44 protein-coding genes and 1 pseudogene (2 of these 45 only partly in view) are annotated in these 57,671 nt (G+C 43.5%); 14 read left to right on the plus strand and 31 right to left on the minus strand.

All coding sequences use genetic code 11. The features are described 5' to 3' along the window. The 3 genes in view from H528_RS0101845 to H528_RS0101855 are tightly spaced (each overlapping or abutting the next) and all read left to right on the plus strand, a layout consistent with a single transcriptional unit that may run on beyond the window. Positions 1-912: the 3' portion of a DUF4139 domain-containing protein gene (locus H528_RS0101845; protein ID WP_022852652.1), read on the plus strand. Its footprint begins 513 nt before the window's first position; the window shows 912 of its 1,425 coding nt (coding positions 514-1,425); its start codon lies off the left edge, out of view; the stop codon is at positions 910-912. Then, complete coding sequence (locus tag H528_RS0101850) at positions 905-3,382, plus strand: UvrD-helicase domain-containing protein (protein ID WP_022852653.1); 2,478 nt, start codon at positions 905-907, stop codon at positions 3,380-3,382. The genes H528_RS0101845 and H528_RS0101850 overlap by 8 nt, the downstream gene beginning before the upstream one ends. Next, positions 3,357-3,923: a PD-(D/E)XK nuclease family protein gene (locus H528_RS0101855; RefSeq protein ID WP_169352756.1), complete on the plus strand. Its 567-nt coding sequence runs from the start codon at positions 3,357-3,359 to the stop codon at positions 3,921-3,923. Before H528_RS0101850 ends, H528_RS0101855 begins: the two co-directional genes overlap by 26 nt. 186 nt (positions 3,924-4,109) lie before the next feature. Here H528_RS0101855 and H528_RS0101860 read toward each other — a convergent pair whose 3' ends face one another. The 19 genes and pseudogenes from H528_RS0101860 to H528_RS0101950 form a co-directional block, all read right to left on the minus strand. After that, positions 4,110-5,084 carry an HlyD family secretion protein gene (locus tag H528_RS0101860; protein WP_022852655.1) on the minus strand — a complete coding sequence of 325 codons (975 nt, stop codon included), beginning with the start codon at positions 5,082-5,084 and terminating at the stop codon, positions 4,110-4,112. Then, positions 5,071-7,071: a TolC family protein gene (locus tag H528_RS0101865; protein ID WP_022852656.1), complete on the minus strand. Its 2,001-nt coding sequence runs from the start codon at positions 7,069-7,071 to the stop codon at positions 5,071-5,073. The genes H528_RS0101860 and H528_RS0101865 overlap by 14 nt, the downstream gene beginning before the upstream one ends. Next, positions 7,044-8,360 carry a glycosyltransferase family 2 protein gene (locus H528_RS0101870; RefSeq protein WP_022852657.1) on the minus strand — a complete coding sequence of 439 codons (1,317 nt, stop codon included), beginning with the start codon at positions 8,358-8,360 and terminating at the stop codon, positions 7,044-7,046. Before H528_RS0101870 ends, H528_RS0101865 begins: the two co-directional genes overlap by 28 nt. Then, positions 8,353-9,714, minus strand: coding sequence for a TackOD1 domain-containing metal-binding protein (locus H528_RS0101875; protein ID WP_022852658.1), 1,362 nt, complete (start codon positions 9,712-9,714; stop codon positions 8,353-8,355). Before H528_RS0101875 ends, H528_RS0101870 begins: the two co-directional genes overlap by 8 nt. Positions 9,715-9,721: 7 nt before the next feature. Further along, on the minus strand, positions 9,722-12,769 hold the full coding sequence (locus H528_RS0101880) for a phosphoribosylformylglycinamidine synthase subunit PurS (RefSeq protein ID WP_022852659.1): 3,048 nt from the start codon (positions 12,767-12,769) through the stop codon (positions 9,722-9,724). 314 nt (positions 12,770-13,083) lie between these two features. After that, positions 13,084-14,712, minus strand: coding sequence for a hydroxylamine reductase (gene hcp / locus H528_RS0101885; protein ID WP_022852660.1), 1,629 nt, complete (start codon positions 14,710-14,712; stop codon positions 13,084-13,086). 69 nt (positions 14,713-14,781) lie between these two features. Continuing rightward, entirely contained in the window at positions 14,782-15,456 is a 675-nt protein-coding gene (locus tag H528_RS0101890) for an HAD-IA family hydrolase (protein ID WP_022852661.1), read from the minus strand. Continuing rightward, positions 15,446-16,480, minus strand: coding sequence for a radical SAM protein (locus H528_RS0101895; RefSeq protein WP_028845725.1), 1,035 nt, complete (start codon positions 16,478-16,480; stop codon positions 15,446-15,448). Before H528_RS0101895 ends, H528_RS0101890 begins: the two co-directional genes overlap by 11 nt. Beyond that, positions 16,470-16,934, minus strand: a complete 465-nt coding sequence (rfaE2, locus tag H528_RS14815; protein WP_028845726.1) for a D-glycero-beta-D-manno-heptose 1-phosphate adenylyltransferase — start codon at positions 16,932-16,934, stop codon at positions 16,470-16,472. Before rfaE2 ends, H528_RS0101895 begins: the two co-directional genes overlap by 11 nt. Positions 16,935-17,003: 69 nt before the next feature. Then, positions 17,004-17,681 (minus strand): annotated as a pseudogene (locus H528_RS14820) (carbon-nitrogen hydrolase family protein); the annotation flags it as partial. An 11-nt stretch (positions 17,682-17,692) separates the two neighbouring features. Beyond that, positions 17,693-18,217, minus strand: a complete 525-nt coding sequence (locus H528_RS13900) for a ComF family protein (protein ID WP_169352757.1) — start codon at positions 18,215-18,217, stop codon at positions 17,693-17,695. 227 nt (positions 18,218-18,444) lie between these two features. Beyond that, positions 18,445-21,624 (minus strand): type I restriction endonuclease subunit R, encoded by a 3,180-nt coding sequence (locus H528_RS0101910; protein WP_022852665.1) that lies wholly within the window; start codon positions 21,622-21,624, stop codon positions 18,445-18,447. A gap of 58 nt (positions 21,625-21,682) precedes the next feature. After that, entirely contained in the window at positions 21,683-22,387 is a 705-nt protein-coding gene (locus H528_RS0101915) for an STM2766 family helicase-associated protein (protein ID WP_022852666.1), read from the minus strand. A 10-nt stretch (positions 22,388-22,397) separates the two neighbouring features. Continuing rightward, positions 22,398-24,473, minus strand: a complete 2,076-nt coding sequence (locus tag H528_RS0101920; protein ID WP_022852667.1) for an STM2767 family DEAD/DEAH box helicase — start codon at positions 24,471-24,473, stop codon at positions 22,398-22,400. 38 nt (positions 24,474-24,511) lie between these two features. Next, positions 24,512-26,386, minus strand: coding sequence for a restriction endonuclease subunit S (locus tag H528_RS13905; RefSeq protein ID WP_051132463.1), 1,875 nt, complete (start codon positions 26,384-26,386; stop codon positions 24,512-24,514). A gap of 49 nt (positions 26,387-26,435) precedes the next feature. Further along, complete coding sequence (locus H528_RS0101935) at positions 26,436-28,772, minus strand: S8 family peptidase (RefSeq protein WP_022852668.1); 2,337 nt, start codon at positions 28,770-28,772, stop codon at positions 26,436-26,438. Positions 28,773-28,776: 4 nt separating this feature from the next. Continuing rightward, positions 28,777-29,760 carry an AAA family ATPase gene (locus tag H528_RS0101940; protein WP_022852669.1) on the minus strand — a complete coding sequence of 328 codons (984 nt, stop codon included), beginning with the start codon at positions 29,758-29,760 and terminating at the stop codon, positions 28,777-28,779. 49 nt (positions 29,761-29,809) lie between these two features. Continuing rightward, entirely contained in the window at positions 29,810-31,555 is a 1,746-nt protein-coding gene (locus tag H528_RS0101945; RefSeq protein ID WP_022852670.1) for a class I SAM-dependent DNA methyltransferase, read from the minus strand. A 97-nt stretch (positions 31,556-31,652) separates the two neighbouring features. Beyond that, on the minus strand, positions 31,653-32,348 hold the full coding sequence (locus tag H528_RS0101950; RefSeq protein WP_022852671.1) for an MBL fold metallo-hydrolase: 696 nt from the start codon (positions 32,346-32,348) through the stop codon (positions 31,653-31,655). A gap of 500 nt (positions 32,349-32,848) precedes the next feature. On the opposite strand from H528_RS0101950, the gene H528_RS0101955 reads away from it, so the two are divergent. The 11 genes from H528_RS0101955 to H528_RS13910 all read left to right on the plus strand — a co-directional run bounded on the left by H528_RS0101955 (position 32,849) and on the right by H528_RS13910 (position 45,216). After that, positions 32,849-33,514 (plus strand): lipid-binding SYLF domain-containing protein, encoded by a 666-nt coding sequence (locus H528_RS0101955; RefSeq protein ID WP_022852672.1) that lies wholly within the window; start codon positions 32,849-32,851, stop codon positions 33,512-33,514. Between the two features lie 87 nt (positions 33,515-33,601). After that, on the plus strand, positions 33,602-34,873 hold the full coding sequence (locus tag H528_RS0101960; protein WP_022852673.1) for a glucose-1-phosphate adenylyltransferase family protein: 1,272 nt from the start codon (positions 33,602-33,604) through the stop codon (positions 34,871-34,873). 2 nt (positions 34,874-34,875) lie between these two features. Further along, complete coding sequence (locus tag H528_RS12245) at positions 34,876-35,763, plus strand: KaiC domain-containing protein (protein WP_022852674.1); 888 nt, start codon at positions 34,876-34,878, stop codon at positions 35,761-35,763. Beyond that, positions 35,760-36,557 carry an acyltransferase gene (locus H528_RS0101970; RefSeq protein WP_022852675.1) on the plus strand — a complete coding sequence of 266 codons (798 nt, stop codon included), beginning with the start codon at positions 35,760-35,762 and terminating at the stop codon, positions 36,555-36,557. The genes H528_RS12245 and H528_RS0101970 overlap by 4 nt, the downstream gene beginning before the upstream one ends. A 49-nt stretch (positions 36,558-36,606) precedes the next feature. Continuing rightward, positions 36,607-37,473, plus strand: coding sequence for a peptidylprolyl isomerase (locus H528_RS0101975; protein ID WP_022852676.1), 867 nt, complete (start codon positions 36,607-36,609; stop codon positions 37,471-37,473). Next, a complete protein-coding gene (locus H528_RS12250; RefSeq protein ID WP_022852677.1) occupies positions 37,473-38,294 on the plus strand; it encodes a ribonuclease H-like domain-containing protein in 822 nt (273 codons plus the stop codon). The genes H528_RS0101975 and H528_RS12250 overlap by 1 nt, the downstream gene beginning before the upstream one ends. Further along, a complete protein-coding gene (locus tag H528_RS12255; protein ID WP_022852678.1) occupies positions 38,269-39,228 on the plus strand; it encodes a DNA integrity scanning protein DisA nucleotide-binding domain protein in 960 nt (319 codons plus the stop codon). The genes H528_RS12250 and H528_RS12255 overlap by 26 nt, the downstream gene beginning before the upstream one ends. 22 nt (positions 39,229-39,250) lie before the next feature. Further along, positions 39,251-40,309, plus strand: a complete 1,059-nt coding sequence (locus tag H528_RS0101990; protein ID WP_022852679.1) for a sigma factor-like helix-turn-helix DNA-binding protein — start codon at positions 39,251-39,253, stop codon at positions 40,307-40,309. A gap of 10 nt (positions 40,310-40,319) precedes the next feature. Next, entirely contained in the window at positions 40,320-41,816 is a 1,497-nt protein-coding gene (locus tag H528_RS0101995) for a DegQ family serine endoprotease (RefSeq protein ID WP_022852680.1), read from the plus strand. Between the two features lie 159 nt (positions 41,817-41,975). Next, positions 41,976-43,091, plus strand: a complete 1,116-nt coding sequence (locus H528_RS12260; protein ID WP_169352758.1) for an ABC transporter substrate-binding protein — start codon at positions 41,976-41,978, stop codon at positions 43,089-43,091. After that, entirely contained in the window at positions 43,057-45,216 is a 2,160-nt protein-coding gene (locus tag H528_RS13910; RefSeq protein WP_022852682.1) for a hybrid sensor histidine kinase/response regulator, read from the plus strand. The genes H528_RS12260 and H528_RS13910 overlap by 35 nt, the downstream gene beginning before the upstream one ends. Before the next feature lie 41 nt (positions 45,217-45,257). Here H528_RS13910 and larC read toward each other — a convergent pair whose 3' ends face one another. From larC to H528_RS0102065, 12 genes are all read right to left on the minus strand, one after another. Further along, the gene (gene larC / locus H528_RS12270) at positions 45,258-46,448 is read right to left on the minus strand and encodes a nickel pincer cofactor biosynthesis protein LarC (RefSeq protein WP_022852683.1); all 1,191 of its coding nucleotides are present in this window, start codon (positions 46,446-46,448) and stop codon (positions 45,258-45,260) included. Continuing rightward, positions 46,429-47,055 carry a TVP38/TMEM64 family protein gene (locus tag H528_RS12275; RefSeq protein WP_169352759.1) on the minus strand — a complete coding sequence of 209 codons (627 nt, stop codon included), beginning with the start codon at positions 47,053-47,055 and terminating at the stop codon, positions 46,429-46,431. Before H528_RS12275 ends, larC begins: the two co-directional genes overlap by 20 nt. 86 nt (positions 47,056-47,141) lie before the next feature. Then, the gene (pstS, locus tag H528_RS0102020; protein ID WP_022852685.1) at positions 47,142-48,173 is read right to left on the minus strand and encodes a phosphate ABC transporter substrate-binding protein PstS; all 1,032 of its coding nucleotides are present in this window, start codon (positions 48,171-48,173) and stop codon (positions 47,142-47,144) included. A 128-nt stretch (positions 48,174-48,301) separates the two neighbouring features. Continuing rightward, on the minus strand, positions 48,302-48,535 hold the full coding sequence (locus H528_RS0102025; protein WP_157608074.1) for a hypothetical protein: 234 nt from the start codon (positions 48,533-48,535) through the stop codon (positions 48,302-48,304). A gap of 192 nt (positions 48,536-48,727) precedes the next feature. Further along, the gene (locus tag H528_RS0102030; RefSeq protein WP_022852687.1) at positions 48,728-49,972 is read right to left on the minus strand and encodes a hypothetical protein; all 1,245 of its coding nucleotides are present in this window, start codon (positions 49,970-49,972) and stop codon (positions 48,728-48,730) included. Further along, complete coding sequence (locus tag H528_RS0102035) at positions 49,969-50,787, minus strand: cytochrome b N-terminal domain-containing protein (RefSeq protein ID WP_022852688.1); 819 nt, start codon at positions 50,785-50,787, stop codon at positions 49,969-49,971. The genes H528_RS0102030 and H528_RS0102035 overlap by 4 nt, the downstream gene beginning before the upstream one ends. Continuing rightward, on the minus strand, positions 50,771-51,169 hold the full coding sequence (locus H528_RS12280; protein WP_022852689.1) for a QcrA and Rieske domain-containing protein: 399 nt from the start codon (positions 51,167-51,169) through the stop codon (positions 50,771-50,773). Before H528_RS12280 ends, H528_RS0102035 begins: the two co-directional genes overlap by 17 nt. Then, positions 51,169-52,494, minus strand: a complete 1,326-nt coding sequence (gene rlmD, locus H528_RS0102045) for a 23S rRNA (uracil(1939)-C(5))-methyltransferase RlmD (RefSeq protein ID WP_022852690.1) — start codon at positions 52,492-52,494, stop codon at positions 51,169-51,171. Before rlmD ends, H528_RS12280 begins: the two co-directional genes overlap by 1 nt. Further along, positions 52,484-54,811: a cysteine--tRNA ligase gene (gene cysS / locus H528_RS0102050; RefSeq protein ID WP_022852691.1), complete on the minus strand. Its 2,328-nt coding sequence runs from the start codon at positions 54,809-54,811 to the stop codon at positions 52,484-52,486. The genes rlmD and cysS overlap by 11 nt, the downstream gene beginning before the upstream one ends. 129 nt (positions 54,812-54,940) lie before the next feature. Then, the gene (locus H528_RS0102055; RefSeq protein WP_022852692.1) at positions 54,941-56,317 is read right to left on the minus strand and encodes a sigma-54-dependent transcriptional regulator; all 1,377 of its coding nucleotides are present in this window, start codon (positions 56,315-56,317) and stop codon (positions 54,941-54,943) included. Then, on the minus strand, positions 56,307-57,554 hold the full coding sequence (locus H528_RS0102060) for a sensor histidine kinase (protein ID WP_022852693.1): 1,248 nt from the start codon (positions 57,552-57,554) through the stop codon (positions 56,307-56,309). The genes H528_RS0102055 and H528_RS0102060 overlap by 11 nt, the downstream gene beginning before the upstream one ends. Next, positions 57,555-57,671 carry the final stretch of a MamS/MamX family magnetosome protein gene (locus H528_RS0102065; protein ID WP_022852694.1) on the minus strand. 246 nt of this gene lie beyond the right edge of the window, so 117 of the gene's 363 nt are visible here — the last part of the coding sequence; the start codon falls outside the window, past its right edge — the gene reads right to left on this strand; it ends in the stop codon at positions 57,555-57,557.

The raw sequence follows: 57,671 nt of genomic DNA on the forward strand, positions 1-57,671 counted from the left end.
CAGGCCTTAAATGCGGGCATTGTAAGAGTGCGTTATCCTGCTAAGAGACTGCTTTCCTGGCAAGAGGCCTACGAATGCCAGTTTAATTCTGCGCGCTCAGAGCTTTTTATAAAAGGTGAAGCCACCATTAAGCAAAAAAGTGGTTTGGACTGGCGAAATGTCCTGGTGCTTTATTATCCAAGGCAAAGGGCGCGCTTTTCCCTTTCCCCTCCGCCATTTCAACCCTGGATTATCGGGGAAAGCTTCCCAAGGCCTGAACTTCTCCTTAGAAAAACCAAAGAAATAGCCCGAAGTCTTATTGCTGAGCCAAAAAGAGAAGAAGGCCCAGGGGCTATCTGGGAACGTGTGGTAACGCGGGTGCCTTTAATTCCCGCGGGAAAAAGTGTTCTTATTTCCCTTGGCAAAGAACAAATTCCCGTTAAAAAATTTCTCATCGAAGTCCCTGCTTATGCTACGGAAAAGGCCTATTTTCGGGTAGATGTGGTTTCGCAAAAAAGCTTCCCGCGCCTTTTCGCCAGGTTTTATCTTGATGGCGTTTATGTAGGCCGGGCCCTCTTAGGCCCTCTTTATCCTGGTCAGCAAAAAAGTATTTATTTTGGCCCGGCACCGCTTCTTGCTGTCAAAAAAGAAGTCTTAAAAGATACTACGGGAGAAAATTTTTGGGGCAAAGAAGTCCAGGTGAAAGAAACCCGTTTGACTTTAGTGAACAACTATAAAAAGACTTTTCCGGTGGAAGTAATCGACCGTATTCCCATCTCACGCAAAAAAGAGATAAAGATAAAAGCCGAAGCACGGCCACCGTGGCAGGAAATCTCTCCAGAAGGTAAGGCCTTGTGGCGTTTTGGACTTGTTCCTGGAATGCGCCAGGAAATTTACTTAAAAATCGAAATAAAGCGTCCCAGAAATGAATAAACCTTGTATCTTGCGTATTGAGGCCTCGGCAGGGGCTGGAAAGACCTATCGCCTAACCAGCAGATACCTTGAGCTTTTGGCAAATCTTGAGCCGCATCCCCAGACTTTGCGCTCCGTAGTAGCCATCACTTTTACTAATAAGGCTGCTGCGGAAATGAAAGAACGTATTGTCAAAAACCTCAAAAACATAGCCCTTGCCACAGAAGAAGGGAAAAAACTTGCAGCACAAACTGGCTTGACTCCTCAAGCCGCAGCAAAGTGGCTTGAGATAATCTTTGAGCACTTTAACGACCTGCAAGTGCGCACCATTGATTCCCTTGTTTTCAGCATTCTTAAGGGCATAGCCCTTGAGGTGGGGCTACGCCCTGACCTTGAAGCTGAGCTCAAGGAAGATGTCTTGCTTGCCAGGGCTTATGATAGACTGCTTCTTTATCTTCGCGAGGGGGACACTGCGCTCAGGGATATTTTCCGCCAGGTGTTGCTAACTTTTCTCGAAATAGAAGCGAGATCTGGGTTTAATCCAGAGAAGGCTATCCGTAAGATGCTTCTTGATCTTTTCCGTTATGAACTAAAGGGACGGCCTCTTCAAAACAACCAGAGGAACTGGATGCTGAAGGACATGGCAGAAGACGTGGCCAATGCGGCCTCTCGCTTTCTTGTGGCAGCAGAAGAAGCAGGCCTTAAGTTTCGCTACTCTTTCTGGCATGAAAAGTTCCTTGCCCCTCTTGATAATTTCAGGGCCACGCCTTTTTGGAAAAGTTCTGCGGCAGATATTTTTAAAGGGCGAGGCCAGGTACCCCCAGAAGTAGAGGCACTTTATGCGGATTTTCAAGAAAAGCTTGAAAAGTATCTCTTTGCCTGGGCGGTGGTGCGCCTGATTCCCTACGCGCAGTTATATGAAAAGTTAAAGCTTGAACTTGAACGCTTGCGCCAAGAATATGGCCTTATACACGGCGGTGGCTGGATTGAAATCGTTGAGCGTGTTTTGCGCGAAGAAGGTATCCCGCTTGTTTATTGCAAGCTTGGGACGCGCTTTCGCCACTTCTTGATAGATGAATTCCAGGACACCAGCAGAGCACAATGGGAAGCCCTGAGGCCTTTGGTGGAAGAGGCCCTAGCGAGAGGGGGAAGCCTCACTTACGTTGGTGATGTAAAACAAGCCATTTATGTGTGGCGCGGGGGGGATCCCGGGCTTTTTAAAGAGGTCCCCCAAGAACTTCCTGCAGAGCTTGTCGATGATCCTTTGCCCTATAACTGGCGTGCCAGGGAAAACTTAGTGGCGTTTAATAACAGGTTTTTTGGGCTCCTGGCAGAAGAGGGGCGTGCTAGATACGTTGCCAGAAGGTTTCTTTATGCTGAAAGAGAAGAAGAAAGGGCCAAAAATTGCCCCCATGTAGGAGAGCTTGCTGGCTTTATAACAGAAACCTTCCAAAGGGTGCAGCAAGAGCTCCCTGAAGAAAGACCAGGTGGTCAAATAGAAATAGTTTTTTGTCCAGGAGAAGATCTCCACACCCAGTATGAAGAGATTTTGGCAAGGCTGGAAAAGCTCCTAATCCAACAAAAAGAACAAGTAGCCCATAAAAAAATAGCTATTTTGGTACGAACTAACGACCAGGCCGAGGAGATTGCCCACCTTCTTTTTGAGATAGGCATCCCTGCTGTCACCGAAAATGCCTTAAGAATAACAAGTTCGCAGGTGGTAAAGGCCCTGGTGTCTTTTCTGTCTTTTTTGGATTATCCCTTTAATGATGTAGCGTTGGCAGGGTTTTTAAGAAGCAAGATAGCTAAAGGTTTCTTAAATCTGCCAGAAAAATTCTGGAAAGGTGCTGGGCGCGGAAATACTTTGCTTGACTTGCTTAAAAACTACGATGCGGAAGGCTTTAACAATCACCTTGCGCCTTTTCTTGAAAAGGCAGGATTCCTTTCACCTTACGATTTAGTCCGTGAGGTTTTTGCCCATTTCAGAATTTATGAGCGTTTTCCTGAGGAGGAAGCCTTTTTACATCGTTTTCTTTCGCTGGTGCTTGCCTTTGAGCAAGAAGGGGCTGGGCTTTCTGGTTTTTTGGAGCGCTGGTCTGAAAGGGCTGCCGAGGAAAGGCTTGGGCTTCCAGAGGAGCTAAGTGCCGTGCGGGTTTTGACTATTCATGCGGCCAAGGGGCTTGAATTCGACGTTGTCTATTTACCTTTTCTGCACTGGACTTTAAAAACACCTTCCCTGGTTACCCTTGAAGAAGGGACTTTGGGATACGTTCAGAGTCCCTATCCTGGCCCTATAAAAGACAAAGTCATGCGCGAGAAAGCTGCTCAAGCCCTTGAGAACCTGAATCTTTTATACGTGGCCTTTACCCGGGCCAAAGAAGAGCTATATATCTTTATCCCGGAAAAACGGCCTGAAAGGGCAAGTTTTGGCACAGGTGATATTGTGCGCCAATTTTTAGCAGAGCTTGGATACAGAAATTATGCGTCTTGATCTCAGGGTAAAACGTTACGATTTGGAGCTCCTTGGAGAACGAGCCAGGGAAATTGGCTACGGTGAGATTGCGCACAAGGCCCTTTATTTTTTACCTCTTTTACCTAAGGGATATAAACGTGCGGTCCTGAACAAAGAGGTTAAAAAGGCGTTAAAACGAGCGCTTGCCCTCACCGACCCACGATTTCGCGAAGACTTTGCCATGGTGGAAGAGTTCCTTGGCAAAATTTTGGTAAAGGCCCTGCTTTTACCTGAAGTGCGACCTTTTTTTGAAGAGGGGGTCAAGGGCTATAAAGAAATCGAATTGCAGGATGAAAAAGGCGAGCTCCACCGCGTTGACCGCTTGGTGCTAACCGAGCAAGGCCCGGTGGTTATTGATTATAAGCTTGGTGCAAGGCGTAAGGAACATATTGCCCAAGTGAAACGTTATCAAAAGCTTCTTAGCAAGATATATGGCCAAAAAGTATGCGCGTACCTTTTCTATCTCGAGGAGCCCATTCTTTTAGACATTGAACAAATCAAACAACAGCCTTTGATATGAATTGATTTGCAAAATCTAAATAAAAGCAAACTCTCTTTTTAGAGATCCTTTGCGAAATTGCCGTGATCAGTATTACAAATACAACCGTAAGGGATCCGTTCCTATTTTTCGTTCCAAAAAATAGAAGCGGATCCTGGAAGAGGCCTTAAGAAAAATTGTTTTGCAAAGTTTCTTTAAAATACTTTGCTAGAAAAATTTAATTTTCTTTTTTAGATAGATCTTTACTGGTGAACGCAGAATCAAATCTTTCGTATCTAAAGGCTTTATAAGTACTTTTAAGGCCATCTCTCTACGTTCGAAAGTTCTTAGGATGAATGATGGTTTATAGCCTGCTTCGGGAAATATCTTTGAAATATTGCCTTTTATTTTTCTCCCATTGGGAAGTTCAATTGTTACTGGGTTTCCGAGTTTAATGGAATTAATGTCTTTTAAGCTAAAATAGGCTAATATAAATTTAGGCTTTCCCGTTGAGATCCGCAAAATGTCATCTCCTGGGAAAACCATTGAATCAAGTGTTACATATTTTTCTAAAACAAAACCTGATTGAGAACTTATGTATTTATAGGGGGAGGATTTCTCTCTTGAGGCTCTTAACTTTTCTTCTGTGTCTAGAAGTTCTATTTTTAAAGATTTCTTTTTCTGTTTTAGACTAGCTATTTGAATTTCTAGATTTTTAACTAAAGATACTACTGGAATCTTATCAGAAAGGCTAATAATACGTCGTTTGTAAAGGCTTTCAATTTTTTCTAGTTCCTTTTCTAGCTGGTTTTTTTCTTTGGTTAACTGTTTAATGGTTGATTCTACTTCCTGGTAATTAGATTTGATTATTTTTCGCTTCTTTTCTAGCCACTTTGAGTCATCATGTATTATATATGGTTTAATTTTTACTAATATTTTTCCTTTTTCGAAAGGAGTTCCTTCTTTTGTTATTGTAATAATATTTCCTTTTATAGGGCTCCTAACTGTAACTATTTCTCCGGTAACTAGTCCAGATCCTTTTACTATTATGTAGGAGTTGTAAAAATATAAAGCTAGTATGCTAAAAAGAAAGATGAATATTAGGCAGTAGTATGGTAATCTTTTTTTTGGCTTTGGTCCTGTTCTATATTTTTCTGTTACTCCTACGGATTTTCTTTTACGGAGTGTTTTAATGTGAAACATATCTTTCAAGATCCTCCATGCTTTGGATGGCTATTCCTCTGAAATAATAACTATTAGATATCTTTCTAAGGCAATTATGGATAAAGAAATCAAGTCTTTCTCTATTTAATAGTTTTAAGCTTATATCAGGACTTTCATCCCGTTCTACTGATATTCCGATCCAGTATGGTATTTTCTTTTCGTCTAAAAGAGTTGCGTATTTTTTTGCATTCTTTAAAAGGTTTTTGGTATTACCAGTATAATTCATGACCACAACACCATTTATATAGGTGGAAATATGGTCGATAATTGTTTTATCTTCGTTGTTCCATGTAATGCGTTCCTTAAATACTCGTGGAGAGACATCTATAATTATATTTAGTTTAGTTATTAAACGTAATCGTTGTAACATTTCTATATAATGTTGCCACAAGAGTTCTTTTTTTTCTGTAAATTCAGGAAGGCTCCAAGGCTCAATGTCTAAGTGAATAGTTTGGATTAGTGGGTATAATTTATTTTCAATGAGTGATATAGTTTGATATAATTTTTGACGTTCTTCAGGAAAAATCCAGTGAGGGTCGCCTAATAATATTTCTGTGTCTATTCCGCGCTCATAAAGAGACAATATAAAAAATGATAACTCTTTATTTTGTCCTTCAATATATTTTTTTATTTGTTCACTGTTTAGTGAAAAATAAATTTTGTTCAAAATGGGGAATTCTTCTACGATTTTTGCTATTTTCTCTTGGTTTGGCTCACTTCTCCACCACCAAGATGACAAATTTCTTGGTGGGCACCCAAAAAGTATTTTATTCTGAGTATTAGGGAGATCCTTTAAGAGAAGGGTGCTAGATAGAGACGAAATTAAAGAGAACATTTTAATTTGATTGTCGTAATATTCATTTAAAAGTAGTAAAGTTTTGAGCTTATATGTGTTTTTCCTTATAATAGTTTGGTTTGGATTTTCGCAATCAAGCAGCAAGTGTTCTATCTTTCTGGCTGTCATTTTCTGCATCAATAATAAATCCCAGAGTGCCGCGATATGTTCAAGAGCTTTTTGTTCCATTATTTGTTTTCGAGATGATTCTTCCTCTTTAATTCTTTCCCAGAGAGACAAAATTTCCCTCTTTTTGTTTTTTTCTGCTTCCTTGTAATTCAAAGGAAACGACAATGAAAATCCTGTCCATGTACCTCCTGAACTGTCATCCCATGTTTTTGTGGCTCCTAAAGAGAATTTAATCCGGGGGTAAAAACGTCTTTTGCTAAGATTTATTAATTCATCTGCAGCTTGCATCAGAATTGAAGGGTTTTCTTTATGGGGGATAGTAATTGGCAGTTGCTGCCATATTTCATCTGGAGAAATTTGGGATATTTCTGCTCCTAATAGTAGAGATATTAATTGTTTAGTAATTTCTCTTTTTTGCTTGTATATATTTTGTTCAAATTTGATTTTAAATAGTAGATCGGTGTATACAACTAGGTCATCAGTTTTAACTAGTCCTGCAGCTAATTTTTCTTTTTGTGGAATTATTATTTGTTCAATGGTGGTTTCTATTTTCTCTAGGTTTTTTATTTTTTTATTTAGTAGTAAGTATTCTATAAATAGAAATCTTAGTTTCCATAATAGTTTTGTATATCTTTCGTCTTTTGATAAATTATTTTTTATGAAATTTAATTCTAGTAAAAATTTTTTGTAAAGTATGTCAGTTGTATATCCCGTAAGGTTTTTAGTAAGTTCTGCCGTTAAGCTTGCATTGTAGCCTATTATTTCTTTACTGTAGTCGCGATTAAAGTAATATGACCCGCTTAATGATATCCACCAACTATTTTCTGTGTAAAGAGATTTTATCTTCGCTTCTATCTCTTTTGCTTTATATGAATATGGCTTGAGAAGTGGCGATGATTCTAGTAGTGTGGGTAGGGCTTCATAAGTCAGTACAAATGATATACTGCTTTTCGGTATTGCTAAAAATATTACTATTAATAATGTAATCTTTTTGATATCCATTTTGGCACGTACCCGGAATATCTATGTAAGTCTAGTAATAAATCGTCTAGGTATGCTTTCAGAGCATGAATCCTGAGTATCCAGTTGTAAATTGGGTAAAGGGGCAATACTAGTAAAAATGGAAGTTCTTCTTCTATATCTTTGCAGTATAGGGATAGGTATATTAAAAAGAAGATCACTGTCCATAATTCATAGACTGAAAATATAAAAATATTTATTGTGATTAGAGCGGTTAGGCCATACTTTAGCCATATATATATACAGTATATAACCATTGCGCACGGCATTACGAATTGGAGTAAAAGATTATGATTAATAAAAAGAAGATATTCAGTAGGCTTTAGAAGTGTAGGTAACAGGAACCTGCGATACTTTTTGTAAAAGATCCAGACTAAATCACCATCCCAACGTTGTCGTTGTTTGAACAAGGCAGACCAAGTTGATGGTACTGAGGTGTGGGCCACAGATTCCGGTACAAAGGCTAGTTTGCTGTTTTCGTAAATAGATGAAATAATTTTGAGTCTATTCGTTAAATTTAAGTCTTCTGCGGTACCAGAATCCCATCCGTAAAGTTTTTCTAAAAATTCGCGGCGAAAAGCCCCGTAAGCTCCTGATATATTGTTTACTGTTCCTAGGAAAGATAGTGCTATTCTCGAGAGTGTAATAGATATAATGTACTCGATGTGTTGTAATCTGGTTACTAGACTTTCTTTTTTATTTCTAACATATAGGTTTCCAGATACTGCGATAATTTCTGGATTTTTAAATGGGATTACTAAGTGTTTGATGGCGTCATAATCTAGTGACGTGTCGGCATCTAGGGCAACTACTATTTTAGCTTCTCGTGACAATATTTTTAGGCCCATATTAAGAGAAGAAGCACGGCCTCCTCTATAATTTTTGTCTATAATTTTGATTATTCTTTTATTGGGAATTCTTAGCTTTTTAAGCAAGTTCGTTTTCCGCCTTGTGTCAAAAATCGTTACTACTTCAATGATTCCGTCGTATTCTTGGTGTATCACTGTTCTTAAGGAACGAAGTATATCTCGTTCGCTTTCTCTAAAAGCAGTTATTATTACTCCTACGTGAGGTGAGAATTTAGAGTCCTCTTTTAGTGGTTTTTTGTATATTTTGTATAATATGCAACTAATTGTCATATACAAATACCACGGGAATTCTATCCAAAATGCAGGCGTTAAAATTAATACTTTTACAAAAATATCTGCAAGAGCAAAGTTTTGATAGTACTTAATTATTTCTCTTATTATGTATGCAATTGTCTCAATCATATTCTGCGGTTATAATTTCTTCTATAGTTAGCTTTTCAGCTTCTCCTGGACAAGAATAAATTTCTATTTTTAACGGAGGGATAGGAATATCAGTTTCAATTTTTGATATGTCTTTAAGTAGTCGGCTTTGTACAATTTTGGCATTTTCTCCTGGTGTGTTAGGGAGTAGAAAAAGGAAAGTGCCAAGATTGTATCGGCATCCTATATCTGTAGTTCTTAGATTTTGTTTTAAAAAGACAATAACCTCTTCGAAGTATTGTTTGATTTTTGAGGTCCCGTATTCTTCGAATATTTCTTCTATTTTTTCTTTGTCCCAACTGATTAAGAGGAGACTAAATGGCTGCTTGTATCTTTTAAATCTATTTTTTTCCCAATCAAATATGAACTTAAATACATTCCATTTTATCAAATTTAGCTTGTCAAAAATCTCCTCAATACCACGGAGGGGTAGACGTCCTTCTTGTGCGGTTTCTATTCCTAGGGCGGATATTAAATAGTCTTTTATTTCGTAAAAAACTAACGATTCGATGCCATATGTTTTTTTACAATGTAGGCAGAAAATTTCTATTTTAGGTTCTTCGGTAATATGTTGGCAATCCCTGCATAAAAAAACATTATTAGGAATTTCATAATCCTCTCCGAGGTGTCTTAAGCGTCGTTGACATTTTGGACATCTTAATATGTCTTCTTCTGTAAATTCTTCTTTAGGTCCAACATATCCACAATCGAAATGGTAATAGAGGTCTGTTTCTTGTAGCTTTAGAGAGCCACAATTTGGGCAGGTTTCTCTAAAAATGATTTGATAGGTGTGATCATTTGGGCATACAGGTATTCTATTAACTAACTTCTTTTCACGTATTAGTCCTTGTGATGATAGTTGTTCTATATAGTCAATTTCATCTCCTGCTTTTAATTTTAAACATGCTCGTAACAAGGGATAAGTGTATCCTACCCTTGAATCAGAATCAGGATATGCTTTTACTTCTTCTCTTTCTCGGCTCCAGAGAAAACGAAAAAAGGTTACCAGTCTCTTTTCGCTTTCGGCTAAGTGTTCTGATAAGGCAGGAAGTGATCGTATGCGTGTTAAAATTTTTTCTGCTTTTTTTAAACTTTTTTCGTCTTGCCAGGGGCCATCAATCAAGTCCTGGATATATTCATCTATATTTTCGTTTTCAAGCAAGAATACAGGATTTAAGGCGGTTTTTGGGTCTCCTCTCAATTTAAGCAAAACTGATAAAATGTCTTCGGTTTCTCCTATTAAATAAATATCACCTTGTTCTCCTTCTTTGAAAGTAATAGTTCTAATATCTTGGTGGATTGAGGGCGATATCGATCCAACAATTACCGCTTTCATTTTCTGACTATCCTAAAGGTTTTTTCCAGGCGGCTTTGAGGTCAATGATGTTTTCTTCAATTACGGTTTTGCCACGACCATTGCGGCAGATAAGTACAGGCTCAGCTACTACTTCTCCTATGAGGGCGTAAGTTGTACCTGAAAAAAGCTTTTCAAAATCGCGTTGCTTGTCCCTCGGTACAGTTACCACTATTCTGCTAGCTGATTCAGAAAAAAGAACATAATCTGCACGCTTTTCCCCTTTATAGGGTACCGCGTCAAGGTCAATAATCATGCCCAGTCCTCCCGCAAAAGCCATTTCCGCAAGTGTTACTCCCAGGCCACCGTCAGAACAATCATGGGCCGCGGATACTAGCCCATAGTAAATGGCCTCTCTCATTCTGAGGTATCGGTCATAAGCTGAATTTGCATTAACGCGAGGGACTTTATTTCCAACAAATCCTTTCTGACGAAAATATTCTGAACCGCCAAGCTCGTCGCGTGTAAGACCAAGGATATAAACCAGGTCTCCGGGATTTTTAACATCTAGAGTCATGGCTTTGGTCACGTCGGCAATCCTTGCGATTACCGAAAAAAGAAGGGTAGGAGGGATGGAGATTTTTAAACTTCCGTCTGGGAGAACCACCCCCACGCCGTAGGGATTGTTTTCGGGTGTGAGTCCAAGCCCTTGGGCCAAGTAATCGTTTTTCATGGAGTCCTTGCCGGAAATGCAAGGGACCCCAAAGGCCTTGGTAAATTCGTAAAGGGCCTTGTTAGCCCTTACTAACTGGGCAAGCTTATAATGACCGTCAGGGGTTTTTTCGCTCTGGATGGGATCGCACCAGCAAAAGTTATCAAGCCCTGCCATATGTTCAATGTCAGCGCCTACACAGACCGCGTTACGGATGGCTTCGTCAATGGCATTGGCAACCATCCAGTAAGTGTCAATGTCTGAAAATTTAGGGCAAATACCATGAGCCACCACCAGGCCGTCTGGTTCATTAAGATCTGGCCTGAGCACCGCCGCATCACTTGGCCCATCGTCCTGTGCGCCCATAAGGGGCTTGACAACACTTCCCCCCTGAACTTCGTGGTCATACTGGCGCACCACGTATTCTTTAGAACAAATGTTATAAGATGAGAGGAGATCTTTTAAAATTTCCCCACAATCTTTGGGTTCAGGGATATTGGGCTCTTCATGCCTAGGGGCTTCCCACGCGGCTTCAAGCTCAAGCTGGGGAACTCCCTCATGCAAAAATTCTAAGGGCAAAAGCCCTACGGTTTTTCCTTCGTAGCGTATATGGAAAAAGCCCGAGTCGGTAAACCTGCCAAGAACCGTAGCCTCAACGTCCATGCGGCTCGCAAGCTCAAGGAATCTTTCGATATGTTCAGGTGGCACAGACACGGTCATGCGTTCCTGGCTCTCAGAAACCAGGATTTCCCAGGGCTGAAGCCCGTGATACTTGAGAGGGGCTTTTTCAAGGTCAAGTTCAGCACCCCCAGATTCTCTGGCCATCTCGCCCACTGAAGAAGAAAGCCCCCCTGCGCCGTTGTCTGTTATCGAGGTGTAAAGGCATTCGTCCCTGGCCACAAGCAGGAAGTCAAACATCTTTTTCTGGGTAATAGGGTCTCCGATCTGGACAGCGGTGGCAGGGCTTCCTTCGTGGAGTTCTTCCGAAGAAAAAGTGGCTCCGTGAATACCGTCTTTCCCGATCCGCCCTCCAACCATGACTACCAGATCCCCAGGGCGAGCTCCTTTTTTCCAGCTTGGTTCATCGCAAACTTCTGCGGGCATAATGCCTCCGGTGCCACAGTAAACCAGAGGTTTGCCGAGATAGCGCGGGTCAAATACCAAAGAGCCGTTAACCGTTGGGATACCGCTTTTGTTCCCGCCATGTTCTACCCCTTCGCGCACCCCTTCGAAAATGCGTTTGGGATGAAGCAACCGTGGCGGAAGAGGTTTTTCCCAATTAGGTGGTGCAAAGCAAAAAACATCGGTATTGAAAACCAAAAGAGCGCCCTTCCCGGTGCCAAAGGGATCACGGTTAACCCCTACTATGCCGGTCAAAGCTCCGCCGTATGGGTCAAGGGCTGAGGGGCTATTGTGAGTTTCCACTTTCATGGCCACGTTCCACTTTTGGTTAAGGCGGATGACGCCAGCATTGTCCACAAATACCGAAAGGCAAAAGTCTCGTTCCCCTTTGGCCTTGCGTATTTCTTCTGTTGAGCGGCGAATGTAAGTCTTAAACAGACTATCGATTACTTCAGTTTTGCCTGTTTCGCGGTCCGTGTAAGTGATTTTGGCGTTAAAAATCTTGTGCTTACAGTGCTCAGACCAGGTTTGTGCCAGGCTTTCAAGCTCAACATCGGTTATGCGGTGATCAAGCCCATGTTTTTTTCTAAGTTCGATGAAAGACGGATCTTTAAAATAATCGCGAATGGTTTGCATTTCCCGCAAATTAAGCGCAAGCAGCCTTTCTTTTGAAAGCTTTAGGAGTTCATCATCGGAAAGTTCCGTAAGGTCAAAATATTCAACGCGGATTTCGTGGGTTTCGGTTACCTTGGGGGGAGAGATTTTAAGGCCATGCTTTTCGTCAAATTCTTTTGCTGAGATAACCCAGAAGCGCTCGATAAGTTCATTGGCAAGGAGTTCCCGGGCGGTACGTTCAGCATCTTCCTTTGAGATATTGCCCGAAATAAGATATTGCCTCAAGAAATATACATTTTCATCGTCAGGGAGTTTCCTCCCGAGCAATAGTTCAAGGGCCTCCCGGGCTACGCGACCTTCGTTGTCAGTAACTCCTGGACGAAAGCCCACTTGGATCAGCCAGTCAAACCCAAAAAGCGGGGCAAGGGGCTTTTCAATGCTATAAAGCTCAGTTACCGGGTCACACAGAGGCCCAGAGGCAAAGGCCTTGAGTTCTTCTTGGCCAATGTTTGCTTCTACCAGATAGACCCTTATAGTACGGCAGGAAGATACCTCAAGCCCCAAGTCTTCTTTCATGCGCTTGGCAATTTTTTCCCCTAGGGCGTCTCGGAGTTCTTGCTTTAAGGCGACTTCTATACGTGCAAGCATGGCGACCTCTCTTTAAAGCGAATTATGCATAGATAAAACACACCGCTTGCAAATTTCAACATTACTTTCGTTTGGTTTTACGAGAAAATATCAATGTAGCCTTTGCAAAACTGCTGAGTTCAGAAAGGGAAGCGCAAGGTTTCGTTCCTATTTTTCGAAACGAAAAATGGAAACGGATCCCATACCGGCCAAACACCGCTAGCAAAACTCATGACAATATGGAAAGGCATTGTTCACGGGGAGCCGTTTTGTGCTCACAGGAACAAAAAGAAAAGGCCGGCAGAGGGGGAGCCGGCCTTAAGCAAAAACAGGGGCTATTTGGACAGACAGGCCGCTAGGTCTTTTTCAGGCTCAGAAATAGGTTTGATATTGTACTTTTCTGCCAAGAACTTTAGCACGTTAGGAGAAAGAAACGCTGGAAGAGATGGCCCCAGATAGATATTCTTGATTCCCAGGTAGAGCAAGGTTAACAAAATAGCCACTGCCTTTTGCTCATACCAGGAAACAATGAGCGAAAGAGGAAGCTGATTCACGTCAACGTTAAAGGCCTTGGCAAGGGCCAGGGCCACCTGGATAGCTGAGTAAGCATCATTGCACTGTCCCATATCAAGGAGCCGAGGAATGCCGCCGATGTCCCCCAGGTCTTTATCAAAAAAGCGGAATTTGCCACACCCCAGGGTCAAGACCACCGTATCTTTTGGGGTTAGTTCCACAAACCTGGTGTAATAATTACGTCCTGGCTTGGCCCCGTCACAGCCGCCAACAAGAAAGAAATGCTTGATGGCTCCTGCCTTTACGCCTTCAATTATCTTGTCAGCCACAGAAAGAACCGTCTCATGGGCAAAGCCTGTGAGTACTTTGCGCCCGTTTGCGTCTTCTTTGAAACATTCCATTTCCTGGGCCATCTTGATTACTTCTGAAAAATCATGGCCAGAGATATGTTTGACTCCAGGAAACGCTACCGGGCCCATGGTGAACACCCGGTCTTTGTATTCTCCCTTCGGCGGCATAAGGCAATTGGTGGTCATGACAATGGGGCCAGGGAAGTTTACAAACTCTTTTTGTTGATTTTGCCAGGCCGTGCCGTAATGGCCGTAAAAATGCGCAAACTTTTTGAGTTCAGGGTATCCATGGGCAGGGAGCATCTCTCCATGGGTATAAATGTAGATGCCTTTGTCTTCTGTCTGTTTTAGAAGCTCGTAGAGGTCCTGAAGATCATGGCCCGAAACAAGAATAGCCTTTCCAGCCTTGTGCCCCAGCGGCACTTCGGTGGGCTTGGGTACGCCAAAAGTCTTGTGGTTCCCTCTATCGAGGAGTTCCATGACCTTGAGGTTTACTTTGCCAAGCTCAAGGGCCATATTAACCCAGTCTTCTAGGGAAAGATCGTTTCTTTCAAGGGAAGCAAGTGCCCGATGCATGTACTCGTACACACTTGGGTCTTCCTCGCCAAGCTTAGCCGCGTGGTACTGGTAGGCCGCAATACCCTTTAACCCGTAAATAGTGGTGAGCTTAAGGGAAAAGATGTCCGGGTCAGGGGCGGTTTCAGGCCGCGGCTCTATCTGTTCGGCAGTTTTTAGGAGCTCGGCGTGTTCCTGCGGAGGATTAAAACCAGCAGAACCATCCTCTACCGCTTCGCCGCCTTTGGCCTTGATTTCACTTTTTAGCTTTTCTCTTAACTCAATGGCTTTGAAGATGTAGTTTTTGATGCTTTCGGGGTCAAAATTAACGTTTGTTAGCGTGGAAAAAAGGGCCTCACAGGTAAAGAAGTTGACTTCTTTCTCGTCAATCCCGACTTTACGTCCTGCGGTAGCGACTTTTCCTAGCCCCTGAAGCGCATAAATTAAAAGATCCTGGAGCACATCGGTTTCGTGGTCCTTGCCACATACCCCTATCTTGGTGCACGCAATGCCTTTGGCTGTTTGTTCGCACTGGTTACAAAACATTTGAACCTCCTTGTAGTTTTCGTTTTACTACAAGGTAACTATGAAAAACTAAAAAGGAATTGATTTAAGTCAAAAATTGAAAAGTTTTTTGGGAAAGAGTTTTTTGAGACTACCACCAGGATAGCGGAGGGCAAAAAGCCCGGCTTTGCGTGCCCCGATTACGTCGTCATCAATGCTATCTCCGATCATAAGGGCACGGGATGGTTCTGTGGCAAGGCGCTCACAGGCGAGCTTATAAATGGCAGGATCCGGCTTGGCCAGGCCTACTTCGCAAGAAACAATGATATCGTCAAATTCCTCGGCAAGGCCAAGGTCTTTTAATAGGCGGATAAGCCTTTCGTCCCAGTTGGAAAGAACTGCTATCTTTCGCCCAGAGGCCTTAAGGGCTTTAAGTGTTTCTCGGGTATCCGGGGTCAGGAGAAAATAGTCCTTTTTCGCAAAACATTCATAGCCTGTGTGATAGGCCTTTTCAGGGTCGCTTAAAGAGCCAAATTGTGAAATGGTCTCAAAGAAAACTTCTTTCCAGCCTTGAAAGCAGCTTTCAGGAGACAAAGTCCAGTTGCCGCGTTTTTTAAGATAGGTTTTGAAAAACGCTTTTTGTAATTCCGTAGGCTCAACCTCTATCCCAAAGGACTTGCAGATCTCAGCATAAATATGGCCTACTGAGGGATAGATGTGCAAAAGCGTGCCCTCAGCGTCGAAAAATACCGTTTCAATGGTGTCCCAGAGATATTCAGGAAGCATTTTGAACCTCTAAAGGTGGTAAATGTGAGCGAAGATTTTCGTAAAACAGGGGCGGGGCAAGCTCTTCGAATTCACCAAGGCGGCTTAAGTGTAGCCTTACGTCCACACACAGATGACACTTGCCAGAAAAGAGCTTTCCCTCAAAAGGATAAGCAAAGTTTTCCTTGGCGAAAAGCGCAAGCCCAAAAGGGCCTTCTTCCACCAGGATCTTTACCAGGGGTAGCTTGCGGTAATCAAAATTGGCTAAAAAGGCAGGGAGATCTTCAGGAGCACCCAGGCTTAAGCCTCCGCAAAAAAGAGGGATATAGTTGCCGTAGGGATCAAAGTGCACGTGCTGAGAAGCAAGTATTTCGTAAACACAGTTTTTACCGGAAAAATATGTTGCCGGGTGTTTTTCCGGGGCCAGGAATCCGAGCTCTATGCCTGCGCGCCCTCCAGGGATGAGGCTGTAGCCTTCCCAGAAAAGCTCTCCGGCGGCTTCTTCCCCAAAGGTTTCGATCCACCTGCTCAGGGGAACAGGTTCTTTTTCGGAAAAGCGTTTGATTAAGTCGATAAACTGCCACATGTAAACGATGATGTTAGAGGGTCCAAAGATTCGTTCGGCGGTTCTTATGGCACAAATAGTGCGTTTAAGCGGGATAGTTTCAGCATGAAAGGGGCTTACGGAGATGAGAAGGCTCCTTAAGCCCACTTCTTTTAAAGCTAGGAGTTTTTCTCGGCCGGCCTCTGGCTCCTGACACCAGCCGGCATTGGTCTCTATGTATTCTATGGGAATCCCTAAAGAGATGGCCTTTTCAGCAGCAAAAAGGAGTAGTTCAAAGTTTAAAAAGGCTTCCCCACCTGCCAGGTGAAATCCGTTAATGTGGGGCGAGGCTTCCCTCATGCCACGGAAGAGGTTTTCGAGTTTTTCTTTGGCAAACCAGTCCTTCCACCTGGGGCCGCAGGCATAAACGCAATGCCTGCAACCGCACTGGCAGCGGTAAGAGAGCATTATGCCGCCTGAGTTAAAAGGTTTAAGCTTCATCTTTGATTTTGGCTATTATCTGACTGGTTGATATTTGATGCTCAAAGGGGATACGTAACACCCTTCCTCCGTAACTTTTGACAAAACTTGCCCCTACGATTTTTTCTTCAGGCCAATCCGCCCCTTTGACCAACACATCAGGCTTAAGGGCTTTTATCAATTTTTCTGGCGTATCTTCCTCGAAAATAGTTACGTAGTCAACAAAAGAAAGGCTGGCAAGCACTTGAGCCCGCATTTTTTCAGGGTTAACCGGTCGCAAAGGGCCTTTTATCCTTTTTACCGAGGCATCTGAGTTTAGCCCCACCACGAGAAAATCTCCTGCTGCCCGGGCCTTGGCCAGGTAGTTTACGTGCCCAGCGTGAAGGATATCAAAACATCCGTTGGTAAAGACCATTTTTTGGCCGAGCTGGCGTTGCCATTTACTGCGGATAAGGAGTTCGTCTAAAGGGAGTATTTTTTCCTGTGGAAAAGGCGGAGGGACCAGGCGCGAGGTGGTAAAAAAACTGCGGGCAAAGGCAAGTCTTTTAAAATCAAGCGCAAAGGTGAAAACCCCTTTGCTCTTTGCTTCTAAGAGTTTTTCACCCCAGGGGTCAAAAGCGATGCTTTGGCCACCTAGTTCGATATCTTGAACTAGCCCTAAGGCGTTTGCTCCCACGGCAAAGACCTGGTTTTCCAGGGCCCGTGCGCAAACAAGGCTTTGAAAGTGCTTTATCCTTTCTTTAGGCCAGGCCGCCAGGATAAAAAGCACCTGTGCTCCCTGACAAACAAGCCTTTTGGCAAGCTCGGGAAACCTCAGGTCAAAACAGACCAAGGCCCCGCAGGGAATATCTTTTATCTCAAAAGGGGGAAGGAGGCTGCCGGGCTTAAAGCCTTTTTCTTCGTCAAAACCAGGGAAAAGATTTACTTTTTCCGCTACTTTTTGGATTTTATCCGGGGTGATGAGCCAGATAGCGCTGGTGAGGGTTTCAGGATCTGCTCCGCCGATGAGTAAGGATAGATTTTTTGAGGCCAGTTTTTGCTGAATGGTGGCAAGGGCTTTCCTTATAAATTTCAGCTCAAGGGCGCTTTCGTAGCCTGTGAGGCCAAGCTCAGGTGCTATAAGCAAATCTACGTTTTCAGCCTTTTCCACCTGCTGGCACAGGGTCTGGAAGGTCTTTTCTGCTTCAGGGTAAAAGGGATATTGCAAAAGGCCTATTTTCATGGGGCCTCATTTTAGCCTGCTCTTGCCAGGACGGCTACTTCTACTTCGGTAGCGCCATCTTTTATCAAGGTTTTAGCGCATTCAGTAACCGTGGCGCCGGTGGTAAGCACGTCGTCAAAAAGAAGGACCCTTTGCCCCCGCACGCGTTCGGGATACCTGACCCTGAAGGCACCTTTTACGTTTTGGCGTCTTTCCTTGCCTTTAAGGCTTACCTGGGGCTTGGTGTATTTCTGCCGCAAAAGAAGCTCTTCAACCCGGTGATTTTTAAAGACCTTGCGGGCAAGCAAAAGACTCTGGTTAAAGCCCCTTTCTTGCAAGCGCAAGGAGTGTAGCGGCACCGGGCAAACAATAAAAGACTTGTCTATTTCTTCAAAGTATGGGCGAGAGAACTTCGCGATTTCTCGGATTAAATGGATCTTATTTTTGTACTTTAAGTCTTTGATAGCCTGGCTAAGAGGTTCTTCGTAGGCAAAGGGTGCTAAAACCCTGGTGAAAAACTCTTCTTTTAGCAGGTATTCTTTTTCGTTTAAAAACACTTGCTTTTGGCATCGGCGGCAAAAGAGGTGTTCATTTAGTGCAAGGACTCTGCGGCACGAAAAACAATATCTCGGGAAAAAGAATTCGATAATTTTGGAAAGAAAAATTTGCCAGACGCGCGGTTTAAACAATGTGTCTTTAAGACATATCATGCTGCTTGGATCACATCTTTTCGCTTAATCTTATCTTTTTGTTCGTTCTTATAGTTGATTTACTGAAATTTTGCTTACGAAACTTCCCAGCCGAATAACTCGGCCTGCTTGAGTACAGTATGAGTGGCTTCTTCCTGTTTATCCGGCGGATAGCCGTACTTACGAAGAAGGCGTTTTACCATAACGCGGAGTTTGGCCCGGGCACTTTCACGCACGGTCCAGTCTATGGTTACATTCTGGCGGACGGTCTTTACAAGTTCACGGGCAAGTTTACGCAGGGTTTCATCTCCCAATACCTTCACTGCGCTGTCATTGGTCTCCAAAGCGTCGTAGAAGGCAAGCTCTTCTTCGGAAAGTCCTAACTTTTCTCCTCGCCTGTAAGCCTCCCGCATTTCCTTGGCTAGCTTGATAAGTTCTTCGATTACTTCTATGGTGCTGATGGCCCGGTTGTGATACCGCCTGATGGTCTTTTCAAGAAGCTCTGAAAACTTCCTGGCCTGGACCAGGTTTTTCCTCCGGCGCACTTTGATCTCGTCGTTAATGAGCTTGCGCAGTAACTCTACGGCCAGGTTTTTCTGGGGCAAATTACGCACTTCGGCCAGAAACTCGTCGGAAAGGATGGATATATCCGGCTTCTTAAGGCCTGCGGCTTCGAAGAGATCAATAACGCCTTTGGGCACAAGGGCACTTGAGACGATCTGCCTGATGGCAAACTCTTTGTCGGAAATCGTTCGCCCGCTTCTTGTAATTTTTACCAAAGCAGCTTTCACACTCTGGAAAAAGGCCACTTCGTCACGAATCTTAAGCGCCTCCTCCCTGGGCACGGCCAGGGCAAAGGCTTTGGAGAGTTCGGTTACGGATTTAATGAAGGCGTCTTTACGTTTGGGATCAGCCACAAAATCCGCGGCCTCGCGCAAAATCTTAAGGCGCTCTTCCGGTTTAGCCAAAAGAGCCCTTCGGTAATCAAAACCGTGAAAGATGTCCCTACAGATTTCATACTTTTCAAGCATAATAGCCACCGCTTCGTCCTGATCCACCGCAGGTTCCCCACGGCCACCGCCTGCGGTATAAGTGGCAAGAGCCCGTTTGAGGCTATCGGCAATGCCTATATAATCCACCACCAGCCCGCCGGGTTTATCCCGAAAGACCCGGTTAACCCTGGCTATGGCCTGCATGAGGTTGTGCCCCTGCATGGGCTTGTCAATGTACATGGTGTGGAGACACGGAACATCGAAACCCGTAAGCCACATGTCACGAACGATGACGATCTTCAGGGGATCGTTCGGGTCCTTGAAACGCTCGGCAAGCCTTTCCCTTCGGGCTTTGTTCCGGATGTGGGGTTGCCAATCGGAAGGATCTTTGGCAGAGCCGGTCATCACTACCTTGATTACGCCTTTTTCGTCGTCCTCAGAGTGCCATTCAGGGCGCAGTTTTATAATCTCGTTATAAAGGTCAACGCATATCCGCCGGCTCATGCAGACCACCATGGCCTTTCCGACCATGGCCGAAAGTCGGCTCTCGAAATGTTCCACCAAGTCGCGGGCGATGACCTCAAGGCGCCTTTTGGCCCCTACGATGGTTTCAAGCTGGGCCCACTTAGTCTTGAGCTTTTCCTTTTGCTCAAGCTCTTCCTCCTCGGTAACCTTTTCAAACTCTTCATCAATCTTGGGCTTTAGTTCCTCCGGAAGTTCAAGCTTGGCCAGACGGCTTTCGTAATAAATGGGCACTGTGGCGCCGTCCTCCACCGCCTGGAGCACATCGTAAATGTCTATGTAGTCACCGAATACGGCCCTGGTGTTACGGTCGCCGAATTCAACGGGCGTGCCGGTAAACCCTACGAAGGTAGCGTTCGGCAGGGCATCCCGCAGGTGTCTGGCAAAGCCATCTATGAAACCGTAGTGGCTCCGGTGAGCTTCGTCAGCGATGACGATAATGTTTTCCCGATCAGAAAGCAACGGAAACCCAACCTTTTCTCCCCTCTCCCTCAGGGAAAGACTTTTACTACCAGCTTCTCCCCTCTCCCTCTGGGAGAGGGGCCGGGGGTGAGGGGAAAACTTCTGAATGGTGGTAAAGATCACCCCTCCGGAAGCCCGTCTCAAAAGCTCTTTCAGGTGCTCCCGACTTTCAGCCTTAAGCGGCCTTTGCCGCAAAAGTTCATGGCCGCGGGAAAACTGGCTAAAAAGCTGGTCGTCAAGGTCGTTCCGGTCGGTGATAACAACGATGGTCGGGTTTTTGAGGGCCGGGTGCCTGATAAGCTTTCCGGCAAAAAAGAGCATGGTAAGGCTTTTGCCAGAGCCCTGTGTGTGCCAGATTACCCCGCCTCTTCGATCCCCCCTGGGACTTGCCGCCTCTAAAGTCTTTTGGGCCGCCTTTCTTGCCGCGTGGAACTGATGATAGGCCGCTACTTTTTTAACCAGACCCTTCCGGTTTTCCTCGAAAACGATGAAATGCCGGATCAAATCAAGCAAGAAGTCCTTTCGGAATACGCCTTTGATCAAAACCTCAAGCTGAAGCTGTGTTTTCGGGGCCAGTTCTTGGCCGTCAATAGTGCGCCAGGGGAGAAACCATTCTCTACCTGCCGTAAGAGAACCAAGTCGGGCGGAAAGGCCATCCGAGATGATCAAAAGCTCGTTATAGACAAAAAGTGAGGGAATCTCTTGCTTGTAGGTCTGAAGTTGGTTGAAGGCGGTCCAGATGGTGGCTTCCTCATCGGCAGGGTTCTTAAGCTCTATCACCGCTATAGGAAGGCCGTTTAAAAAGACCACTACATCCGGCCGGCGGATGTTTTGCCCTTCCTGCACGGTGAACTGATTCACTACCAGCCAGTCGTTGTTCTCCGGGTTTTCAAAATCAACGAGAACCACCCTCTCTCCGCGCACTTCACCGTCTTTAAGAACTTCCACCTCTACCCCATCAACCAGCATCCGATGAAAGGCCCGATTGTTGAGAATTAAATCTGGCGAGTCAGGATGAAGCACCTTGCGGATAGCATCTTCCAGAGCCTGTACAGAAACATTAGAGTTGAGCCTATAAACCGCCTCTCGCAGCCGTTCCTCAAGGACTACTTCCGAACAGGAATCCCGTTCCGCTATATCTCCCCCCTCTCCTAGGGAGACCCTTTTGTTATCTGTTCCCCTCTCCCTCTGGGAGAGGGGCTGGGGGTGAGGGCTTCCTATGCCGTGGAGGATTTGATAGCCCAGGTTCTCGAACCAGGATAAAACCGTGTTTTCAAGGAGTGATTCAGAGATTTTCATTTTTTCAACACTTTTGACTATCTGAAGATTTCTTCACCATCTTAGTTTTAATGCTTTATTATTTTTGAAGGTAGAAACATTCAGTTTTTAAATTAAGTAGATCTAAGAAGCTTGAAAGAGTAGTTTTATTTGAAGCTCCAAGTTTAAAAGTTGCGCCATTAGTATAAAAAATATCAAAATGAAATCTAGGATGAATTTTGGGGTGTTCTCTCGTTTCATCTTCCTCAAATCTTATATAACCATCTTCTAATATCAATAGCTCCAAATATAATCTCATCACTTCTTTTACTACTCTATCTTGCAAATGAAATTCGCCTACAATATCTTCTAAAGCACTTTCGATTTCTATTTGTAAATCTAAGATTTCTCCATTAATTCTCATTTTATCAAATAGATTTCCGTCGTTTATTAATTTTTCTATACAAATTAACTTTTGTTCATCTATCAATATATCTAGATATTTTATAATGTATTTTTTTCTATCTGTAGCAATATAAAACGGAAAACAAACAGAAGTTATTTTAGAGCTTGATACATAAAATACTCTTTTAATGCGGTCTTTTATAAAAATTTGCAAAGTTCCTTCTTCATTACATACACCTTCTTTTATTTTGTTTGGATAAAAGAGTATTAATTTTACGATTCTAATTAGGAATTTTGCAACATGATTTTTATTTCGAATAATCATATCTTCAATTTCTTGTTTATATTTATAAAAAAGAAGCTCTCGATCATTTAGATCAAAATAAAATACTTGCTCCATTTTTACATTCCTAACTCAATTTTTTGTAATAAAATTCTATTTCTTTTTCAATATCTTCCTCTAACCAATCTAGCTTATCAGAATACATTATTTTTACTATTCCTTTGATTTTTTTCTTCACTTCTGCATCTGATATTTGCTTTTTCTTCATAACTTCTTCTATAATTTTCTCTAAATTTTTGGGCTGAATTATTCTTATAAGTCTCTCTCTTATCTTCTGCTTTTCTGACTCACTTGGTTCTTTAGATAATATATAATTTTTCTGTTTTATTTCCTTTAAACCATCGTTTAATCTACTCAAAAGATTTTGCTGAATTTTACATACAATTAAACTTGAACCTATAAAAGATCTTGTAAGCATAGAATATATTGCATTGCGCTTTAAAACATCATCAGATAATCCCATTACAATACAAATAACAAAAGGAAATTCCAATCCTTTCACATTGTTTCTATTTGTTATAAAAAGTTTTCCCTCTTTTCTTTTTTTACTTTTAAAGGCAATATTACACTCCCAGCCAAATTTACTATAAATTTTAAACGGTAATTTTTCTGCATAAATATACACTTGAGGAATGTCATCTACAAAAATAACAGCCACATCATCTGGAGAAAGACTTGTGTTTTCCATTTGTTTAAAAGCATTAAGATATTTTTCTATTTGATTTACAATATTTTCAATCAATTCTTCTTCATCTTCAGAACTTTGTATTATATCAACAGGCAATTCTTCAATCTTTTTTTCCAGCTCTTCCTCATCAATATCATCAAATCTTTTTACGGGGATTCTTTGTAATTTAACATTTCCATTTAAATGTTCTATATTGTACCCGAGAGATAACCAGCCATCATCTGAATCAATCCAATTTAATTTTTCATCTTCAAAAAGCCCCATACATAACGCGTGTCCAAACATCAATGTTTTAGGATTAGTCCTATAGCATTTATTTAAAATTATATCTGCTTTAATTGCTTCTTCAAAAGTTGGCTTACGAAAAATTGATTGAAAGATATCTCCAACTATATAAACCTTTTCTTTACAAACTAATTCACAGAGATCAAAAAATCCATCCGGCAAATCCTGACTTTCATCTATCAAAATATAATCAAAAGCATATTGAAAATCATCTTTTTTATGATTTTTCAATCTTAAAATCTGCTCATAAGCTACTTTACAAGCATCTGCAAAACTTTTTTCACTATAAGTATAAAAATCTAACCCGTAAAAATAAGTTATATATCTGTAAGCACCTGATTTTATATTATTACGACTACCCCACGCATGCATTATCATGAGTCTATCTTCTTCTATCTGTTTGTTAACACTAGTAATATTAAAAAATTCTATTACTCTTCTTTTTAAATCGTTAGCTAAAATTTTATTATGACAAGTAAATAAAATCTTACCTTCTGTTAAAAGATATAATTCTCGCAGTTTATGAAATAATAACTCTGTTTTACCTGTTCCGGAAAGTCCTTGAATTATTATCGTTTTTTTATCACGTGGCTCACCATATAAAAATTTTAACTGATATGCATCAAATATTATAATTCTTTGTTTTATCTTTTCTATTACTCCTTCCGGCATTAAAGTAGTAATTTTATTTGCATCATTAATGCTTCCTAATAATAACGAAATAACTATTTCGCAGCGTTTTCTATCTTCTAAATTTTCTATTCTGTAATAATCAAAATCCAACTCGTCTAAATTTTCAGGGCTATTAATTTCTTCTTTTATTTTATCGAACCATTTATGAGGTCTTCCAATAAACTCTTTGTCTTTAAAACCATACACTCCTAATAATTCACTTATAGAATCCAAAATATCATATTGATATTCTTTAAATAGTTCTGAATTCTTGCTTAAATCACAGAAAATTATTTTATATCCTGGTATAATTATCATAAAAGCATGCTTTTCATACTCATACTTTCGTGAATGTTTCAAAGGTAACGGAACATTTAATACATAAATATTTTTATCTAGATTTTTAAGGGCAAGGTTCTTTAGCGACTCTCGTATTGAATTGTCAATTAATACTCTATCGTCAATATATAAGTTTTCCTCTTGTCTAAAATAAGTCATTAAAGCTCCCTCCTAAAAAAATATTTCTTGTTTCAAACTCATAAACCTAATTCCTCCACAAATTTTTCCGCATCTTTGATGCGGATTTGGCCGGAAATGAGTTTGGGAAGGAGGGTATCGCGGATGGAAGAAAGGATTTTAAGTTCTCGATTATTTTGATCAATTTTTTTGTAAAATTTTTCTACATAACTATAATAAACTACTAAAATTTGATCTTTAGGGACAATAAATCGTATATTTTTGACATCTTTTTGTGTGATAAGAGGTTGAGTTGATCCTCTATTCAAGTTTTCTAAATTTGTTCTTTTTAGTTGTTGATAAACAAAATGAAGGTAACTATTTCCTGTAGGTATAATTACTAAAGTATTATCAGAAGGCCAACATGGATAAGTTACTCTAAAGACTTGTCCCAATGTCCCTACACGACCGGTAATTAAGATGGGATTTCTGTATAAAGGTTCTTCCGTATATCCTTGAACACCACCCCCTCCAAATATTGGAATTGGTGTTTCATCAGACCAGTTCTCAGATACCATACTAGGCCTTTGACCACTTGTTACATGAGCTAAATTTCCCAGTTTTCCCACCCTCCACCCCTTCGGTATCGGTCCGAGGGGGGACTCCTCAAAGGAATCAGGGAAGAGCCGGGCGATTTCGGGAGAAAGCGTAAAGATATTATCCCCCCTCTCCCTATGGGAGAGGGGGCCAGGGGGTGAGGGTTCCTTTATCTCCATAATCTTTTGATAAAGAGCTTCCAGAACAGATTCCGTCCTCTTAAGCACATCATGGGCCCAAAATCTGATAACCTCAATTCCTTTACTTTGCAAATAAGCCGTTCGCCTGTCATCCTTGGCTCGCTGTGCGGGTTCGTTGTGATGGCCTCCATCAATCTCTATGGCGAGTTTCAATTCGTGGCAGTAAAAATCAACAATATAAGGAGGGATAGGATGCTGTCGGCGAAATTTCAGTCCCAAGAATTGTCTATTGCGTAAAAGACGCCACATGAATGCCTCGGCGTCAGTCTGGTTTTTGCGAAGTTTGCGGGCAAAGGAGATGAGGTCTTTTATTTCTTCTTTTCCCCTCACCCCTACCCCCTCTCCCTCAGGGAGAGGGGAATGCGAGGTTGGTTCATCTCTCTCAGGGAGAGGGGATTTTGAAGCTATTTGTTCTCCTTCAGGGAGAAGGGTAGGGGTTAATCCCTCCACTTTTGGGAAAGGGGAGCCGGAAGTGGAATTTTCAAGGATGGTCCGGCGGCGGGCGGCCTTTTCCGCCAAGGCGTCAGGGATGGGGTTTCCGGCCTTAAGAGCGTTATCAATCACCGGGTCAAAGTCCACAAACCAGGATTTAAAGATGGCCTTCGCCATCTCCTCGAGCGTCTCATTCATCCGCCGATTAAGATCTATCTTGTCATCTATCGTGCCTAGTATGTGAGCAATGGCTTTCTGTTCGGGGAGAGGAGGGAGAGGAATCTCCAAACTTTCTATTTGGGAGGCGCTTATATTTGCTTGAGCACTTCCATCCGCCATAGAAAATATTTGTCTAATACAACCTGGTTGGGAAAGAACGTAATAAAGAAAATCATAATCTGCTTTTTCATGATTTGTTAAAACCAGTTTTCCAACTCGTTGATTTAGGTAATAAGTTTCCGTTGTATTGGGAAATCTTCCTATTTTTCCCACTGTGGCTCCGGTCATGGCTATTAATACATCACCTTTTTTAAGTTTATATTTATCAACATTGGGTATAGTTTCAATTACTTCGTAAGGGACTCTTTCGACATTAACTATGTCTATTGTCGGAGGAGTTATATTTTTAATCTTTATTATTGGACAACCTTCTGTGCCCATGTCTGAGCTTTTAAAAGCATATCCACCTTGAATTCTCGCAACTTCTTTCAGTTTTGCTTTATGCATTTCAATTTAACACCTCACTCATTCTTCTATGTCTATGTTCGGCAAACTACTAAAACTTCACCCTTACCCTCTCTTCAATCCTCTCCCTGATCTGCGAATACAATCTGGCGTTAAGATTTTGGGGATCGCGTATACGGACTACCAGAGCGTAAGGCTCTTCTTCTGCAGAGATAGCCTCTCCCCAGGGGAAGTCATTACGCGTAACCACTACAAATAGTTTCTTTCTTCTCAAAATGGAATTTGCGTTAAGTTGTTTCCAGTTCCAAATAGCCCCTTGAACCGTACCTTTACCCCGTAATTGGGTACCTATATTAGGTTTCGATATTTCTGGGATACGTTCATATTCTTCTTTTGATGTAGCGGCATTAAACATCCTGCTGACATAATCTAGATCATCTCCAGCTATCAAACGGAATTCTATCCTAGTGGCCTTATAATCAATACGAGTAGTTCTTACCGCGGGAGTATAAGCAAGAGCGACCCGGATTTCTCGTATGCGTCTGCCCGGAGAAAGGAAGTCCTCGGGGAGAGGAATTTCATAGAAGTGATGCCGTTTATTTGGTATGCGATCTTCGACAATTAAAGTAACATCGTTTTCTGAAGAGTTGATTAACGCTTCCGGATCAACCAAACCATACCCGCAGACTTTAAGAATATCTTTTTCTTCTTCGAATAAGTCTTTCCACTCCTCAAGTGTGTCTGCATGAGCAATTAAAAGAGCACGAAGCAGATTATGACTGGCTTCGGGATATTCTGAAAGGATTAAGCCTGCCAAATGGGTAACATGCGGAGCGGAAAAACTTGTCCCAGACTCTTCGGCAAAAAGCCCGTTATTAGCAAAGTCTTTATTAAAGGAAAGTTCGCCTAACCCTTGTTTTCTATTTAAGATCCCAAAGGAAGTACGAACATTAACTGCCCAATTTCCTCCATAGGCTACAAGCTCTGGTTTAATAGCTCCGCCTATAGAAGGGCCATGTCTAGTAAATGGAGAGGGTTGATTCCACCTAGCGATAGGGATTTCTGCCGGATCATTTTCATATCGCTGACTGTTGTAAGTTTGATCCCATCGGGCAATACTTCCTACTGTAATAGCATTCAACGCCGGAGCCGGGTCCAGTATAGCCCACTCGTCATTGAGTAAATAACGTGGATAATCCTCTTTCCAGGAACGCCCATCTTGTTGATCAACTAAAACATTTCCAGCAGAAACAATGAATAATACGCCTAATTCTCTAGCTAACTTATCCAATGTGTAGGCTAGCCCTCGAAGATGACCGCCCAGGTAAGGTTTTCGGCGATCTCCTAATGATAGGTTAAAAATTTTACAGCCATAGTGTTCATAAAAATATCGAACGGATTCCTCTATGTGTTTTTCTATAAATCCGCTTTTGTTTTCGTTTTCGTCATCTATTATTCTACCGCTAACAAGATGAAACAGAGGAATAAATCCGCGATTACGCAACTTTTCTTCTACATCGCCATAAAGAGCTATCCCTGCTACCAGCGTGCCATGTCCGGTGCCATCCTGTGGAGGATAATCAGGCAGGAAACTCTGCACATCTCCTACGGCAGATTTCAATAAAGGATGAGCAGAAACAATTCCACTGTCGAGAATTCCTATTATGGGAGCATTATCAGGAGGAGGTGGTGGATCTGGTATCTCTTTAATATCTATATGAAGCAAAGCCCTTTCTAATCCATATTTGGGCGGTAAATCTACAAGGCGCACATCGCGATACCGTAAGAGTTCTTCCGCTTGTGCTAAAGAAACCCGGACCCGGAAAAGAAGAGGATCTCCCACCCAATCGAGGATTTCTATCCCCTGCTGGTGACACCATTTTTTAAAAGCTTCTTGCTGGAGCTCTCTTTCTCTTGAAATTTCCAGTGGCCACAATTCCACGTCTAATATGAAAAGCTCGGTTTCAGGGAATCCTTCGTTTCTAAGTGCCCAACCTTTGCGATGTTCCGGCGTCCAGGCGCCTATGTCTTGCAAAGCATAGATTAATTCTAAGTATTTGGGTTTTTCTCCTTTAACCAGAGTTATTAAACGGGCCTCAAATTCTGCAAGGTCTTCTTCGTTGGCGAAGGCTAAAACAATGTTTTTATCTTCTTGGCTAACGAATTCTACATTTGGCCCTAGTTGTCCGAGTCTTTCTATAGGAAAGGCTTCCTGAATCTCTAAACGGATTAGAAGTCTTTCATCATAACCTTTAATCTCTTTCTTAGCTTCATGGGTGGCTCCTGCTATAGATTTTTTGAGGAAACGGGCATGCTCTATAGGATCATCTGGTTTTCGTACTCTGGGAACTCCTTTAGGCCTTCTTTCCGTGATTGGTTCTTCCCGAATTAATTGAAGATGACGGTATTTTTCTCTCCGTTCCTCCATTTCCTTAACCTTGATTAATTCGTTTTTGGCGAGCTTCCTCCCTCTGGAGAGCGGCTATAATATGGCGTTCCTTTAAGAATTCTTCTCCACTAAGAATCATTTGTTTAACCGCTCTTCGCAATATCCTTTCAATATCCGCATGACTTAACCCTTTAAATTTGTAAACAATATTTGTGTCCGAAATATCGAAGTCTCTCCGTACACCACGTAATTTAATTTCGAGTAAACGTCGAATCTGTTCGATATTGGGACGATCAAATACCAGCACTTCTTCAAAACGTCGCCAGATGGCAATATCAAGAATCATCTCATGATTGGTAGCAGCAATAAGCAGACTGCGCCCACGATAATCATCCAACATCTGTAAAGTGGCATTGACTACCCGCTTAATCTCTCCATGCTCTGTCTGGTCTGCTCGTTCTTTGGCTAAAGCATCGAATTCGTCAAAAAGTACTACCATCGGAATATTAGAGATGTAGTCAAAAATTTTGCGAAGATTAGCTGCCGTCTCTCCCAAAAGGGAAGACACTACGCTATCAATCCGGACAATCCCAAACGGACGGCCAAGTTCTGAAGCTATAACTTCAGCAGTTAAAGTTTTGCCACATCCCGGCGGCCCACAAAAGAGAAGGCGATTTGTTGGAACAAGGCCGTAGCTGCGAAGTCGTTCTTCGTAGTGATATTCCTTGAGGATTTCTTCTATAATGGAGAAGTTTTCATCAGAAAGAACTACATCTTCGAGGCGTCTTGTTGGTTGTAAAATGTGAATTAAGGGCAAACCGCGATCTTTATCTTTTGGAGGCTGAAGATAATTCCGAGGGAGATTTTGGGGTCTTCCATAAAGAATCTTTTCTAGATCATTTGCTAAAAGATGGTGATGTTTCCTTCGTTCTTCGCGAATAATTTCTTCTGAGACCCGCCTAAAAGCTTCAATGTTTCCTTCTATACCTGTTTTAATCAACTGGCGCAAAAGTTTGCCACTAGCCACTTTTGTCTCCTAGTGTATAAATTTTTTTATGATAAACTTCAAGAAATAGTTACAGAAACCCAAGCTCCCTCAAATTACGTCTTATAGCCTCTTCAAGTTTTGTGCTTTCGGCAAATTGAGTCTCTAGCTCAGCCACCAGGCGCTTCATCTTCTCTTCAAAAACTTCATCGTCCTCTTCCTGAATCTCTACGCCAACATAGCGGCCAGGGGTGAGGATGTAATCGTGCTCTCTGATTTCCTCTATAGTGGCGCTTTTACAGAATCCGGGGATGTCTTTATATCCCCTCACCCCTAGCCCCTCTCCCCCAGGGAGAGGGGAATCTGAAGTGATTTCCTCACCGCGCCAGGCGTGGTATGTCCGGGCAATTTTCTTGATCTCTTCGTCTGTTAGCTCCCGATGGACGCGATCCACCATGACTCCCATCTTGCGGGCGTCAATGAAAAGGACCTCTCCACGACGGTCGCGTAAAGGCTTGCCGCCTTTGGTGGGTTTGCCTGATTTATCCCGTGCAATGAACCAGAGACAGGCCGGAATCTGGGTGCTATAAAAAAGCTGCGGGGGAAGAGCCACAATACAGTCCACCAGATCGGCTTCGATAATCTTTTTGCGGATTTCGCCTTCTCCTCCCTGATTGGAAGAAAGCGACCCGTTGGCGAGAACAAAGCCGGCAATGCCTACCGGGGAAAGATGGTGGATGATGTGCTGCACCCAGGCAAAGTTGGCGTTGTTGGCCGGAGGAACCCCGAATTTCCAGCGCACATCACCTTTTAACGCTTCCTGTCCCCAGTCTTTTTGGTTAAAGGGCGGATTGGCAAGGATGAAGTCGGCTTTAAGGGTGGGGTGTAAGTCGTTATGGAAGGTATCCGCCGCGTGGGGGCCGAGGTTGGCCTCTATGCCCCGAATGGCAAGGTTCATCTTGGCCAGGCGCCAGGTGGTCGGATTTGACTCCTGGCCATATATGGATATGTCTCCAATGCGCCCGCCGTGGGCCTTGATGAATTCTTCGCTCTGGACAAACATACCTCCTGAGCCACAACATGGGTCATATACCCGGCCCTGGTAAGGTTCGATCATTTCCACGAGGAGCCGAACGATGCATCGCGGAGTGTAAAACTCGCCACCCTTGCGCCCTTCGGCACTGGCAAACTGACCAAGAAAGTATTCGTAAACACGGCCTAAAATGTCTTTGGATCGGTTTTCGTGGTCCCAAAGGCCGATATCGCTAATCAAATCAACGAGCTCCCCTAGGCGCCGCTTGTCAAGCTCTGGCTTGGCATAAATTTTGGGAAGAACGCCCTTTAAGCTCGGATTTTCCTTTTCGATGGCAACCATGGCGTCGTCAATGATTTGGCCGATTTCAGGTTGCTTGGCTCTTTCCCGAATGTATGACCACCGGGCACGGGGTGGAACATAAAAGACATTTTCAGCACGATATTCATCACGATCTTCTAAAGTTTCATACCGTGCTTCAGGTTCTTTTATGAACCAGGGACTTTCAGGATCGGCGAGTTCTTTTTCTAACTGCTTTCTTTTTTCCTCAAAGGCGTCAGAAAGATATTTGAGAAAAATGAGCCCTAAGACCACATGCTTGTATTCTGCAGCGTCAAGATGTCCTCGGAGCTTATTGGCTGCTTCCCAGAGCTTGGCCTCAAACCCGAGGTTGGCCCCGTTGTTATTTGATGTGTTAGTGTTTTTTTTGCTCTTGCGGCGAGTTTTTGGCTTTGATTGACCTGTAGTTTCTTCTTTTATACCTAGTTCTTTGAGAAAATCCCCAATGGGATCTTTTTTGGCCATTTAATTCCTCCACCCCTTGGGAAATTTTTTCCATTTTGCCTGAAGTGTAAGGTTTATTCAAGGAAATGCTTATAGTTTGGACAGGCATCTTACTTTTTCAAAAACTTAAGATGCTTCCGGCGCCTACGGAGATGAAGTCCTCTGAAAAGATCTCTTCAAAGATGGCTTCGGCTTTTTTTCCGGTGCAGTGAGAGGGGGCTACTTTTAAAACGCCTAGTTTTTTGAGTTGCTGGGCAGTAGCTATGACTTCCTGGGCAGGTTTTCTCAAGAGATGAAAGCCTCCCATTACCATGTGAATGTGCCCGGAGATCTTTATTGCCTGTTCTGTCATATAGACGATGCCAGGGTGGGCACATCCGGTGAGTAGCAAATTCCCTCGGGGAGTTTGCAAAATGATTCCAGCTTCTGGGAGAGGCCCTTTTAGGAGTCCGGTGCTAAGGGCGCCTTTTGCTATTTCAGACGGGTTGTCTAAATGCGTTATCTTTCTGCCCAGGCGCTTTACTTCACTTAAAAACCCCTGAGAAAAGGCACTGTGCACTACGACCTCCGGTTCATTGAGAAAAGGAAGAAGCCCTAAAAGGCCGCCGGTATGGTCCCAATGAAAATGGGAAAGAAAAATAATTTCAATTTCTGCGGGTTCAATGCCAAAAAGATTTAAATTCTTGATAAGAGAAGGGGTTTCTGAGCCGGTGTCAAAAAGTAGGCCAAGGGGTCTTATGAAAACACTATATCCCCAGCCAAAGGTAAAACCAGGGGCAGTAGCGCGGTTGTCAAACATCACGAAAAGTTCCATAAAATTTTAATACACCTTCAACAGCCCTTTGCCAAATTTAAGGCTAATATAAATTTTAACCATCATGAGCGATGGACAGGCCTGTTGGCCTGTCCCCTTAAGACTATTTTTTTAATTATCTTAAGACTATTTTAAATTATTACTAGGAGCGTAAAATAGGATAGAGATCGCTTCGTCGGCCTTAACAGGCCTCCTCGCGATGATGCATTCGCCGTCATTGCGAGCAAAGCGAAGCAATCTAGATCCCTCACTGTGTTCGGGACAGGGATCACCTCGGCGTGCGATAGCACGCCTCGTGATGACGGTGTAGCTGGGATCGCGGGGGGGGTACAGGTCGCCTTGCAATGACACCTTGTCGGATAAAGCATGCTCCCATAAATAGAAAGGGGTATTAAACGCCTGACATCGTTAGGGGATCTAGTAATAAAAGCTAAACAATGCGATTAAAATTAAGATATAGGTCTACTCCCAAGGGATTAGTGAAAATTTAGGAGGCTTTCATGTTCAAAAAGATTTGTTTTTTGGTGCTGATGTTTGTTTTTTTTAATAGTTCTCTTGTTTCAGCCAAAAAATATAGCCCACCTTATGAATTGGTAGATAAGGCCACCATTACTCTTAAGCGTTTTCTGGCAGATGACCAGATGAAATGGATGCGTGAGCACTTAAAAGATGCTCGGGGAATTTTGATTATTCCCCAGATGCTTAAAGGGGCTTTTTTCATAGGAGGTGCTGGGGGAAGCGGAGTTTTGCTTGCGCGCTATCCTGGAAAAGACTGGTCATATCCCGCCTTTTATACCCTAGGTTCCGTTTCCTTTGGTTTGCAATTTGGGGGAGAGGCCTCTGAGATAATTCTTCTCATTATGACTCAGAAGGGGATAGATTCTTTTTTGGCCACCTCTGTCAAGCTTGGAGGAGATGTTAGTGTGGCTGCAGGTCCGGTGGGTATGGGGGCTAAGGCCCAGTTAGTTGACATCCTGGCCTTTGCCCGCTCTAAGGGGGCCTTTGTGGGAATCAGCCTTGAGGGTGCAGTGGTGAAACCACGAGATTCCTGGAATCGCATGTATTATGGCCGTTCCGTAAGGCCCGTTGATATTATTTACGGACGCATAGTTAAAAATCCTCATGCTGACCGATTGCGTGGTATTTTGCGCAAATATTCCCGATGAGGCTTGGAATTTTTAAATCATTTCGAAAGCATAGAGATGACACCAACTCTTAAGAATGCTAAAACATAAAAAAACTAGAGGTCTTTTATGCAAGATGTCATAGCCGTTCTTTTGGCTGGAGGTGTAGGGAGTCGCCTGAACATTTTAGTACGTAAAAGGGCTAAACCTGCAGTCCCTTTTGGAGGCATTTACCGCATCATTGATTTTACCCTCTCTAACATCTCTAACTCGGACCTTACGTGTGTGGCAGTGCTAACCCAGTATAAGCCCCTTTCTCTTATGGATCACATTGGTGACGGCTCCCCCTGGGATCTTTCCGGGCGCACCAGAGAAGTCCGCATTCTCCCCCCAAAAACTGGTGAAAAGGACTGGGACTGGTATCGTGGCACTGCTGATGCGGTAAGGCAAAACCTTGATTTCATCACTAGGCGTCCTTCGCGGGAAGTCATTATTCTTTCGGGGGATCACGTCTATTATATGGATTATCGCCCTCTTATTGCATACCATAGGGCCAAAGAAGCTCAGGTAACCGTGGCCATGATGCCTGTGCCCTGGGACCAAACCCATCATTTTGGCATTGCCATTACTGAGGAAGATGGCCGTATTGTTGATTGGGAAGAAAAACCTGCTAAGGCCCGGTCAAATTTGGCTTCGATGGGAGTTTACGTTTTTGACACTTCATATCTGGTAGATGTCCTCAGACATTCCACCATAGAGAATCTCGATTTTGGAATGCATGTTTTGCCACAGGCTCTGGCTGAGGCAAGGGTTTATGCCTATCGTTTTGAGGGGTATTGGCGCGATGTAGGCACCCTTGAATCCTATTTTCAGGCTAATATGGATCTTTTGCGTCCAGATTCTGGCCTTGATCCTGAAGCCTGGGGTACTATGACCAACGTTATGCCCCATGGCCTCACTTCTGATTGGCCACCAGCGCAAATCCTCTGCCAGGGGCAGGTAGAAAATAGCGTTATTTCTCCGGGATGCTTGATAGGCGGAAGAGTGGAAAATTCTGTTCTTTCCCCCGGCGTGGTTGTTGAAGAAGACGCTTATGTGAAAGACTGTGTGCTCATGCACGGTGTGCGGGTGAGTAAGGGGGCAAAGGTATTTCGTGTAATTTGTGACAAGGAAGTCTTTATCGGGGAGGGAGCAAAAGTCGGCCTGGGTGATAAGACCAAGATCAACACACGTTTTCCAAAACATCTTTTTACCGGTCTTACCTTGATCGGCAAGGGGGCATACGTTCCTGGAGGAAGTGAAATTGGCACCAATTGCGTAATCTATCCTGATGTGACGGTTGAGGACTACCCGGAAGATTTTCGCATCCCTGACGGAGAAACCCTTGAAAAAGGAGCATAAGTATGACTGATGAGAGGGAGCGTCACATAATTTACGATGCTATTTATAAGGTTTCTGAGGCCAAAGAAAAGGCTCCCAAGCTTCTCGGTGTGCCCACCGGAGTAAAAGGTCTTGATGAACTTTTTTACGTGGTGGAATGGAAAGACGGGAAACCCCAAAGAAAGCTTCTTGGCGGGATTCCTTTAGGGTGTGTAGTGAATCTTACCGGCATGCCTGATACCGGGAAAAGCCTCATGGCTGAGCAATTTGCTGTTAAACAGGCAAGCCTTGGAGAACCAGTTTGTTTTGTAACAGTGGAAACCCCTGCTTCTTTTCTCTCAGTGGGGCTTGAGCAGCGGGCTAAGGCCATGGGGATTGATTTCAAAGAAATAGAAGACCGCATCATCATTCTTGATGCGGCAAGTTATGCGCGCCTGCGCGATGATATGCCTACCCTTCTTGATACCCTGGCGCATATATACCGAACTTATAAGGTCCACCGCACGGTGATAGACTCTATTACTGGTCTTTACGAGGCACGAGAAATGCTTGCGCGCACTGTGGTCCGGGCCCTTTATACTTTTTGCAAAAAATGGTACCAGACTGCCCTGTTTATCTCGCAAAAGCGTTCTTCGCACGAAGAGCTTTCCGCAGAGGCTGCTGGAGGCTATGCGGTAGGACACATTGTCGACAGCACCATGGTTCTTTCCAAGGAGCTTATACTTTCAGCCCGGGCTGCACAGCTTTATAAAACAGACATTGGTGAGATTGTCCGCCTTTTTCGTATTGATGGGTGCCGTATGTGTGGCCATGATACCAAAGTCCATGTGATGGAAATTACCGAGTTAGGTTTGGTAGAAATTGGGCCAACTTTGGTTGAAGTTCTTAAGTCCAAAGGGGAGGCAAAATGATTTATCCCCATGATTTTTTCCCTGGTGGAGAATACCCTGGATTTGAAGATTTATTTGAATTAAACGAACCTGTATGGCAAGGGATAGCAAGACTTAAAGAGCGTTTGAGATCTTTGCTCCAGCCCAATATCAGTAAACTTCCTTTGGGAATCCCCTTACCACAAATATATATCCTCTTTGAAGAGGAGCTTTTTCCCGCAGAAGGGGTGGAGATAACCTTTGGGGATGCTACCAAGGAAAAACTTCGGGTTGAAATACAAGGAAAAGTACTTCAAGGGGCAAGTGTGCTTTGTGCCGGAGCCGTTTTTTTAGACAACCTAATTGAAATAGGCAAAGGGGTTCTTGTTGAGGCGGGCTCACTTTTGAAGGGCCCTGCGCATATCGGAGATTTCACCGAGGTACGGCAAGGGGCTTATGTGCGGGGAAACGTTTACGTGGGGAAACGTTGTGTAGTAGGCCACACTACTGAGATCAAAAATAGCATCATGCTTGATGGGGCTAAAGCAGGGCATTTTGCTTATTTGGGAGATAGCATCCTGGGTTATGAGGTCAACTTAGGTGCTGGCACTAAACTTGCGAATCTAAAATTAAAAGGCGATTCGGTAAAAATAAAAATTTCAGGTGAGGTTATTGATACCGGTTTAAGGAAATTAGGGGCTATTTTAGGCGATGGCGTGCAAACGGGATGTAACAGTGTCACCAATCCCGGAACACTTCTTGGTCCGAATTCCTTGGTGTTACCCAACACCACTGCTGGGCCAGGTTATTATCCCGCAAAAAGCATCGTGCGCTAAAGTAGTCCTCTTATGCGCAGGCACATAATTTAATCAAAAAGGAGGAATTATGAGATTTTTGGCGATTTTGAGTATTTGTTTGTTTGTGGGGTTTTTAGGCAATGCCTATGCCGGAGACGAGGTTTTAGCTGAAGTTGGTCCGTATAAGCTCACAAAAAAAGAGTTCGAAGCCCAGCTTGAAGCGGCTCCGCCGCAAATCAAAATGATTATTGCGCATCAGCCAGAGTTAAAAAAGGAACTGGTAAAGCGCTGGGTTGAAATCTCTCTTTTTGCTTTAGGTGCCCAAAAAGCCGGGCTTGACAAAGATCCTGTGGTTAAAAGGCAAATAGAAGAAGCCACCAAACAAATTCTGGCTCAAGCTTATCTTGAAAAAGAAGTGCTGGGAAAAGTTAAGCAACAGGTCTCTGACAAAGAACTCAGGGCCTATTATGAAAAGCATAAAGATAAGTTCCAGGAGCCAGAGCAGGTGAGGGCCCGCCATATTTTGATAGCGGTCCCACAGAATGCGTCCAAAAAGGAAGTAGAAAAGGCCCGGAAAAAGGCCGAAGAGATTCGTCAAAAGCTTCTTAAAGGCGCTGATTTTGCCAAGCTTGCCAAAGAATATTCCGATGATCCTGGCACCAAAGAAAAAGGCGGAGAACTCGGCTTTTTTACCAGAAGCCAGATGATCAAAGAATTTGAAGAGGCAGCCTTTACTCTTAAGCCTGGTGAAATTAGCGAACCAGTGCGCACGCCTTTTGGTTTTCACATAATCCAGGTTGAAGAACACAAAAAAGCCAGACAAAAGAGCTTTGAAGAAGTAAAAGAAAAAGTAAAAGAGGAATATCTCACCCAAAAACAGCAGGAAGCCCTGGAAAAGGCCTTGAGCGAACTCAAGAAGAAGTATAAGACCAAGCTTAATCTTGAGAACCTTTAATGCTTTACCGGACTTTTGTACATTTGCCGGGTCTTGGAGAAAGACGAGAATTTGAGCTCTGGCAAAATGGTGTTTGCACCTGGTGGGATTTTTTAGCACAGAAGAGCCTTCCCGGAGTATCAAAGGGAAGGCTCTCTTTTTGGCAGCGTAAATTAGAAAAAACACTGGCTATAAAAGACGATCTTTCTTCCCTTGCGGCGCTTCTGCGTAAGAAGCATCACTGGCGGCTTTTTAAACATTTCAAACACAGGGCCATTTTTCTGGATATAGAAACCGACGGCCTAAAAAGGGGTTTTAACCAGGTTACCGTGATAGGGATTTACGATGGCCAAGAGTTTCGGGCCTTTCTTGCAGGCGAAAATTTAGACGAAGGTCTTGAAATTCTTGCCTCAGCAGAGCTTGTGGTTACTTTTGGAGGGTCTTTTTTTGATTATCCCTTTTTACGGAGCCATTATCCCTGGCTCCCTCTTCCCAAAGTTCATCTAGATTTGTGTCCGCTTTTTAAACGGCTTGGTTTAAAAGGTGGTTTAAAGGCTATCGAAAGACAGCTAGGAATTCGTAGGCCAGATGAAGTTGACGGGCTCGATGGCCTTGAAGCGGTAAGGCTCTGGCGACGTTTCCGTCGCAGAGGCGATACCCGTGCCCTTGAAGCCCTTATCAACTACAACCGTGAAGACGTTATGAATCTTGTTCTTTTAGCAGAGATTCTTTACGAGGGCCTTTCTTTTCTTACCTTGACACGCGAAATTCCCGCACTTACGGTCTCCTCGGAAACACTTAAGAGGAGATCACATTATGGTGCGGGGAGCCAACGATTTTAAAAGGTGCCTGACAGAAAAGCTTCTGGACTATGCCGCTGAACTTTCTAAATGCATCCCCATAAGGGCGGTGATGGTTTATGCCGATGTCTTCAAAAACCGTAACTTACTTGACACCTTTATCGAAAAATTAGGCGAAACCCAGCTGGTTTTGGTAAGCAGGGAAGAATTAGACGAAAGGCTCCCCGAAAAAGTTACGGTTATCAGGGTTCCCCATATAAAGCTTACCCGTCTCGGGCAGATGAAAATAGCCATCCTGGTCGGGATCTCAAGGGACCTTTTTCTCCCTGACGATATTGTCCTTTGTCTTTCAGGAATAGCAGAAAGTGGTTTTCTTGACGCCCTTTTTATCCTTGATATTGGCGATGAGTTTGAATTTTTTGATGTTCATCAGCTAGAGCATCTCCCTGAAGTGGTTCGTCCTGAAGTTTTTTTGAGAGTCCTTGAAATAGCCGTTGACCTTGCAGTGGAAGGACGTGAGGGTAAACCCGTTGGCACGCTTTTTATTGTGGGAGATACCGAGAGAGTGCTTGAGTACTGTGAGCAACTCGTTTTGAATCCCTTTAAGGGTTACTCTGAAGAAGAAAGAAACATTTTAGACCCAAGTTTGGAAGAAACCGTAAAAGAGTTTGCAAGCCTTGATGGGGCTTTTATTATCAGGGGAGACGGGGTTATTGAAACCGCAGGAGCCTTTATAAAGGCTGGAGGAGTGAGGGTGGAGATTCCTCCAGGCCTTGGAGCACGTCACCGTTCAGCTGCTGCTATCACGGCCATCACCGATGCCATTGCTATTACCGTTAGCGAGTCCACAGGGACGGTTATGGTCTTTTATGGTGGCAAAATCATCATGGAAATCGAACGTCCCATGATTATAGGTTCATTAGAGAGGGGCGAAACGAGATTTGGAGGAATACCTACCAAAGAAGGCATAATCTAAAAATAATTAGAAGGAGGGAGATATGAAGTACCATGTAACATATCGCGACATAAGTCCTGCAGACAAAAAGCTAGCAGAGGCCCACGTGGCCAGGTTGGTACAGCGCTTTGAAAAACTGACCAAAAAGTTTGATCCTGACCTGGTGTATTTGCGCATTGTAGTAGAAGGCCTTGAGAAGAAAAAGTTTTATTTTGTACAACTTACACTTTCTGTGCCTCAGGGGGTGTTATCTGCTCGTGGAGAGCACAAACAGATGAAAACAGCATTCAAAATAGCCCGTGAGCGTCTTGAAAAAGAGCTTGCGCGGCATCTTGCTGAGCTTCGTGGGGAACATGTTTTTAAGCGTCATGCTCGCTATGTCCAGGAAATGGCTCGGGCTTTGCCTGAGCTTGCGGTGGATAAAAAGGCCGATTTGAAAGAGCGCTTTATGGACCGTTTGCGTCCGTTACTCCGCGATTTATACCGTATTGCAAGGCGTGAGATCCTCTTTCATCAGCTAACCGGCGAACTTCCGCCAGAATATCTTGATCCGGGAGATGTAGTGGATGAAGCGGTTCTTTGGGCTTATGAAAACTATGACCAGATAGTCAGCATGGGGGATTTGGCCCATGCTTTGCATAAGAAAATCCTCGAAATTATAAAACGCGAGATTGAAAAACTAAGAGAAGAAGGGCATGAAGCAATTCCTGTGGAAGAAAGTGTGCCACTTGATGACATTCGCTACAAACTGAAAGAGATGCCAGATAGCCCGTATTTTGTAGAAGAAGAAAGGCTTCGCTGGGAAGATGTGCTTCCTGCGGGAGAAGTTGTCGAGCCCGAAGAAGCTCTTTCGGCAGAGGAGCTTTCAAACCTTATTATGCGCGAGCTTTCACGGGTGCCTGAGGAAAAACGCCAGGCCTTTGTCTGGCATGTGCTTGATGGCTTAAGCTTTGCTGAGATAGCAAAATTGCAAGGCCGTGATGAAGAAAGCGTTAAAAAAGATATCGAAGAAGTGCGAGCCTATATTCGCCAGCGCTGGCAGGCTTTAGCTGCTAAACCCAAAGATATCGAAGAAGAAACCGAAAAAGAAATGAAAAGCTAGGGAGGAAAAAATGAAACGAGTGGTAAGTTTGCTGTTGTTTTTTGTGTTAGTGCTAAATGTGGAGGCATGGGCTAAGAGTTCTATCTTTGAAGAGATTTTTAAGGTTAAAAAAACAGAGCTTACTGCCACAGAGACGACTAATAAAAATACCGATCAAGAAGCGGTAAATCTTGCTCTTAAATTATCCAAGGCTTTTGCTCAGGTGGCTAAAAAGGCAGGGCCTGCGGTGGTTTTTGTACAGGTAGAAAAAGTAGTAGTGCAGCGCGGACCGGTAATGGAACCTTTTCCCTTTGGGAGCCCTTTTGACTTTTTTGGAAACGACTTTTTTGAGAGATTTTTCAGGGAGCGTTTCCCGAGAAAGTATCGTCAGATGGGAGCTGGCTCAGGTTTTATTATCAGCCCTGACGGCTACATCCTGACCAACAACCACGTGGTGGCCAACGCTGATAAAGTAAAAGTTAAACTAGCAGACGGGCGTGAGTTTAACGCCAAGGTTATAGGTACTGATCCCGCTTCAGATGTGGCAGTGATAAAAATAAACGCCAAAAACTTACCTGTTCTTCCCCTTGGAGACTCAGATAAAATCCAGGTTGGTGAATGGGTCCTTGCCATAGGGAACCCTTTTGGCTTGACCCAAACAGTAACCGTGGGGGTAATAAGCGCCAAAGGCCGTTCTGGCATGGGTATAACTGATTACGAAGACTTTATTCAAACAGATGCGGCGATTAACCCCGGAAATTCCGGTGGCCCATTGGTTAACTTAAAAGGCGAAGCCATTGGCATGAACACCGCTATTTTTACCCGCTCTGGTGGCTATATGGGGATAGGTTTTGCCATTCCTATCAATATGGTCAAGGTCATTACCAAACAGCTCATAGAAAAAGGTAAGGTGGTGCGGGGATGGCTAGGGGTTGTCATCCAAGACCTTAACGAAGACCTGGCGAAGTCTTTTGGGTTAGAAAGACCAGAGGGGGCGCTGATTACAGAAGTAGCAGAGAACTCTCCTGCTGAAAAAGCGGGTCTCAAACGGGGCGACATTATCGTCAAGTATGACGGCAAACCCGTCAAAAATGTCGCTGAGCTAAGAACTATGGTAGCCCTAACCCCTCCGGGTACCAAGGTAAAAATTGTTGTAATGCGTAATGGAAAACCCAAAGAACTTGAGGTCACGATAGGGACCCAACCTCAAGGACTAAGTATTATCACCGGTCAGGACGAGTTTTTGAAAAAGCTAGGCCTTGAAGTTCAGCCTCTTACCCCTGACCTTGCACAGCAGCTTGGTTACGGTGTAAATGAAGGGGTAGTGATAACAGGAGTTGCCCCTGATAGTCCTGCGGCGATGGCGGGCCTGCGTCCAGGAATGCTTATCGAAGAGGTCAATCACCGCCGAGTACACAACCTTAAAGAATTTGCTGAAGCTATAGCTCCTAGCAGAAGGACAGGTCGGGTACTCTTTTTGGTGAGGGATAAAGAATTCAGACGCTATGTCTCTATTCGTTTAAAATAGCCCCTCCTTCTTTATACATGCCAGAGGCCCCACTAGGTGGGGCCTTCATTATTTTTTTATTTTCTCATCTATTTTTCCGAAAATAATTTATATAAAAAATTACTAAAAATAATTTATACTAAAGCCATGCGGGCGAGTTTGCTCTTCTTATTATTTTTTTTGTTTTTTAAAACACCTGGCTTTGCAGAGCAGCAAGGAGTCTTTCCCGACTACATCTTGCTTGGAACATCACTTCCCCTTTCCGGTCATGCTTCTTATTTAGGCCACGAGGTTATGAAAGGAATGGAGGCCTATTTCAAATTTGTAAACGAGCAGGGAGGGGTTTGGGGGCGAAAAATCGTATTAAAAGCCTATGATGATCGCTATAATCCCCCGTTGATGATAGGCAACGTGCGCACCCTTGTAGAAGAAGATAAGGTTTTTGCGCTGATTAGCCTGGTGGGGACTCCTACCACCTTAACAGTTTTGAAATACTGTGAACTTAACCGCGTTCCTATCCTTTTCCCGATAACTGGTGCCATAGAATTACGCAGGCCTGTGTGGCGTTACGTGTTCAACCTTCGCCCAAGCTATTGGGATGAGTGTAGGGTAGCTGTTGATTATTTTATCAAAAAAGGGAAAAAGCGCTTTGCGGTTTTTTATCAGCAAGATGCTTACGGTTTTAACGGGCTTGAAGGTACTGAAAAAAGCTTGTGGGCCCATGGTTTAGAACCAATTGCCAAAGCACACTATTTTAGAGGGCAAAAGGATATTAAAGAAGCACTTTATAAGATAGGTAAGGCTTCGCCAGATGTAATAGTTTTGGTGGGTACTGCTGAAGTTTGCACTTCGTTTATTAAAAATTATGTTACTTTGTATGGTAAAACTCCAACTTTTTATGCAGTTTCCTTTTCAGGCTTAGAAGATGTGGCGCAATTAATTAAAGATTTAGATGTAAAAGTTTATATGACTTCTGTATTACCTCCTTTAACTGAGAATCTACCTGCTATAAAAGAATATGTCAGGATAATGAAAAAATATTTTCCAAAAGAGAAGGTTTCCTCTCTTTCTTTTGAGGGTTTTTTGAATGCTAAACTTTTTGTGGAAATTATTCGGAAGATTGGCTTAAGCATTGACAGAGAAAAACTTATAGATACTTTAGAAAATCTTAAAAATTTTGATATTGGTCTTCTGGAACCTATTAATTTTAGTAGTCATGACCATCAAGGACTTAAGAAAGTTTATTTCTATCGGATAAAAAATGGCAAAATTTATTACCTTTTTTCAGCGAATTAAGCTTTTAATAATTTTACTTTTCCGACCAGATGAACGCTATCGTCTCACCCGCTCTTTTGCTTTGATGATGCTTCCCGTAACATTTTTAGCAGGTATTTTTATATGTTTTGCGGTGCCAGCTAGCTATTATTATATTTCAAAGCAAGAAAAGAAAGAACAAGCTAAGCTTCATGCCTCTTATCTTGCTTCCATTTTTCGTCATACGATTGAATCAAATCCCCTTAACTGGCAGGATCAAATTAAAGAACAATTAAAAATTACTAATATTCAATACGTCATTTTTTATGATTCTCAGGGTAGAGTTATAGAAAAGATTGGTAAAATTTCCCATGATTTTTCTTCTAAATTTTTTGTTATTTCTGTACGTTATCCAATTAAATTTGGAAAAGAGTTGTACGGTTTTGTCGAGGTAGGACTTTCTTCAAATAATATGTTAGCTAATATTTTTCAACTATTGATTTTCTCTTTAGTACTTGGAACTTTAGAAGGGTTGGCATTATGGTTGATTCCTATTTTTTATATCTGGTCTGCTGAAGAGAAAATTAATAAATCACAGGAAGAACTTCTGCTTGAAAGAGAAAAACTTAAAGCCTCTGAAACCAAATATCGTACTCTTTTTGAGTTTGCTCCAGATGGCCATGTTATCACTACTGCTGATGGCAAGATTATTTCGTGTAATAATGCTTTTAGGCAATTAGTAGGTCTCGATAAAGACGAAAATCCTGATAGTATTCAAGAATTTTATGTTGATCTTAACGAAAGAGAAAAAATTTTAGATGAACTTTTTGGAGTAGGAGAAGTTCGTAATAGAGAAGTTCTTTTTCGTCGTAAAGATGGAAAGGAAATTCCGGTTCTTGTTTCTCAGCGTCTTATAGGAATTTCTGCTCTTCAATATGATATTCCTGTTGAATATCAAGAAGCTATTTTAGTTTTTGCAGTTATACGTGATATTTCTAAACTTAAGGAAATGGAAAGACAACTTTTACAGGCTCAAAAGATGGAAAGTATTGGCCTTTTGGCCGGTGGAATTGCTCACGACTTTAATAACATTTTGGCCGCTATATCAGGATATAATGAATTGTTGAAGAACAATTTGAAAGATCCCAAATTATTGCGCTACACAGAAATTATTGAAAAATCAACCAAAAGAGCGGCGGATCTGGTAAGTAATCTATTAGCTTTTGCACGTGCTGGAAAGTATCAGGTAGAACCTCTAAACTTAAATGATATTGTTGATGAAGTAATTTCTTTTTTGAAGCATTCTCTTGATAAAAAGATAGTTTTACGTAAAGAAATCAGCGCTAAACTCCCTATCATTATGGCAGATTCTTCTCAAATTAATCAAGTATTATTAAATCTTTGTCTTAATGCCCGTGATGCAATATTGTCTCAGGGTGGTGGTCAGATTATTATCCGTACAAGAACGACAATATTCGATAATACTCACATCTTTATAACCGGAGATAAGGCTCCACCAGGAGAATACGTTGTTTTAGAAGTAGAAGATACTGGTCCTGGTATTCCTCATGATATAATTGACAAGATATTTGAGCCTTTTTTTACTACCAAGCCTGTTGGTGAAGGTTCAGGTCTTGGTCTTTCAGTTGTGTACGGCATTGTTAGGAACCATGGAGGATTTGTTGATGTTTCTTCAAGACCTGGGAAAACTAAATTTACTATCTTTTTCCCAAAAGCTGAGCAAATAAACAAAGCAAAACAAGATATTGTTTCTTCCTTTACGGCAAAAGAACTCAATGGTGATGCTACGGTTTTGATAGTAGATGATGAAGATGAAGTAAGAGAACTCACTAGAGTTGTTTTGGAAGAGCACGGATATTGCGTTTTTGAAGCAAAGGATGGTCAGGAAGCTTTAACAATTCTTCAAACGAAAAATGGAAAAATAGACTTAGTTTTGCTGGATTTAATTATGCCTGGAGTAGATGGCAAGGAGACTTTTTATAGTCTCAAGGAAATAGCTCCTAGGGTTAAAGTGATCCTTCTTTCGGGATATGTTGCTGATAAGTCAGTGCAAAAATTGTTGAGCGAAGGAGCAGACGCCTTTTTGTCCAAACCATATCGTATCCAGGATTTATTGATCCTTATTCATCAGGTCTTGAACGAATAGTAAGCGTGTTTGCCGTTATAAAGGTTACTAACGGATACTGATTAATAGTTGTTCCGTTCTTTGTAATAATGTTGTTTTAGGTAGCTTTCGATGTTTTTCTTGAGCTTTATTAAGGGGATTCCGGTTTGTTCGGAAAGTTTTTTTAAGTCTTCGAATTCTATTTTAAAAGAATCACAAGGAGCTTTTGCGAATTTTACGCTTATCTCCCCCCACGGAGTACTGATTTTTTTTATCTGCCGAGGGCAGGTTTTACGCTTGATCTCGCGTATTCTGACACCAAGGCTGGCTTCTTCTGAAAAGAAAATTTTTACAAGTTGATTGGTATTTTCGGGCTTGGCCAAAATGCAGAGCTTAAACCCTGGACGCCCTTTTTTCATGAAAAATGGCGTAAATCCCACATCAAGGGCTCCTTTTTCAAAGAGTTTTTCTGCTAGGAAAGCAAGTTCTTCTGGTGTCTTGTCATCAATATTGGCTTCAAGCTCAACCACTTTTTCTCCGCTAAGGTTTTCTGTTGTGCGTTTTTTGCCAACTAAAAGACGCAAAATATTGGGACAAGTATCAAATTTTTGATGTCCGGCGCCGTAGCCTACTTTTGAAATTCTCATTTCAGGGAAAGGGCCAAAGACTTTTACTAAATTTTTTAAAAGTGCTGCCCCTGTGGGAGTAACGGTTTCTTTTTTTTCAGGAATTCCTTTTACAGGAAGGCCTTTTAGTATTTCCAAAGTTGCTGGTGCTGGTGCAGGAAGAATGCCGTGCCTCGAATGAATAAGACCTCTTCCCAAAGGAATTTCTGAAGCGCAAACTTCTTCAACTTTTAGATAACTAAGTCCCCCTAGCACCCCGAAAATGTCTGCCAAGGTGTCAAACGCTGAGAGTTCATGGAGATGAACCTGATTAATGTCTTCTCCGTGAACCTTAGCTTCTGCTTGAAAAATAGTTTCAAGTATATTTTTGGCCTTTGCCAGGACTTTTTTCTCAAAAGGTAGCCTGTCAACCAGGGAAAAAAGTTCAGTTCTTTTTTGGGGAAGTACGCCAGTCGTTCTAGCAACAATACTTACTTTCTTAGCACTTACGCCGTTTATTTTTAAATTTTCGGTTTTAAGGGAAAGGCCACCTGGCAGTTGTTTAAGGACAGTGGCAAGATGGGTTTCTGGGTATCCTGCATCTAAAAGTGCTGCTAAAAAGATGTCTCCGGCTATACCGCCTATTAAATCAAGATATGCTATGGGCATTTTTGTCCAGGTATTGGTAAATACTATTTCTCTTCCAGTAAAAAAGTCCCAAAAGAAAAGCGCTTATCCCTGCGATGATAGCAAACATTATCCAGTTGCGTTCGTAAAGTGAAGCACCTTGTAAGGCTAAGGCTAAAGTCCCGGGAATACGGCCTATAATCATTATCAGCAAAAAGATGCGAAAAGGAATGGGAAAAAGCCCTAAAAAATAATTCAGATAGTCTTTGGGAAATCCGGGAAACAAATAGCACAAAAATGCAGCTATAATACCCCTTTGTTGCATGAATCTTTCAAGCTTCAGGAAATGTGGGGACCTGGCCAAACGTTTTCCGAAAAAATGACGGAATTTTCGGGCAAGAAAAAAGGCTATTGAAGAACCTAAGGCAATACCAATCATGGCATAGACAAAGCCCCAAAAGGCTCCGAAAAGATAACCTGCCACAAAGCCTGTAACTTCTCCGGGAAGGGGAGCAAAAACTACCTGTAAGGCCTGAATAGCGATAAAAACGAGAGGGGCAAGAGCCCCATAATCTTCAATAGTTTCTCGTAATACTTCGGGATTTTCCCAAAAAAAATGGAACCATTCCCAAAGGGAAGATATATGCATAGCGCCCATTTTAAGCCAAGCAGGAAATAAAAAAAAGCCCCCTCTTTTGAGGGGGCTTAAAGGGAGGGATCTTCTTCTCTTACGGGTTAAAGAAGGGGCTTGCCATTATAGGTTACGCTTTTAACTATGCGTTCAGCTTTTTCAACAGCTTTGGCAGGAAGACGCCCATAAAGAAGTTTTTCGTTGTACTTTTGGGCATCGTGGATGCACCACCAGAGAAGTTTTACAAGCTCCTTGGCACGTTTGTAAGAGCGACCATTGTAATTTTGTTCTTTGTAAAAGATAAGCCAAGTAAAAGAAGAGATGGGATAACCGTTAGGGGCATCGGTGTTGGTCAAAGAACAACGAGTGTCATCTGGGATATCTACGTTAGCTGCAGCAGAAATGGATTCCAAAGTAGGTTTGACAAACTTGCCTGCTTTGTTCTGGATAGCGGCTACAGGAATATGGTTCTTAATAGCATAGGCAATTTCAATGTAGCCAATGGTTCCGGGGATTTGTCTGATAAGACCGGCCACACCGGGGTTCCCTTTACCACCCATACCTACAGGCCAGCGTACGGATTTGCCGCGGCCTACTTTTTCACACCATTCATTGCTTACTTTGCAAAGGTAGTCGGTAAAAATATAGGTTGTTCCAGAGGAATCAGAACGACGGGCAACGATGATAGGAAGATCGGGAAATTTGACGCCCGGATTAATGGCCTTGATAGCAGGATCATTCCATCTAGTTATTTTGCCAAGAAAGATATCAACCAATACCTTAGGGGTGAGCTTAAGTTCGGTCACGCCGGGAACATTAAAAGCAACTGCGACAGCTCCCAAAGTAGTGGGCATGTGGAGAATTTGAGCAGGAGCCTTGGCAAGGTCAGAATCTTTCATGGGAGCGTCGGTAGCACCGAAGTCAACTGTGCGGGCAAGAAGCTGACGAATTCCGCCACCAGACCCAATAGCCTGGTAGTTTACCTGAACACCAGTCTTTTTGTAGTAAACGTCAAACCACTTAGAATAAAGCGGATAAGGGAAAGTTGCCCCAGCACCTAAAAGGGTAAGCTTAGCAGCCTGAACCCCCGTAACACTAAAAAGCACCAACAGTAAAACAAGTAACCACTTACGCATAATGCCTCCTCCTCATTTTGAGTTTTGCCCCAAAATTAAACGCTTGCTTTGACAGAAGTGACACCAAATTGTTACAAATTTTTGACTTAAAAATGACGTACTCGTGGCTGTTTTGCGACAAAAATTTTTTATTCCTTAAATACCGGGCATTTGCGTTTGGGGTCCCAATTTTTCATCACCGGATCAGTAAAGTCTTTGTGGCAATCAAGACAAAGCCCCACCCTTAGGATACGTTTTATTTCTTCTGGCGTGAAAGCCCTTAGGTCTTTCCTGGAGAATCTTACGAATACATGGCCTTCAAGGTCTGTTACCGCAGAAAGCGGAAAATCAAGTCCTAAAAGATCACTTTTTTGGCTTTCCATGCTTTCAAAATGCCACTTGCCGTTTCGATAGCTTAAAATGCCGTATCCAAGCCCTAGGGTCTTAGCAGATGTGTGGCAGCTTTTGCAAGTTCGGGCCTTCCCAGTGGCATGTGGATCCATAAAAGACCAGGTGATTCTCTTGAACTCTTTTTGGACTTTCCCGTCCTGGGAAAGTAGGGTGATAAAGTCCTGTCACCCAGGGACAATGATTTCGATTTTGTTGCCCTTTACACCAAGAGTTGGTTCGTCAAGGCGCATATAGGAACGAAATTCTTCCCAGGCACCAGGGGTTTCTTTATTGGCAAGCTTGTCTAATTGGGACTGGCTAGCATCACGCCGTACATGGCAACCAAAGCATTGTGGTACACGCGGTGCATGGCAGGCCTGGCAGGTTAACCTTTGGTGAACTTTGTGTTCGCATTTTATGGGATCAGGTTTTTTTAAGGGGTGTTTTTTGCCAGCTTTGTCAAGAAAAACGATCTTGTGGTCTTCTTCTTTTACTCCCGGAATTTTGCGTCCCTTGCGTGTAACTCCCTTCCCTCCGTGGCAACTCTCACAGGTGATTTCTACGCTTTGTTCAAAATGGGTATATTCGTGGCCATCGCCCATGGTTTCTTCGGCAATATGACAGTCCACACAGGAAAGTCCGGCCTTAAAGTGGACATCAGGGGGAATCCTTCGCACAAAGCGTCCGTCAACAAGGGTTTCTGCGCCAAAATCGCCCTCACGATAAGGGGTACCGTAGCCTTCGTCTTCGTAAAGTCCCTGGTAGGTGAGGCCAATGCGGCCACTTCTGTTATGGCAACGCACACAGTTTTCAACAGGCATCTTGCGCGTAAGTACGGGATGTTTTGCTTTCTTGGGGCCTTTCACCAAATGACAGGCTACGCATCCTCCTCCTTTTTCCTTTAAAAAATCAGGAAGCTTTCCCTTTTCCATCCAGAGGTGGCATGAGCCACAAAGCTTTCGAAAATAATCAAGGGCAGGGGAGTTAAGCCCTGTTTTCATCAGGTGTTCAACGGTGTCTTCGGGAAGCATTTTGGCGTCTTCGGGGATTTCTCCCCAATAGCGACGAAGCACGTTAATGATCCCGCGGTTGGTGGCCATAAGGGATTTTTTTACTCTTCCTGGCATTTTGGGATGGCACGCTGGTCTTCCGCAGGTTTTTTCTACAACCCTCAAATCCCCTGGGTTTTTTACGATGCCTCGGTGGGCCAGTTTTTTATCCATGCGCAGGGGGTTACCCAGGTGACACGGTGAGCATCCCACTACATCTCGGCTGTGGACTTTTTCAGGGGATTCGTCATGGCAGGCAAGGCACATTTCTACCCTGCCGTCAGTAGTGGTGAAAACTTTAGGGGCCCGCTTGCGCTGCCATTCCCGCACGCCAACTACTACTAACAAAACTATGCCTAAAATGAGAAAGGCTTTTTTCATCGACTAAAGCCTATCACCGAAAGTATGAGATATAGGCTATGCCAGGCTATTAATACCATAGCACAGGCCCTGGGGAATTTTTTGAAAAATACCAGGGCCAAAATAGGGATAGCTGGAAAGATGATCCCTGCATAAAAAGGCGGAAAATGCCTTAAAAGCTCTTGGATTCCCACGAAAAACCACGGGCCAAGTACGGAGAGATCAGGATTTACCGGCCTGAGAATAGGAGGATAAAACATCGTAGGGAGCATCGCTATCACTGCCCAGAAGGCAAGGTCTTCGAGTTTTAAGCGTGTTAGGCGAAAATGCCAGGCCATAAGGGCTATCAGGAGCAAAAAGGAAAAGCAAATATGAGCCATGTAGGTGCGATGGATGCCTTCTTCGGTTACAGCCAGAATAATGTGGTTCAAAACGCTGCCAAAAAAGGGAATTTCTAGAACAAGACTTTCGGCAATATGCCCTGCTGAGGCCCCGATTTCGTCCCCCCTGATTACATATCCTGAAAAAAGGGCAAATACTGTTACCGGAAAAGAGGCCACCAGAAGTGTCCAGGAAAGCCAGGTCTTTTTTTCATAGCTTGCGGAAAGAAGGCTTTCCACGATATGGACAACTAACGTTAAAAAGGCAAGTTGGCCTGTATAAAAATGAAAGCTCCTCATAAAATCCCCAAAAGGAACAACGCCTTCTATGCCCACAGTTGAAATAAGAGGGATTTCTGGGCGGAAGGGGAAGGCCAGGAATATGCCACTTACGATGGCCAGCACCAGAGAAGCCGCTGAGGCCCAGGCAATAAAAGACCTAGCCTGGTAGTTCAATGATAATTCCTCCTTCAGTAACCTTGGCTGCCAGAGGAAAGAGATCCCTTTTGGCTGGCCCTGAAAGATAGCGCCCACTTGTGGTAAAACGGCTTTGATGGCAAGGACAGATAAAAAGATTGTGTTGGGGGTCGTAATTTACCGTGCACCCTAGATGGGGGCAGCGGCGCGAAAGTGCAAGGGGTTTTTTAGGGTCTTTAAGCACCAGAAAGAAATCTTCGCCAATGTAAATTTCTTTCTTCTTAAGGGATTCCTTTTTCAGGAACACCTTGAGAGGGGGCCTTGGAATAAGACCTGAGGCCACGCCGATTCCCGTAAGAAAAAGCCCACCCAAGAAGACTTTTCCCAGTAGCTTTAAAAAGTTCCGTCGCGAAGAATTCATTAGTTTTTCCTCTTTAAAAAAGAAACACTTTCTAGGTGATAAGTTTGCGGAAACATATCAAAAGCTTTAACGGAGACCACTTCAAAGCCAAGATCAATCAAAATGCGGAGATCCCTTGCAAGTGTTGGTGGGTCGCAGGAAACGTAAATAAGTTTGTCAATAGCGATATCCGGCAGAAACCGAAGTATTTCTTTGCAACCCCCTCGAGGCGGATCAAGGATTACCGTGGGGAAGGTGCGCGCTTCTTTGAAAAGGTCTATTAAGGCTTCAATGGCAGAAGAAACTCTAAAACTGACCGAAGAAAGCCCCCAAATTTCGGCATTTTCCTTACCGTCTTGAATGGCTCTAAAGTCAGTATCAACGCCTTCGCCGGTCTTAGCCTTGCCTGCAAGGGGCAGGAGAAAGTTGCCAATGCCGCAATGGACATCGAGTATTTCCTCTGTGGCAGAAGGAGACGCAAGTTTTTTGAGATAGTCGATCATCATCAGGTTTATCTCCCAGTTGGCCTGGACAAAAACCCCTGCAGAAGCGTAAAAAAACACGTCTTCTTCGGTACCTGCTATTTCAGAAGGCACAGGCATTTTACGGCGGCCTTTATGAGGGGCCTCTGGGGGATATGGGCCAACCGGAGCCCGTCCACGTATCCAATAAAAAATAGCTTTAAGTGCAGGGATGGCTTCGAAAATTTCTGCCAGGTCTTCCTTGCGTGGGGCCACTTTGGTCCAAAAAAGCATGAGGACTTTTCTTTCAGCAAGGCAAAGCCCAAGGTTTACCCTTTTTACATAGGGATGAAGCCTTCGCCAGGCAGGGATTTCCGGGAGTCTTTCTACCACTTCGTTTATTTCATCCCTTGCAAGCAAGCAGCGCTTAACAGGAACTAGGTCATGGGAACGCCTTTTTAAAAACCCCAAGGCCCCTTTTTCCTGATGCACGTGAAAGTTTAGGCGATTGCGGTAGTGAAACTCTTTCGGAGACGGGATTATTTCTGTTACTAGTTCTTTAGCCGGGAGTTTTCCTGTGCGTTCAAGGGTCTCACAAAAGATGGCGAATTTTTCTTCAAGTTGTCTTTTATAGGGTAGGTGCTGGAGCTGGCACCCTCCACAGGCAGCAAAATAAGGGCAAAGAGGTTTTTTCCGTTCAGGAGAAGGCTCAAGGATTTCTATAACCTTTCCCAGGGCATAATCACCCATTTGCTGGGTGATTTTTACTTTTACTTTTTCCCCTGGGATTACGTCAGGGACAAACACCACCTGGCCGTTATCAAGTCGTGCCAGGCCCTCTCCACCATGAACCAGCTTTTCTATGGTGAAAATTTTAGTCCTCATCAGGAAAGGAGGCAGCAATTGAACCGCGCGGGGTGTCAATTAGCCAGAATCCTTGAGCCTTAAGTTCTTCTCTGATCTTGTCAGCTTCTTCGAAGCTTCCTTTTTGTCTGGCTTCTTCGCGCTTTTCAAGAAGCGTCAATACTTCTTGGTCTGTGGCTGGCTTAGCAAATCTAATAATGCCAAACACCGTATTAATTTTTTCAAGGGCATCTTTTACCCTTTCGAAGTCTTCTTGATCAAGGCCTTCTTTGGCAAGGATTGGTTCAAGCCTGTTGGTAAACTCAAAGAGCACTGCTAAAGCCCGTGAGACATTCAAATCGTCATCAAGGGCTTCTTCAAACTGGTTAAGAAAGTTTTCTACTAATTGGTCAACGGGATAGCTTGTTTTACCGCTTGGCTCACGGGAAAGAAGCACCATAAAAGCATCTAGGCCGTGCAGGGCTTTTTGGGCGTCCTTAAGGGCCTTAAGAGAAAAGTTAAGGGGTTTGCGGTAGTGGGTTCTCAGCAAGAAGTAACGTATTTCTCGCGGAGAAAACCCTTGTTCCAGGAGTTCAGGGATGGTTACTGCATTTCCTGCAGAAAAAGACATTTTTTTCCCGGCAGTAGAGACAAGGGCAGAGTGGAGCCAGTATCTCGCTGGGATCTTTCCTGTTAACGCCTTGGCAATGGCGATTTCGTCTTCGTGATGGGGGAAGATAAGGTCGGTGCCACTGGTGTGAATATCGAATTCTTCTCCGAGGTATTTCAAAGACATGGCCGCGCACTGGATATGCCAGCCAGGACGAACCTTTCCCCATTCTGTTTCAACGTAGAGCCCTTGTTTGAGTTCCTGAAGGGTGGCCCTTTTAAAGAGGGTGAAATCAAGGGGGTCGTCTTTGTCGTATTCTTCCAGGTCAACCGTTGCACCGCGTTTGAGCTTGGCAAGATCAGCCTTAGAAAGAAGGCCGTAGTCTTTGAGTTTAGAGACGTCGAAATATACAGAGCCGTGCCGCACGTAGGCAAACCCTTTTTCAATCAACCTGCGGGTTACGCTTATCATTTCGTCGATGTGTTCACTGGCCCTGGGGAAGTAAGTGGCGGGCAGGATACCAAGAGTTTTTAAGTCTTCAAAAAAGTCTTTTTCTATTTTTTTGGTAAGTTCTTTCAAGGGTAGGCCTTCTTCAAAAGAGGCCTTAATGGTTTTGTCGTCATAGTCGGTGATGTTTATCACGTGGGTTACTTCGTAGCCCTTGAACATGAGGTAGCGCTTAAGGAGGTCAGCCGTCATCATGCGACGGTAAAGTCCGAGATGAGGCCTGCGGTTAACCGTAGGGCCACAGGTGTAAATGCCTACTTTTGCTTCGTTTATAGGAGTAAATCTTTCGACTTTGCGCGTAAGGGTGTTGTTGAATTTTGGCCCTTCATCCGGGAGGTTTTCAAAGGACCAGAGTGGTGTTGAGAGATAGCGTTCGCCACCATCAGGGAAAATGGCAACTATGACACCTTCTTTGATCCGTTTAGCAAGCTCAAGGGCTCCGTAAAGGGCTGCCCCTGAGCTCATACCCACAAATATGCCTTCTTCTCTGGCAAGCCTTCTGGCAAGTTCAAAAGATTCTTCATCGGGAACGTTCATAATTTCGTCAAGAAGCTGTTTCTGGAAGATGCCCGGGGGATAGGATTCCTTCATGTTTTTGAGGCCCTGAAGTCGGTGACCAGGATTTGGTTCAAGCCCAATGACCTTTACCGGGAGCTTTTTATCACGGAAAAACCGGGCTATGCCCATAAGGGTTCCTGTGGTGCCCATGCCTGCTACCACATGGGTGACTTTACCTTCTGTGTCACGCCAGATTTCGGGGCCGGTTCCGTAATAATGGGCCTTCCAGTTAGCAGGATTATTAAATTGGTCGGTAAGATAATATTTGTCAGGGTACTCTCTGGCAAGTTCATAGACGGCTTCGATAGCACCGTCAGTGCTTTTTTCTGCCGGGGTAAGTAAGATTTCGGCACCATAGGCCTGCATGATTTTGCGGCGTTCAAGAGAGGCCCCTTCGCTCATGGCTATCAAGCAACGATAGCCCTTTACCGCGGAGACCAGGGCAAGGCCGATGCCGGTGTTTCCGCTTGATGCTTCGATTATGGTTTTTTCCCTGGTGAGTTCGCCGGACTGCTCCGCGGTCTCAATCATGGAAAGGGCAATGCGGTCTTTAACTGAACCCCCAGGGTTAAAAGATTCGATTTTGGCAAGAATGGTCACCCGGGGGTTGCTTCGGATACGCCGGATGGGTGCCAAAGGAGTATTCCCGATAAGGTCTAATATGTTTCCGTATTTTTTTCCCATGAGCAGTCAAGCTTCCCAAAATTTTTTGACTGGATCTGTTCCTATTTTTCGTCCCGAAAAACGGGAACGGATCCTAGATATTTTGCAAAGGTCTTTTTGAATATAAGCGAAAAGGGCTTCTCAGCCAAGTTAATCTTCAGAAGGAGCAAGGCCATATTTACCAAGCTTGTATCTCAAGACTCGTTCAGAGATGCCAAGGAGTTCTGCAGCCTTGATTTTCACCCCGTGGGCTTCTTCCATGGCTTGTTTAATACGGGTGCTTTCAAGGAGTGCCACTGCTTCAGGCAAGGGTAACGAATACAAAATAGACGCCTGGTCTTCTTTTTTCTCTCCACGAAGAAGAGGGGGAAGATCATCTAGTGTGATAATGTCCTGGTCTGCCAGGATAACCGCACGTTCAATGATGTTTTCTAATTCTCGCACGTTTCCAGGAAAGTGATGGGAAAGCAGTACGTCTAAAGCTTCGCGGCTAAAGTCTTTGATTGTTTTGCCGTGTTTTTGGGAGAATTTTGCCAGGAAAAAACGACAAAGGGGCAAGATGTCTTCTTTGCGCTCACGAAGCGGGGGCAGTTTTACGGAAAATACGTTCAAGCGCCAGAAGAGGTCTTCTCTAAAAAGGCCTTCTTTGACCATTTCTTCTAAGTCTTTGTTGGTGGCAGCGATGATGCGTACGTTTACTTTTATTTCACGCAGCGCACCTATGCGTCTGATTACCCCCTCTTGCAGCACGCGCAATAGTTTGGCTTGAAGCGCAAGGGGAAGGTCGCCAATCTCATCGAGAAATATGCTTCCTCCGTCAGCTATTTCAAAAAGCCCGGGTTTGCTTTTGTCTGCCCCGGTAAAGGCCCCGCGTTCGTGGCCAAATAATTCTGATTCAAGTAGGCCTTCAGGGATAGCCGCGCAATTTACCTTGACAAAAGGCGCTTTTGCGCGAGGGCTTAGCCTGTGAACGAGATTAGCAATTACCTCTTTGCCTGTCCCTGATTCCCCGAGGATAAGTACGGTGGCTTCTGTCTGGGCGACTTTGGAGACTAGGCGCAAAATTTCGCGCATTTTGGGGCTTTCAGCAATGATATCTGGCGCTTCAGGAGGGGATAGCTCGGCAAGCCTTGCCTTTAAAAGCTCAACTTCCCGGGCAAGCCTTAGTTCTTTAAGGGCCTTGTCTATGATCAAAGTTAGCTCTTCAAGATTTACAGGCTTGGTAAGATAGTGATAGGCGCCCTTTTTGATGGCCTCGACTGCTCGTTCAACCGTGGCAAACGCGGTAAGCATTATTACCTGGAGCAGGGGAAATTTGTCTTTAATCCAGGAAAGAAGACTCAAGCCGTCTTCATCAGGTAGCCGCCAATCAAGGATTACTAAATCAAAATTTTCCTGACAAAGAAGTTGTTTGCCTTCATTGGCATTAAGCGCACAGGCAACATCATATTCCTTATGGCGCAGATAATCGCCAAGAATCTTGGCCTGGGGTTGATCATCTTCTATTATGAGGATTTTAGCCTTCATTTTTAATAGGAAAATGTATGCGGAAAACCGATCCTTTTTTAGGCTCAGAAGAAAAAGATACCCTACCTGCGTGGGCCTCGGCAACTTTGCGCACCAAATAAAGCCCAAGGCCAAAGCCAGTTGATTTAGTGCTAAAAAAGGGCTCAAAAAGCCTTGTTTGCTCTTTAGGTGAGATACCTGAGCCGGTGTCTTTTACCTCAAAGATGGCTTCGTTTCCTTCCACATAAAATTTGAGAAGGATTTCCCCCCCCTGAGGGGTGGCTTCAAGGGCGTTTCTAATCAGGTTCTCAAGGGCCCGCAAACACCATCTCTTATCAACCAAGATAATTTGAGAAGGCCCTTTTTCGATGAGGAGGTCAATCCCCTGTCTTTTGGCTTTTTCTTTAAATTTAAGGGCTAGTTCTTCGATGATTTCCTGGGCGTAAACTGGCTGGGGATGTATTTCAAAACCCTTGGCATACGAGAGAAGTTCACCTGTTAGTTCTGTTAACTTCTGGGCTTCAGTTTTTATCATGTCGAGAATTTCAGGGGATATTTTTTGGGTTTCTGACATGTATTGAAGGCCCATTACGATGCTGTTTAACGGGTTTCTTATTTCGTGAGCCACCATAGCAGAAATTTTCCCCATGGCAGCCAGCTTTTCTGAGGCTGACAGCTGTTTTTCAAGTTCTTTTTGGCGGCGGGAAAACTTTTCAAGATAAAAAAGTCCGGTGCCGAGAAGCACACTTGCCGCAAGTAGAATACAGCCACTAAGGATGACAAAATTCAAAAAGGCCTTTTTAGCAAAGCCGATATCAAGGCCAAGGAGCAAGAAAAATTTTCTGTCTGGCAGGGCCTCGAAATCGCGGCACACAAAGCGCACATTTTTTACATTTAGCCCCTGGTAACACCTTTTAAAAAGTTGCGGGGCGAATTTAGTCCCGGTGGGAAAGGTGTTTAATAAAACTTTGCCTTTTTCTTTTACCAAGACACCTACAAGCTGGGGTTGCCCTTGTAATTCATCTGTCAGCCAGGCTAAGTCTTTCAAGTAATCAGGCACTTCGGGTAATAATTCGAGAGTTTCAACATAGGCGGTAAGGCGTGCTTCCAAAAAATTAAGGGTGCTTTGAGACTCTCGCTTGGTGATCTCAGTTATGAAATACCTGAAGTATAAGACTTCAATGCTGGTAGTTAAGATCAAGACCGCGAGGGCCAGTAAAAAGATGGGTTTATATCCTTCAAATTTTGAAGAAGACATCTATTCTTTTATGCGCCAAAGGGGAATCCCTGATTCATCGCGGATTTGAATGGCCCCTTCTTCACTCTTGATGGCAATGGGAAACAAGAGCGAGCCTTTTTTGATGGCGATTATTCT

It is taken from the genome of Thermodesulfatator atlanticus DSM 21156, assembly GCF_000421585.1.
Taxonomy (GTDB): Bacteria; Desulfobacterota; Thermodesulfobacteria; order Thermodesulfobacteriales; family Thermodesulfatatoraceae; genus Thermodesulfatator; species Thermodesulfatator atlanticus.

Coding starts and splice junctions, on each gene's coding strand:
- H528_RS12250 (WP_022852677.1), top strand. CDS start 37,473: ATGCTTTACCGGACTTTTGTACATTTGCCGGGTCTTGGAGAAAGACGA.
- H528_RS0101890 (WP_022852661.1), bottom strand. CDS start 15,456: ATGCTTCCTGAATATCTCTGGGACACCATTGAAACGGTATTTTTCGAC.
- H528_RS0102060 (WP_022852693.1), bottom strand. CDS start 57,554: ATGTCTTCTTCAAAATTTGAAGGATATAAACCCATCTTTTTACTGGCC.
- H528_RS0101945 (WP_022852670.1), bottom strand. CDS start 31,555: ATGGCCAAAAAAGATCCCATTGGGGATTTTCTCAAAGAACTAGGTATA.
- H528_RS0101880 (WP_022852659.1), bottom strand. CDS start 12,769: ATGCTTGCACGTATAGAAGTCGCCTTAAAGCAAGAACTCCGAGACGCC.
- pstS (WP_022852685.1), bottom strand. CDS start 48,173: ATGCGTAAGTGGTTACTTGTTTTACTGTTGGTGCTTTTTAGTGTTACG.
- H528_RS13905 (WP_051132463.1), bottom strand. CDS start 26,386: ATGCATAAAGCAAAACTGAAAGAAGTTGCGAGAATTCAAGGTGGATAT.
- H528_RS0101865 (WP_022852656.1), bottom strand. CDS start 7,071: ATGGATATCAAAAAGATTACATTATTAATAGTAATATTTTTAGCAATA.
- H528_RS12275 (WP_169352759.1), bottom strand. CDS start 47,055: ATGCATATATCTTCCCTTTGGGAATGGTTCCATTTTTTTTGGGAAAAT.
- H528_RS0101850 (WP_022852653.1), top strand. CDS start 905: ATGAATAAACCTTGTATCTTGCGTATTGAGGCCTCGGCAGGGGCTGGA.
- H528_RS0101895 (WP_028845725.1), bottom strand. CDS start 16,480: ATGAAGCTTAAACCTTTTAACTCAGGCGGCATAATGCTCTCTTACCGC.
- hcp (WP_022852660.1), bottom strand. CDS start 14,712: ATGTTTTGTAACCAGTGCGAACAAACAGCCAAAGGCATTGCGTGCACC.
- H528_RS12280 (WP_022852689.1), bottom strand. CDS start 51,169: ATGAATTCTTCGCGACGGAACTTTTTAAAGCTACTGGGAAAAGTCTTC.
- H528_RS0101975 (WP_022852676.1), top strand. CDS start 36,607: ATGAGATTTTTGGCGATTTTGAGTATTTGTTTGTTTGTGGGGTTTTTA.
- H528_RS12245 (WP_022852674.1), top strand. CDS start 34,876: ATGACTGATGAGAGGGAGCGTCACATAATTTACGATGCTATTTATAAG.
- H528_RS13910 (WP_022852682.1), top strand. CDS start 43,057: ATGGCAAAATTTATTACCTTTTTTCAGCGAATTAAGCTTTTAATAATT.
- H528_RS0101920 (WP_022852667.1), bottom strand. CDS start 24,473: ATGACTTATTTTAGACAAGAGGAAAACTTATATATTGACGATAGAGTA.
- H528_RS0101955 (WP_022852672.1), top strand. CDS start 32,849: ATGTTCAAAAAGATTTGTTTTTTGGTGCTGATGTTTGTTTTTTTTAAT.
- H528_RS0102030 (WP_022852687.1), bottom strand. CDS start 49,972: ATGAAAAAAGCCTTTCTCATTTTAGGCATAGTTTTGTTAGTAGTAGTT.
- H528_RS0101875 (WP_022852658.1), bottom strand. CDS start 9,714: ATGAAAGCGGTAATTGTTGGATCGATATCGCCCTCAATCCACCAAGAT.
- H528_RS0101910 (WP_022852665.1), bottom strand. CDS start 21,624: ATGAAAATCTCTGAATCACTCCTTGAAAACACGGTTTTATCCTGGTTC.
- H528_RS0101935 (WP_022852668.1), bottom strand. CDS start 28,772: ATGGAGGAACGGAGAGAAAAATACCGTCATCTTCAATTAATTCGGGAA.
- H528_RS0102055 (WP_022852692.1), bottom strand. CDS start 56,317: ATGAAGGCTAAAATCCTCATAATAGAAGATGATCAACCCCAGGCCAAG.
- H528_RS0101870 (WP_022852657.1), bottom strand. CDS start 8,360: ATGATTGAGACAATTGCATACATAATAAGAGAAATAATTAAGTACTAT.
- H528_RS0101990 (WP_022852679.1), top strand. CDS start 39,251: ATGAAGTACCATGTAACATATCGCGACATAAGTCCTGCAGACAAAAAG.
- H528_RS0101860 (WP_022852655.1), bottom strand. CDS start 5,084: ATGTTTCACATTAAAACACTCCGTAAAAGAAAATCCGTAGGAGTAACA.
- H528_RS12255 (WP_022852678.1), top strand. CDS start 38,269: ATGGTGCGGGGAGCCAACGATTTTAAAAGGTGCCTGACAGAAAAGCTT.
- H528_RS0101970 (WP_022852675.1), top strand. CDS start 35,760: ATGATTTATCCCCATGATTTTTTCCCTGGTGGAGAATACCCTGGATTT.
- H528_RS0101915 (WP_022852666.1), bottom strand. CDS start 22,387: ATGGAGCAAGTATTTTATTTTGATCTAAATGATCGAGAGCTTCTTTTT.
- larC (WP_022852683.1), bottom strand. CDS start 46,448: ATGCCCATAGCATATCTTGATTTAATAGGCGGTATAGCCGGAGACATC.
- H528_RS0102025 (WP_157608074.1), bottom strand. CDS start 48,535: ATGGAAAGCCAAAAAAGTGATCTTTTAGGACTTGATTTTCCGCTTTCT.
- H528_RS0101950 (WP_022852671.1), bottom strand. CDS start 32,348: ATGGAACTTTTCGTGATGTTTGACAACCGCGCTACTGCCCCTGGTTTT.
- H528_RS0101995 (WP_022852680.1), top strand. CDS start 40,320: ATGAAACGAGTGGTAAGTTTGCTGTTGTTTTTTGTGTTAGTGCTAAAT.
- H528_RS0101960 (WP_022852673.1), top strand. CDS start 33,602: ATGCAAGATGTCATAGCCGTTCTTTTGGCTGGAGGTGTAGGGAGTCGC.
- rlmD (WP_022852690.1), bottom strand. CDS start 52,494: ATGAGGACTAAAATTTTCACCATAGAAAAGCTGGTTCATGGTGGAGAG.
- cysS (WP_022852691.1), bottom strand. CDS start 54,811: ATGGGAAAAAAATACGGAAACATATTAGACCTTATCGGGAATACTCCT.